51 protein-coding genes (2 of these 51 running past the window's edge) are annotated in these 56,893 nt (G+C 73.0%); 9 read left to right on the top strand and 42 right to left on the bottom strand.

Annotated features, from left to right (window positions below):
• A protein-coding gene (locus FRADC12_RS28515) for a response regulator transcription factor (protein ID WP_232303856.1) crosses the window boundary here: on the bottom strand, positions 1–265 show its 5' portion. It extends 254 nt beyond the left edge of the window; the window shows 265 of its 519 coding nt (coding positions 1–265); its start codon is at positions 263–265; its stop codon lies beyond the left edge, outside the window.
• Between the two features lie 379 nt (positions 266–644).
• Here FRADC12_RS28515 and FRADC12_RS17120 point away from each other — a divergent pair, with 379 nt between their 5' ends.
• Entirely contained in the window at positions 645–1,826 is a 1,182-nt protein-coding gene (locus tag FRADC12_RS17120) for a helix-turn-helix domain-containing protein (protein WP_045877401.1), read from the top strand.
• A gap of 49 nt (positions 1,827–1,875) precedes the next feature.
• Here the strand turns inward: FRADC12_RS17120 and FRADC12_RS17115 are convergent, their stop codons facing one another.
• The 8 genes from FRADC12_RS17115 to FRADC12_RS17080 all read right to left on the bottom strand — a co-directional run bounded on the left by FRADC12_RS17115 (position 1,876) and on the right by FRADC12_RS17080 (position 8,561).
• Positions 1,876–2,691: a menaquinone biosynthetic enzyme MqnA/MqnD family protein gene (locus tag FRADC12_RS17115; RefSeq protein WP_045879751.1), complete on the bottom strand. Its 816-nt coding sequence runs from the start codon at positions 2,689–2,691 to the stop codon at positions 1,876–1,878.
• A 299-nt stretch (positions 2,692–2,990) separates the two neighbouring features.
• Positions 2,991–3,254 (bottom strand): hypothetical protein, encoded by a 264-nt coding sequence (locus FRADC12_RS17110; protein ID WP_045877400.1) that lies wholly within the window; start codon positions 3,252–3,254, stop codon positions 2,991–2,993.
• Between the two features lie 19 nt (positions 3,255–3,273).
• Positions 3,274–3,642, bottom strand: coding sequence for a hypothetical protein (locus FRADC12_RS33235; RefSeq protein WP_232303855.1), 369 nt, complete (start codon positions 3,640–3,642; stop codon positions 3,274–3,276).
• Between the two features lie 11 nt (positions 3,643–3,653).
• On the bottom strand, positions 3,654–4,802 hold the full coding sequence (gene mqnE / locus FRADC12_RS17100) for an aminofutalosine synthase MqnE (RefSeq protein WP_045877399.1): 1,149 nt from the start codon (positions 4,800–4,802) through the stop codon (positions 3,654–3,656).
• 91 nt (positions 4,803–4,893) lie between these two features.
• Positions 4,894–5,316: a hypothetical protein gene (locus FRADC12_RS17095; RefSeq protein ID WP_045877398.1), complete on the bottom strand. Its 423-nt coding sequence runs from the start codon at positions 5,314–5,316 to the stop codon at positions 4,894–4,896.
• Between the two features lie 11 nt (positions 5,317–5,327).
• Positions 5,328–6,056, bottom strand: a complete 729-nt coding sequence (locus tag FRADC12_RS17090) for a UbiX family flavin prenyltransferase (protein WP_198153141.1) — start codon at positions 6,054–6,056, stop codon at positions 5,328–5,330.
• A 92-nt stretch (positions 6,057–6,148) separates the two neighbouring features.
• Positions 6,149–7,051, bottom strand: coding sequence for a menaquinone biosynthesis prenyltransferase MqnP (mqnP, locus tag FRADC12_RS17085; RefSeq protein ID WP_045877396.1), 903 nt, complete (start codon positions 7,049–7,051; stop codon positions 6,149–6,151).
• Positions 7,052–7,106: 55 nt separating this feature from the next.
• Positions 7,107–8,561: a menaquinone biosynthesis decarboxylase gene (locus FRADC12_RS17080; protein WP_045877395.1), complete on the bottom strand. Its 1,455-nt coding sequence runs from the start codon at positions 8,559–8,561 to the stop codon at positions 7,107–7,109.
• A 373-nt stretch (positions 8,562–8,934) separates the two neighbouring features.
• On the opposite strand from FRADC12_RS17080, the gene FRADC12_RS17075 reads away from it, so the two are divergent.
• Complete coding sequence (locus FRADC12_RS17075) at positions 8,935–9,345, top strand: PLD nuclease N-terminal domain-containing protein (RefSeq protein ID WP_052710972.1); 411 nt, start codon at positions 8,935–8,937, stop codon at positions 9,343–9,345.
• A gap of 32 nt (positions 9,346–9,377) precedes the next feature.
• On the opposite strand, the gene ccsB is transcribed toward FRADC12_RS17075, so the two are convergent.
• The 6 genes from ccsB to hemL form a co-directional block, all read right to left on the bottom strand.
• Entirely contained in the window at positions 9,378–10,511 is a 1,134-nt protein-coding gene (gene ccsB, locus FRADC12_RS17070; RefSeq protein WP_045877394.1) for a c-type cytochrome biogenesis protein CcsB, read from the bottom strand.
• Entirely contained in the window at positions 10,511–12,496 is a 1,986-nt protein-coding gene (resB, locus tag FRADC12_RS17065) for a cytochrome c biogenesis protein ResB (protein WP_045877393.1), read from the bottom strand. Before resB ends, ccsB begins: the two co-directional genes overlap by 1 nt.
• Entirely contained in the window at positions 12,493–13,446 is a 954-nt protein-coding gene (locus tag FRADC12_RS17060; RefSeq protein ID WP_045877392.1) for a cytochrome c biogenesis CcdA family protein, read from the bottom strand. The genes resB and FRADC12_RS17060 overlap by 4 nt, the downstream gene beginning before the upstream one ends.
• A 31-nt stretch (positions 13,447–13,477) precedes the next feature.
• Complete coding sequence (locus FRADC12_RS17055) at positions 13,478–14,083, bottom strand: TlpA family protein disulfide reductase (protein ID WP_502685265.1); 606 nt, start codon at positions 14,081–14,083, stop codon at positions 13,478–13,480.
• A 309-nt stretch (positions 14,084–14,392) separates the two neighbouring features.
• Positions 14,393–15,049, bottom strand: a complete 657-nt coding sequence (locus FRADC12_RS17050) for a histidine phosphatase family protein (protein WP_045877391.1) — start codon at positions 15,047–15,049, stop codon at positions 14,393–14,395.
• Positions 15,046–16,407, bottom strand: coding sequence for a glutamate-1-semialdehyde 2,1-aminomutase (gene hemL / locus FRADC12_RS17045; protein WP_045877390.1), 1,362 nt, complete (start codon positions 16,405–16,407; stop codon positions 15,046–15,048). The genes FRADC12_RS17050 and hemL overlap by 4 nt, the downstream gene beginning before the upstream one ends.
• A 278-nt stretch (positions 16,408–16,685) precedes the next feature.
• Between hemL and FRADC12_RS17040 the strand changes: the two genes are divergently transcribed.
• Positions 16,686–17,609: a TIGR03564 family F420-dependent LLM class oxidoreductase gene (locus FRADC12_RS17040; RefSeq protein WP_045877389.1), complete on the top strand. Its 924-nt coding sequence runs from the start codon at positions 16,686–16,688 to the stop codon at positions 17,607–17,609.
• Between the two features lie 124 nt (positions 17,610–17,733).
• Here FRADC12_RS17040 and FRADC12_RS17035 read toward each other — a convergent pair whose 3' ends face one another.
• The 9 genes from FRADC12_RS17035 to FRADC12_RS16995 all read right to left on the bottom strand — a co-directional run bounded on the left by FRADC12_RS17035 (position 17,734) and on the right by FRADC12_RS16995 (position 29,009).
• A complete protein-coding gene (locus FRADC12_RS17035) occupies positions 17,734–19,086 on the bottom strand; it encodes a glycosyltransferase (protein WP_045877388.1) in 1,353 nt (450 codons plus the stop codon).
• 116 nt (positions 19,087–19,202) lie between these two features.
• Complete coding sequence (locus FRADC12_RS17030) at positions 19,203–20,078, bottom strand: ABC transporter permease (RefSeq protein WP_084010917.1); 876 nt, start codon at positions 20,076–20,078, stop codon at positions 19,203–19,205.
• Positions 20,078–21,433, bottom strand: a complete 1,356-nt coding sequence (locus FRADC12_RS17025) for an ATP-binding cassette domain-containing protein (protein WP_084010915.1) — start codon at positions 21,431–21,433, stop codon at positions 20,078–20,080. Before FRADC12_RS17025 ends, FRADC12_RS17030 begins: the two co-directional genes overlap by 1 nt.
• Positions 21,434–22,021: 588 nt before the next feature.
• Complete coding sequence (hemB, locus tag FRADC12_RS17020; RefSeq protein ID WP_045877387.1) at positions 22,022–23,044, bottom strand: porphobilinogen synthase; 1,023 nt, start codon at positions 23,042–23,044, stop codon at positions 22,022–22,024.
• Positions 23,041–24,885 carry a bifunctional uroporphyrinogen-III C-methyltransferase/uroporphyrinogen-III synthase gene (locus tag FRADC12_RS17015; protein ID WP_045877386.1) on the bottom strand — a complete coding sequence of 615 codons (1,845 nt, stop codon included), beginning with the start codon at positions 24,883–24,885 and terminating at the stop codon, positions 23,041–23,043. The genes hemB and FRADC12_RS17015 overlap by 4 nt, the downstream gene beginning before the upstream one ends.
• Before the next feature lie 4 nt (positions 24,886–24,889).
• Positions 24,890–26,017 carry a hydroxymethylbilane synthase gene (hemC, locus tag FRADC12_RS17010; RefSeq protein WP_198152949.1) on the bottom strand — a complete coding sequence of 376 codons (1,128 nt, stop codon included), beginning with the start codon at positions 26,015–26,017 and terminating at the stop codon, positions 24,890–24,892.
• Positions 26,014–27,402 carry a glutamyl-tRNA reductase gene (locus tag FRADC12_RS17005; RefSeq protein WP_045877385.1) on the bottom strand — a complete coding sequence of 463 codons (1,389 nt, stop codon included), beginning with the start codon at positions 27,400–27,402 and terminating at the stop codon, positions 26,014–26,016. The genes hemC and FRADC12_RS17005 overlap by 4 nt, the downstream gene beginning before the upstream one ends.
• Entirely contained in the window at positions 27,399–28,304 is a 906-nt protein-coding gene (locus FRADC12_RS17000) for a redox-sensing transcriptional repressor Rex (RefSeq protein ID WP_045877384.1), read from the bottom strand. Before FRADC12_RS17000 ends, FRADC12_RS17005 begins: the two co-directional genes overlap by 4 nt.
• A 426-nt stretch (positions 28,305–28,730) precedes the next feature.
• Positions 28,731–29,009 carry a glutaredoxin family protein gene (locus FRADC12_RS16995; protein WP_045877383.1) on the bottom strand — a complete coding sequence of 93 codons (279 nt, stop codon included), beginning with the start codon at positions 29,007–29,009 and terminating at the stop codon, positions 28,731–28,733.
• Positions 29,010–29,554: 545 nt separating this feature from the next.
• Here FRADC12_RS16995 and FRADC12_RS16990 point away from each other — a divergent pair.
• Positions 29,555–30,445 (top strand): HAD family hydrolase, encoded by an 891-nt coding sequence (locus tag FRADC12_RS16990; RefSeq protein ID WP_045877382.1) that lies wholly within the window; start codon positions 29,555–29,557, stop codon positions 30,443–30,445.
• Here FRADC12_RS16990 and FRADC12_RS16985 read toward each other — a convergent pair.
• The 12 genes from FRADC12_RS16985 to FRADC12_RS16935 form a co-directional block, all read right to left on the bottom strand.
• Positions 30,430–30,789, bottom strand: coding sequence for a hypothetical protein (locus FRADC12_RS16985; protein WP_045877381.1), 360 nt, complete (start codon positions 30,787–30,789; stop codon positions 30,430–30,432). The two genes, FRADC12_RS16990 and FRADC12_RS16985, sit on opposite strands and share 16 nt — an antisense overlap.
• A gap of 82 nt (positions 30,790–30,871) precedes the next feature.
• On the bottom strand, positions 30,872–31,783 hold the full coding sequence (locus tag FRADC12_RS16980) for a hypothetical protein (RefSeq protein WP_045877380.1): 912 nt from the start codon (positions 31,781–31,783) through the stop codon (positions 30,872–30,874).
• Positions 31,784–31,878: 95 nt separating this feature from the next.
• The gene (locus FRADC12_RS33230; RefSeq protein ID WP_232303854.1) at positions 31,879–33,429 is read right to left on the bottom strand and encodes a 1-acyl-sn-glycerol-3-phosphate acyltransferase; all 1,551 of its coding nucleotides are present in this window, start codon (positions 33,427–33,429) and stop codon (positions 31,879–31,881) included.
• A gap of 482 nt (positions 33,430–33,911) precedes the next feature.
• Positions 33,912–34,952 (bottom strand): NAD-dependent epimerase/dehydratase family protein, encoded by a 1,041-nt coding sequence (locus tag FRADC12_RS16970; protein WP_045877379.1) that lies wholly within the window; start codon positions 34,950–34,952, stop codon positions 33,912–33,914.
• A gap of 150 nt (positions 34,953–35,102) precedes the next feature.
• Positions 35,103–36,107 (bottom strand): SAM hydrolase/SAM-dependent halogenase family protein, encoded by a 1,005-nt coding sequence (locus FRADC12_RS16965; protein ID WP_052710971.1) that lies wholly within the window; start codon positions 36,105–36,107, stop codon positions 35,103–35,105.
• 337 nt (positions 36,108–36,444) lie between these two features.
• Positions 36,445–36,543 carry a 30S ribosomal protein bS22 gene (locus tag FRADC12_RS30050; protein WP_003948845.1) on the bottom strand — a complete coding sequence of 33 codons (99 nt, stop codon included), beginning with the start codon at positions 36,541–36,543 and terminating at the stop codon, positions 36,445–36,447.
• 176 nt (positions 36,544–36,719) lie between these two features.
• Positions 36,720–37,520: a pyrroline-5-carboxylate reductase gene (gene proC, locus FRADC12_RS16960; RefSeq protein ID WP_045877378.1), complete on the bottom strand. Its 801-nt coding sequence runs from the start codon at positions 37,518–37,520 to the stop codon at positions 36,720–36,722.
• A gap of 193 nt (positions 37,521–37,713) precedes the next feature.
• Positions 37,714–38,472 carry a class I SAM-dependent methyltransferase gene (locus FRADC12_RS16955; protein ID WP_045877377.1) on the bottom strand — a complete coding sequence of 253 codons (759 nt, stop codon included), beginning with the start codon at positions 38,470–38,472 and terminating at the stop codon, positions 37,714–37,716.
• 51 nt (positions 38,473–38,523) lie between these two features.
• On the bottom strand, positions 38,524–39,354 hold the full coding sequence (locus tag FRADC12_RS16950) for a sugar phosphate isomerase/epimerase family protein (protein WP_045879742.1): 831 nt from the start codon (positions 39,352–39,354) through the stop codon (positions 38,524–38,526).
• A gap of 375 nt (positions 39,355–39,729) precedes the next feature.
• Entirely contained in the window at positions 39,730–40,959 is a 1,230-nt protein-coding gene (locus FRADC12_RS16945) for a Ppx/GppA phosphatase family protein (protein WP_084010913.1), read from the bottom strand.
• Between the two features lie 345 nt (positions 40,960–41,304).
• Complete coding sequence (locus FRADC12_RS16940; RefSeq protein WP_013427420.1) at positions 41,305–41,988, bottom strand: response regulator; 684 nt, start codon at positions 41,986–41,988, stop codon at positions 41,305–41,307.
• A 131-nt stretch (positions 41,989–42,119) separates the two neighbouring features.
• Positions 42,120–43,688 (bottom strand): sensor histidine kinase, encoded by a 1,569-nt coding sequence (locus FRADC12_RS16935; RefSeq protein WP_045877376.1) that lies wholly within the window; start codon positions 43,686–43,688, stop codon positions 42,120–42,122.
• A gap of 426 nt (positions 43,689–44,114) precedes the next feature.
• Here FRADC12_RS16935 and phoU point away from each other — a divergent pair, with 426 nt between their 5' ends.
• Positions 44,115–44,753 (top strand): phosphate signaling complex protein PhoU, encoded by a 639-nt coding sequence (phoU, locus tag FRADC12_RS16930; protein ID WP_045877375.1) that lies wholly within the window; start codon positions 44,115–44,117, stop codon positions 44,751–44,753.
• A gap of 630 nt (positions 44,754–45,383) precedes the next feature.
• Here phoU and FRADC12_RS16925 read toward each other — a convergent pair.
• Positions 45,384–46,121, bottom strand: coding sequence for a phosphoglyceromutase (locus FRADC12_RS16925; RefSeq protein WP_045877374.1), 738 nt, complete (start codon positions 46,119–46,121; stop codon positions 45,384–45,386).
• A gap of 435 nt (positions 46,122–46,556) precedes the next feature.
• A complete protein-coding gene (locus FRADC12_RS16920) occupies positions 46,557–47,498 on the bottom strand; it encodes an aminotransferase class IV (protein WP_198152948.1) in 942 nt (313 codons plus the stop codon).
• Positions 47,499–47,736: 238 nt separating this feature from the next.
• On the opposite strand from FRADC12_RS16920, the gene FRADC12_RS16915 reads away from it, so the two are divergent.
• The 3 genes from FRADC12_RS16915 to FRADC12_RS16905 all read left to right on the top strand — a co-directional run bounded on the left by FRADC12_RS16915 (position 47,737) and on the right by FRADC12_RS16905 (position 51,487).
• Complete coding sequence (locus tag FRADC12_RS16915) at positions 47,737–48,192, top strand: Fur family transcriptional regulator (RefSeq protein WP_045879739.1); 456 nt, start codon at positions 47,737–47,739, stop codon at positions 48,190–48,192.
• A gap of 8 nt (positions 48,193–48,200) precedes the next feature.
• The gene (ygfZ, locus tag FRADC12_RS16910) at positions 48,201–49,400 is read left to right on the top strand and encodes a CAF17-like 4Fe-4S cluster assembly/insertion protein YgfZ (RefSeq protein WP_045877373.1); all 1,200 of its coding nucleotides are present in this window, start codon (positions 48,201–48,203) and stop codon (positions 49,398–49,400) included.
• Between the two features lie 737 nt (positions 49,401–50,137).
• Entirely contained in the window at positions 50,138–51,487 is a 1,350-nt protein-coding gene (locus FRADC12_RS16905; protein WP_045877372.1) for an NsdA family TPR-like regulatory protein, read from the top strand.
• A 245-nt stretch (positions 51,488–51,732) separates the two neighbouring features.
• Here the strand turns inward: FRADC12_RS16905 and FRADC12_RS16900 are convergent, their stop codons facing one another.
• From FRADC12_RS16900 to FRADC12_RS16885, 4 genes are all read right to left on the bottom strand, one after another.
• Positions 51,733–52,914: an ABC transporter ATP-binding protein gene (locus FRADC12_RS16900; RefSeq protein ID WP_045877371.1), complete on the bottom strand. Its 1,182-nt coding sequence runs from the start codon at positions 52,912–52,914 to the stop codon at positions 51,733–51,735.
• On the bottom strand, positions 52,911–54,323 hold the full coding sequence (locus FRADC12_RS16895) for an extracellular solute-binding protein (protein ID WP_198152947.1): 1,413 nt from the start codon (positions 54,321–54,323) through the stop codon (positions 52,911–52,913). The genes FRADC12_RS16900 and FRADC12_RS16895 overlap by 4 nt, the downstream gene beginning before the upstream one ends.
• Before the next feature lie 61 nt (positions 54,324–54,384).
• Positions 54,385–55,254 carry a carbohydrate ABC transporter permease gene (locus FRADC12_RS16890; RefSeq protein ID WP_045877369.1) on the bottom strand — a complete coding sequence of 290 codons (870 nt, stop codon included), beginning with the start codon at positions 55,252–55,254 and terminating at the stop codon, positions 54,385–54,387.
• Complete coding sequence (locus FRADC12_RS16885; RefSeq protein ID WP_045877368.1) at positions 55,251–56,273, bottom strand: carbohydrate ABC transporter permease; 1,023 nt, start codon at positions 56,271–56,273, stop codon at positions 55,251–55,253. The genes FRADC12_RS16890 and FRADC12_RS16885 overlap by 4 nt, the downstream gene beginning before the upstream one ends.
• A 180-nt stretch (positions 56,274–56,453) precedes the next feature.
• Here FRADC12_RS16885 and FRADC12_RS16880 point away from each other — a divergent pair, with 180 nt between their 5' ends.
• A protein-coding gene (locus FRADC12_RS16880; protein ID WP_045877367.1) for a DUF349 domain-containing protein crosses the window boundary here: on the top strand, positions 56,454–56,893 show its 5' end (the start). The gene runs 763 nt beyond the window's last position; the window shows 440 of its 1,203 coding nt (coding positions 1–440); it begins with the start codon at positions 56,454–56,456; its stop codon lies beyond the right edge, outside the window.

Here is a 56,893-nt window from a genome sequence, read left to right as displayed (position 1 = left end):
CGACGTCGACCGCCTCCGCGCCGTTGGCGGCCCGGCCGACGATGGTGAAGTCCGGCTCCATGTCCAGCAGCAGGCAGATCAGCTCGCGCACCCCGTCGGCGTCGTCCGCGACCACGACCCGCACCGGGACGGGCCCGGCCGGGGCCGGCGGCGCGGCGGCGGGAGTCCGGGCGACGGCGCTGCCCGCGTCGCCCGCCGGGCCGGTGGGGACGTCGCGCCGGCCCGTGACCGGGTCGCGGCCGTCGGCGCGATGACGCCCGGTCACCGGGCGCCCGTAGGGGGAACGGAAGGCACTCATGGGCGACCCCGCCGGCCGGCCCGAACAGACCCCACCCGCGGTACCCACGTCCGCCCCTCCGTCCGCCCCCGGGTCCGCGTCGATGTTCCGGTCCACTCCTACCGTTCTACCGGCCGGCGCCCGGTGCGCCCATCGTCATTCGGGGTGGTATTCGCGGATGGCCCGGGGCACTCCGCGTGAATGGCGTGACCAGGAAAGCGCTATTCCGGCTAACGATGCCCGTATGGGACCTTTTGCCTCTAGCGGCGCAAGGCCCCGCACGCAATAGACTGATCACAAACAGTGACCCGCGGCACGATCATGATTTAGGTCGGATCGTGCCCGCGGCGCGACCAGTGGGGTGCACATGCTGAATGCGGGCAGGCGGCAGGGCGGCCGTGGCCCGGAAGGCACGGTGGCCGTCGAGGTGGGCTTCCACCAGGAGCTTCGACGTCGCCGGTGCGCCCGCGGGCTGTCCCGCGAAGAGCTGGCCGAGGCCACCGGCTACAGCCGGCGTTACGTCAGCCAGCTCGAGCAGCCGAGCAAGGGAATTCCCGCCCGCCCGGTCGTGGTGGCCGTCGACCGGGCGCTGGGCGCGGAAGGCGCACTGATCGCGCTGCGCGACGAGGCCGCGGCGGCCCGGGCCGGGCTGGTCAGCCCGCGGCGTGACCCGGCGGACGAGTCCAGGGCCCGGGTCCATGACCTGCTCGGCAACCGCCGCAGCGACGTCGATCTGGACTACCTCGACCGTACCGTCGGCGAGCTGATCGCGATGGCCGGCGGGCTCGGCCCGCGCGAGATCCGCGACCGGGTGCTCGACCAGCAGGCGATCGTCGACGGCCTGCGGCAGGCCCCGATGCTGCCGCACCAGCAGGTGCGGCTCTTCCTGATCGCGGGCCATCTGGCCGGGCTGCTCGCGATCGCGCTGCTTGACCTGGGCGAGCTCTCCGGCGCCTGCACCTGCTGCCTGGAGGCGGCGGTGTTCGCCGAGCTGACCGGCCACGCGGGACTGCGCGCCTGGACGCTCGCGGTCAACCGGCTGGTGGCCGAGGCGGCGCGTCACGCCGAGACACTCGCCGCGCAGTCGAACGGCGCGATAAACGATGACCTGACAATCGCGACAGAAGTCGACGAACTGGCGGTTCGCGACGTCGACGATCCGTACCCGGTGTACAACCGTCCGGCCACGGCCTCGCACACCGACGCGGCCCCCATCAACCATGTCGACTTCGGTTATGTCGACGGTTCCACGGCGCAGACCGATGCCGTGGGTTACGGATCCGGAGCGGCGTTGCGCGGCCTGCTCGCGCGGCCGGCCGACGAGCTCGCCGCCGGTCGCCTCGGCTACGACTCGCCGGAGCTGGGCGCGGAACCGGTCGGCCCGCTCTGGCGCGGCCTCGGCGACGTGCTGACCGCACCGGGTGGACGGGCCATCACACCGCTGCTGGCCGCGCTGGTGAAGGGCCGGATCGCCCGGTTCGCCACCACCCACGCCCGCCGGGAGCGCCCGTTGGCCGGCCTGTCCCGCGCCTTCCACCCCCCGGTCTGAGCGCCGGCGCGGGTCGGCTGCCGCGAGGGCGGCCTGGGCGTGTGGACGGTCAGACGTCGGCGAAGACGATGTCGCGCGGGGGCGGAACCTCGCCGCGCGCCGCGGCACGGCGGGCGAACTCCGCGACACCGGCGAGCTGGCGCTCGCCGAGCCGGAAATCGAGCGTCGTGAAGTAACGGGCCAGGGACGCCTGGTCGAAGACCTCCCAGCGGGACGCCCGGGCGGCGACCGTCTCGACCTCCGCCAGGGCCAGCTCGATGCCGCCCCGCAGCGCGCTGTGCACCTCCTTGACCAGGCCGGGATGAGCCTGCGCGAACGAGCGGCGCGCCGCCCAGATCGCGAAGACCATCGGCAGCCCGGTCCAGTCCCGCCAGGCCGCGCCGAGATCGACCACCTCGGGCCGATCGCCGGGGCCGCCCTGCTCGAACTCGTAGTAGGCCCGCAGCGCCACGTCGCCGATCGTGACGGCCGCGTCCGCCTCCCGCAGCATCATCGGCACGTCCGGCGGCATCGTGACGTACCGAGGCCGCACCCCGAACCGGTCTTCGAGCATCATCCGGGCCAGCAGCACGCTGGTCCGCGAGGTCGAGCCGAGTGCGACCGAGCGGATCTCGCCGAGCGGCACCTGGGTGCTCAGCACCACCGACAGCACGGGCCCGTCGGAGCCGACGGCGAGGTCCGGCAGCACGACCAGCTCGTCGGCGTGCCGCAGGTACTCGACGAGGCTGATCGGCCCGAGGTCCAGCTCGCCGGCGACGAGCGCCTCGCTGAGCCGGTCCGGGGTGTCCTTGAACAGGTCCAGGTCCAGCAGGGCACCCGAGTTGACCAGGCCCCAGTAGAACGGCATGCAGTTCAGGAACTGGATGTGCCCGACGCGCGGCCGGGTCTCGACGGCGGCGGCTGGGCCACCCGGGTTCGGGCGCGGCCCGGGAACCGCGCCGACCGGAGGCGTGAGAGCCGGACCAGCCTGCGGCGCGGAAACCGGGCCGGCCGGGGCCACGTCGCCCTCGCGACCAGCCAGAACAGTGCCCTCGCGACCAGCCAGAACAGTGCCCTCGCGACCAGCCAGAACAGTGCCCTCGCGGCCGGCTGGAACAGTGCCCTCGCGGCCGGCTGGAACAGTGCGCTCGCGGCCGGACTGGCCGCCATCGGCGCCAGTCGTGGTCAACGCCCGCCTCGGCGCAGCTCAGCCGCCTGTTGGGTCGCTCTGCGCTGGCGCAGCGCGAGTGGCAGGCTGAGCACCCCGCTGATCACGAAGGACAGGAAGATACCGGGAACGGTGCTGGCGCCGAGCAGCAGCACAACCGCGGTGACCACACCGAACAGCAGCACCCGCAGGCCGTAGTAGCGCACATGGAGCGAGAGCATCCCCGGCGGCGCCTTGGCCGGCCCAGGCGAGGCGATCTCGGCCTTCGTCGGCTTGGTCATGGGATCCTCCGACCCTGCGTCATCGTTGCCTCCCGGCCGGCTTGGCGCGCTGGCGCTTCTTCACCCAGCCCAGCCGGACCAGCACGCTCGGGTAGAGGGCCAGGCAGACGATCACCGTCAGCAGCCCCAGCAGGGTCGCCGGCGCGAGCCCCAGGCCCAGCGCGTGCGTGACCAGGTACAGCACGACCCCGGGCACGAGGATCACCAGGAACGCCAGCACGAAGATCGACCCGATACCCGCGCCGCCCGCCGGCCGGAACGGAGCGGGCCGGCCCGGCTCCGGCCGGCGCTGCGTCGGCTGACCGACCTGCGGTGCCGCCGGAGCCGGCGGCTCGTCCACGACGGGTTCGGTCCCGGATGCGCTCGCGGGGCGGTCCTGGTCGGTCACGTCGGCCTCGCCTATGCGTCGATCGGCTGCGGGACGTCGCGGCGGGCCGGGTCAGGGCCGTCGTAGCCGCGGATCACCCGGTAGCGGGTGTCCCGCTCGACCGGCTGGAAGCCGGCGTCCCGGATCAGCGTGAGCAGGTCCTCACGGGTCATCGTGTTCGGGGTGCCGAACCGGTCCGCGTCATGAGTGATCTTGTACTCGACGACCGACCCGTCCAGGTCGTCGGCGCCGAAGTTCAGCGCCAGCTGGGCCGTGGTCAGGCCGTGCATGACCCAGAAGCACTTGAGGTGGTCCACGTTGTCGAACAGCAGCCGGGAGACGGCGAAGGTCTTCAGCGCCTCGGCTCCGGTCGCCATCGGCTGGTTCATCAGCCGGTTGCGCGGGTCGCCGGCGGCGTCGTGCTGGAACCGCAGCGGGATGAAGACGGCGAAACCGCCGGTCTCGTCCTGTAGTTCACGCAGCCGCAGCACATGGTCGACGCGGTGGCGGGGCGACTCGACGTGGCCGTAGAGCATCGTGCTCGGCGTGCGCAGGCCCTTGGCGTGCGCCAGCCGGTGGATGCGCGACCAGTCCTCCCAGTGGGTCTCATGGCCGACGATCTGCTGGCGGATCTCCCAGTCGAAGATCTCGGCGCCACCGCCGGTCAGCGACTCGAGGCCAGCGTCGATCAGCTCGTCGAGGATCTCGTCGGCGCCCAGACCGCTGATCTTCTCGAACCAGTGGATCTCGGTGGCGGTGAACGCCTTCAGCGCCACGTTGGGCAGCGCCGCCTTCAGCTCGCGCAGCGACCGTGGGTAGTACCGCCACGGCAGGGTCGGGTGCAGGCCGTTGACGATGTGCAGCTCGGTGATGCCGGACGGCTCCATCTCCTTGGCGAGCCGGACGGCCTCCTCGATGCGCATCGTGTAGGCGTCGGCCTCCCCCGGCTTGCGTTGGAAGGAGCAGTAGGCGCAGCTCGCGGAACAGACGTTCGTCAGGTTGAGGTGCCGGTTGACGTTGAAGAAGGTCTGGTTCCCGTTCTTGCGGGTCCGGACCTCGTGCGCGAGGTCGCCCAGCCAGGCGAGGTCGTCGCTGGCGTACAGCGCCTCGCCGTCGGATCGGTCCAGCCGGTCCCCGGCACGGACCTTGTCCTCGATCTCCCGCTTGCGCCCGGCATCCATAACCGGCAAGCCTATCCGCCTTCCACCGACACCAGATGATCCAGAGGGAACGGTGTGGGGCGGTCGGCGCGGCTGGACCGCTGGACGTCGGCTACTTGCGGGCCTTCGGCGGCTTGACTGGCTTCACGGGGGCGGAGCTCTCGACATGGGCGGCCTGCTTCTGCAGCCGGGCCAGTGGGTAGCCGGCCAGCGCACCACCGATCAGGCCGAGCAGCACGGCCAGGACGGCAGGCAGACCGGCCGCGAGCCAGAGCACCACGGCGATCACGAGGAAGATCCCGATCCTCGCGAGGAAGAACGGCAGCGCGGCCCGCAGGTCGAACTGCTCGAGTTCCCGCTTCGGCTTCTTCTCCCAGGGCGCCGCCTTCCGCCCCGGCTTCGCCCCGGCCGGGGACGCCTTGACCGCCTTCACCTTCACCTTCGCCGGCGTGACCTTGGTCGGCGTGACCTTGGTCGGCGTGACCTTGGTCGGCGTCGCCGCCTTCTCTGCCCGGTCCCCGCGCCCGCGCGCCATACCGATCTCCCTCATGCCCCTGGTCCCGCTGTTGTTCCGCTGTCCACTGCTGTTTCAGCGTCCACTGTGCCAGGTCGGGGCCGGTCGGTCCGCGCCGCGCCCAGCTCGCCAGTCCATCGACGGAAAAGGGCGTTCGGTACCTCGGCGGCATCCAGCACCCGGCCGGCGACGAAATCGACCAGGGCCTGGGCGTCGGCGGCCCCGGCATAGAAGCCGGGACTCGCGGCCGCGACCACCGCGCCCGCGTCGTGCAGCGTCACCAGGTGGCGCAGGGTCGCCCCGGTGAAGGGCATCTCACGCGGCACGACGACCAGGCGGCGGCTCTCCTTGAGCGTGACGTCGGCCGCGCGCTGCAGCAGGTCCTTCGACAGCCCGAGTGCGATCCCGGCCACGGTCGCGGTGCTCGCCGGAACGACGATCATGCCCCTGGCCGGGTAGGAGCCGCTGCTCGGCCCGGCGGCCAGGTTGTCGGCAGCGTGCACCCTGACCAGCACCTCGGCCCGGGCAGCGACCTCGTCCCGGTCGGGGCGCGCCCGGCCGGCGAGGCTGGTACCGAGCCAGTCGGCGAGCGCCCCCGGCCAGGCGCCGGCTCCGTCCCGCCAGGCGATTCCTGTCTCATCGAGCAGGGTCAGCCGGGCGGCCCGGGACACCACCAGGTCGACCGGCAGGCCCGCCGCCAGCAGCCCACGCAGCACCGACGCGGCGTAGGGCGTCCCACTCGCGCCGCTGACCCCGACCACCCACGGCCGCCGGGCCTCGTCACCGCCGGGCCTCGCGACGAGCCCTGCCGTCGCGGCGGCGCCGTTCGCGGCGGGACTGCCGGCCGGATCCGTCACCCGCGCAGGCCGCGGATGACCAGGTCTGCGAGGGCGAAGACGAACAGCGCGATGCCGACGAAGCCGTTCGCCGTGAAGAACGCCCGGTTGACCTTGGAAAGGTCGTTCGGCCTGACGATCGCGTGCTCGTACCCGAACGCCACGGCGGTGACGGCGATACCGACCCACCACAGCGCGCCGAAATGCTCCATCAGGCCGAAGACCACGAACAGCGCGAACGTCACGGCGTGGGTGACGACCGAGGCGGCCAGCGCGGCCCGCACCCCGAACCGGGCCGGCACCGAACGGACCCCGATCCGCCGGTCGACCTCGACGTCCTGGCAGGCGTAGATCAGGTCGAAGCCACCGATCCACGTCCCGACCGCGAGCCCGAGCACGACGGCGGCCCACGACCAGTGCCCGGTGATCGCGATCCACGCACCGATCGGCGCCACCGCCTGGGCGATCCCGAGAATGACCTGCGGGAAGTCGGTGAACCGCTTGGCGTACGGGTAGACGACCAGCGGCACGGCGGCGGCCGGCGCGAGCGCCAGGCACAGCCAGCCCAGCGCCGCCGCGGCCGCCAGGAACACCGCCAGCGCGACCACGCTGCCGATCACCGCGGTGCGGACCGCGACCACGCCGGTGACCAGCTCGCGCGTCGCCGTCCGCGGGTTCTGCGCGTCGATCCGCCGGTCGATGACCCGGTTCGCGGCCATCGCGAACGTCCGAGCCGCGACCATCGCGACCGTGACGAGAACCAGATCGGCCCAGTGCACCGTTCCGGAGGCCCGGAACCCGGCGGCGAGCGCCGCGACATAGGCGAACGGCAGCGCGAAGACCGAGTGCTCGATCTTCACCAGCCGCAGGAACGCCTTCGGCTTCTCGATGGCTCCCGGCAACGCCACGGCCTCGGTCAACGTCCCGCTCCCGGAGTTCCCGTCCGACCGGCGAAGCAGATCGTGGAGGTTCGGCTCACGAGATCCCGTACTCCTTCCAGCGCGAGGTCACCAGGTCCCGGGTGGCCTCGTCCATGACGCACTCGTCCGGCCAGCCCCCGGCCCGGCGGTAGCCCTCGGTGGGCAGCTTGCGGGTGGCGTCGATGCCCGCCTTGCCGCCGTAGAACTGCTCGTACGACGAGTGGTCGAGGTGGTCGACCGGGCCGATGGTGGTGACCAGGTCGTGGGCGTAGTCGACATTGCCGAACGCTCGCCAGGCGACCTCGGAGTAGTCGTGCACGTCACAGTCCGCGTCGACGACGATCACCAGCTTCGACAGCGAGAGCAGCCCGGCACCCCAGACCGCGTGCATCACCTTCTGCGCCTGCTTCGGGTAGCGCTTGTCGATCGACACGACCGCGCAGTTGTGGAAGACCCCGGCCTCGGGCAGGTCGTAGTCGACGATCTCCGGGATGAGCATCTTGATCAACGGTAGGAAGATCCGCTCGGTGGCCTTGCCCATCGGGCCGTCCTCCTGCGGGGGGCGGCCGACGACGATCGTCTGGTAGATCGGGTCCCGCTGCATGGTCATGACGTCGACGTGCAGGGCCGGGAACGGCTCGACGGGAGTGTAGAATCCGGTGTGGTCGCCGAACGGGCCCTCTGGGAGGCGCTCCCCCGGCTCCAGCCAGCCTTCGAGCACGATCTGGGCGTTCGCCGGAACCTGCAGTGGGACGGTCAGGCAGTCGACCAGCTCCACTCGCTCACTGCGCAGGAAGCCGGCGAACAGGTATTCGTCGATGTCCGCCGGAAGCGGAGCGCTCGCCGCGTAGGTGACCACCGGGTCACAGCCGAACGCGATCGCGACCGGAAGCCGCTCGCCGCGCCGCTCGGCGACGGCGTGGTGGGCGTTCGAGTCCTTGTGGATCTGCCAGTGCATCCCGACGGTCCGGGCGTCGTGCCGCTGCAGCCGGTACATGCCGAGGTTGCGGGCGCCGGTCTCCGGATGGCGGGTGTGAGTCAGACCGAGGTTCAGGAACGCGCCGCCGTCGTCCGGCCAGGACAGGATGCCCGGCAGCCGGAACAGGTCGACCTCGTCGCCCTTGTAGACGACGTCCTGGCAGGGCGCGGTCCGGACCTTCTTCGGCGGCATGTTCGTCAGGCGCGCGGCCTTGCCGAGGGCGTCCCGCATGCCGGAGAAGCCGTGTGGCAGCTCCGGGCGCAGCATGTCGGCGATCCGGTCACCCAGGTCGTCCAGCTTCTCGACGCCGAGCGCCCGGGCCATCCGCTTCTCGGTGCCGAAGACGTTGATCGCCAGCGGCAGGTCCGAGCCGACCGGGTTCTCGAACAGCAGCGCCGGCCCACCCGCGCGCACCACGCGTTGGACGATCTCCGTCACCTCGAGGCGCGGATCGACCGGGGCCTTGATGCGGCGCAGTTCGCCGTGCTTCTCGAGGTCGCCCAGAAACGCGCGCAGATCCGCCCAAGCCATGGCACCCATCCTCGCAGCGACCAGGCCCGTCGCGTCGTCGCCTCCCCGGCCGGATCTGGTCGCGCGGCGCGGGCGAGGGCCACCAGCCGGCGGCACCGGTGCGCGCGTCTTGTGACCGGGCGGACAGGGCGCCCGGTCATGACGCACACTGTCCGTGCGCGCGGACCGCCGGGCCCCGCCCCGCGCGGGCAGGCGGATGGTGGCCGTGTGACGACTTCGGGGCACGGCCCGTGGACGATTCGGCGCGCCGTAGGCTGAGATGGCTGCCGAGAGGGTCCTCGCGCAGAACGGAGCGGCCCGCGCCCGACGCCGGTATCGGCCGGGCGGCCCGACAGCGCGGTGAGCAGCGAGCAGGAAGGGGTGCGGACAGCCGGTGAGCCTCCTGCTCTATGTCGTGTTCTACGCACTACTCGCCTATGTGATCGTGGACATCGCGCGGACGCCGCGCGAGGACGTCCGGACGCTCACGAAGGCGATCTGGATCGTGCTGGCGCTGCTGCTCTACCCCATCGGCGGCGTGCTCTGGTTCGTCTTCGGCCGGCCCCGCTCGTCGGCGCTCGGGCGCCGCCGCGGGATGGCGTCGCGCCGCGACCACCCCGCGTTCGGCGGCCGGTTCGACATCGTCGAGTCGCAGCGCGTCGCCGGTCCGAGCCTGTTCCGCGGCCACGCCCGTACCGACCGGCCGACTGGCCCCGTCGGCCCGGATGACGACCCCGAGTTCCTCCGCGAGCTCTCCGAGCGCCTCCGCCGGGAGAACCCCGACGGCCCGGCACCGCTGCTCTGAACCTTCGCCCGCGATCCTTCTGGTTAGCCGCGTCAGGCCGAGACGCCCGCGTACGAGTGCAGGCCGGTCAGGAACAGGTTGACCACGTAGTAGTCGACGAACAGCGCGCTGAAGGCGACCAGGGAGACCGCGGCGGCCTTCTTGCCCCGCCAGCCGGCGGTGGCACGGGCATGCAGGTAGGCGGCGTAACAGACCCAGGTGATGAACGACCAGGTCTCCTTCGGGTCCCAGCCCCAGTAGCGGCCCCAGGCAGCCTCGGCCCAGATCGCGCCGGCGATGACGGCGAACGTCCAGATCGGGAAGCCGAAGGCGATCAGACGGTAGGTCAGCGTGTCCAGCGAGGCGGCCGCCGGCAGCTTCATGACGATGCCGCCGCGGCTGCGCATCGCGGCGGTGACCTCGGCCCGGCCGGCGGCGACCTCGGCGAGCTGGTGCTCCCAGCGGTTCTTGACCAGGAACAGCACCGTGGTCACCGCGGAGACCAGATAGATGCCGCTGGCCAGGATGGCCGCGACCACATGGATCTTCAGCCAGTACGAGTTCAGCGCGGGCACCAGCGGCCCGGCCGCCACATAGAGCACCGTGCCGGCGAGCCCCATGTAGACCAGCACCGGGAACGTGACGAAGACGCCGAGCCAGCGGACGTCGAACCGGGCCAGCAGCACGAGGAAAGCCGTGATCGCGATCAGGCAGATCATCGACGAGAACTCGTACATGTTGCCCCACGGCACCCGGCCGGCGGCCAGGCCGCGGGTCACCACGGAGCTCAGGTGCAGCGCCCAGCCGAGCACGGTGAGCACGACCGCGATCCGGCCGATCAGCAGCGCCCGGGCCGGCTGCTCGTCGTCCTCCCCGCCGATGCCCGGGCCCCCGGCGGCCGGGGGCTCCGGGCTGGCGGCGGGCGCAGCTGTCGTGGCGGGGGCGGGGACGTCGGCGGCCGCGCCGGTCGTCGTGGCACCGACGAGCGCGGGCTCCCGGGCCGGCTTGTCCGCCTTGGCGGCGACCGAGCCGGCGGCCCCGACTGCCGCCTGCGCCTCCGCTCCGATACGGCCGAACCGGCTGAAGGCGAACTCGGCCGCATAGCCGAGCATCCCGGCCGCGTACAAGGCCATCGCGCCGCCGTAGAGGTGGTCGGATAGCGAGGCGAGGCCCTCGTTGACGGCCATCACGGCTCCCGTCTGCTGCTGGAGGGGGCGTTCTCATCGTTGGTCGGGGTGGCGCCGCCGGCTGCGGCCTGGCCAGGTCGCGGGGGCGCCGGCTCGGCGGGCTTCGGCGTGGCGACGGCCTTGGAGGCGGACGTTTCCGAGGCCGAGGCGGCCGGACCAGGGCTGGCCCGGGTCGGGCCTGCCGCCTCCGCGGCGGCGGTCGCGGCGCGCAGCTGGGTGGTCAGTGCGGTGAGCTCCGCGGCGAAGCCCTCGGCGTCCGAGCGGGACAGGCCACCGATCTCGACCCTGCTACCGGCACCGGCGGTACGGGCCCGGACCCAGACGCGCCGGCGGCGGACCCGCAGGCTGACGATCAGACCCAGGATGATCGCGATGGCCGCGGCGAGCACCAGGTCCTTCGTCGGGTCGGACTTCACCTGGAACTGGGCGTACTCGCGTACCCCGTCGACGGAGAGCGACAGCCCACCCGGCAGGTTGGTCATCGTCCGCTCGTCGGCCTGGCCGATCCACAGGGCCTGCGAGATCACGCCGTTGCCGGTCGGCCCGTCGGAGGTGAACTGCTTCATGTCCCGCGTGTCGAGGGAGTAGATGTTCTGCGGGATTCCCTCGTTGACGTGCAGGTTGCCGACGTAGCCGGTCAGCGTGATGGCGGGGTTGGCGGCCGCCGGGTAGATCGAGACGAGGCCCTGAGCCGGGTCGGCGATCGTCGTCGGGGTGAAGAAGCCGGTGAAGGCGAGCTGCTGGGGCGTCTGGAGCCTGCCCACCGGCGCGAGCCCGGCGTCGGGGATCTTGACGACGCACAGCGAGCGGAAGTTCGGGTCCTCCTGGGCGCAGGTGACGTACGACTCCCAGACGACCTTCCCGGCCTTGTCCCGCAGCACGAAGTGCGGCGCGTAGCCGTGGCCGAGCAGGTAGACCTTGTCCTTGCCGATCACCAGCGGGTGGTTCGGCTTGATCACGGTCTTCTTGACCGGCGCGTCCAGGCCGGTGGAGTACGACACCGTCGCGGCGAACTCCTTGGGCTCGCCGCTGAGCTGGTAGCTGGCGCTGAATTTGTCCAGTGTGACCGAGTACGGCCGCAGGTCGGCGGTGTTGACCATCGCGCCGGCGGTGAACTGGTCGTAGGACAGCAGCGTGTTCGAGAACCCGTCGCCCTGGACGACCAGCATCGAGCCCTGGTAGCCGTACCAGGAGCCGAGCCCGACACCCAGCAGCAGGATCATCAGCGCGATGTGGAAGACCAGGTTCCCGGTCTCGCGCAGGTAGCCCTTCTCGGCGGCGACCGAGTGGTCGGGGCTGCCATCCGGACGGGTGGCCCCGTGGGCAGCGACCGCGACCCGGAAGCGGCGCGCACGCAGCATCGCGGCCGCGGCGGCGGTGGCCTCGCCCGGCGCGAGCGGGCTCGCGAAGGCGGAGCCGCCGGCGAGGCGCGCCGGCCGGGCCGGTGCCGCGGGCGGGCGGCCGAGCAGCGCCTGCGCGTGCCAGCGCACCCGCGACCACAGGCAGCCGATCAGCGAGATGAAGAGCAGCACGTAGATCGCGGCGAACCACGGCGCGCTGAAGACGTGGAACAGCGAGAGGCGCTCGAAGATCGGCCCGAGCGTCGGATGGTTGGCCCGGTAACGCTGCACCAGGATCGGGTTGATGTTGTTCTGCGGGAGCAGGGAGCCCGGGATCGCGGCCACCGCCAGCAGGAACAGCAGGATCAGCGCGGTGCGCATGCTGGTCAGCACGCGCCAGCCGCGCCGGACCGGGTCGACCAGCCTGGCCAGACTGGTCCGCCCACCGTCCGCGGCGCCCTCGGGCGGCTTCGCCGTGACGTCGGGCATCCCCGTCTGCCGGGCCGCCGGGACGCCGAACGCGTCCGGCTGGGCGACGATCTCGTCGGCGTCGGTGTCGACGCCGGCGTCGACCTCGGTCGGCGAAGCGGCCGCCGGCTCGGCCTTGCCGGCCGTGGCGGTGGAGCTCGTCGAGGGTGGCGTCACAGCGGTGTCTCCGCGAATCCGGGGGCGAACGAGCGCAGCGTCGAGACCAGGTCGGCCCACTGACCGGTCACCTGCAGGACGCCGACGGCGATCAGCAGCGCGCCGCCGGCGAGGGTGAGCAGCCGGGCGTGCGACCGGACCACCGCCAGCGCGCCGGCGGCCCGGCGGAACCCGAGGCCGACGACGACGAACGGTACGCCCAGGCCCAGGCAGTACACGGCGGACAGGAACGCGCCGCGCCCCGCGGTCGCGCTCTGGACCGCCAGGCCCAGGACGGCGGTCAGCGTGGGGCCGAGGCACGGTGTCCAGCCGAGGCCGAACAGCACGCCGAGCAGCGGAGCGCCCAGCAGCCCCGGCGACGGCAGCCGGTGCAGGCGCAGCTCCCGGTTGGCCCACATGAACCGGGAGAACGCCCCCGCGAACAGCAGGCCCATCACGATCGTGACGACGCCGAGAACCCGGGTCACCCCGACCTGATGGATCCGAATCCAGCTCCCGACCCCGCCGAACGCCACGCCGTAGGACACGAACACGGCCGAGAACCCGAGCACGAACAGCCCGGTCCCCACGGTCACCCGCCCGACCCGGCGGACCCGGTCAAGCCCGCTGCCGAGCAGCCGGGCCGGCGTCCTGGCCGCGGGGCTCACCGGGCCGGTGCCCACGGGCGTGGCCGCGGTCGACGCGTCGGCCAGCCCCGTTCCACCGGCGGCTGCCCATGCCGCCGCCCCGACCAGCACGGCCTCGGCGGGAACGGTCTCGTCGGCCGTCGTCCTCGCGGCCTGGCGGGGCTCACCCTGCAGATCGGCGCCGGACAGGCCCGTGACGTAGGAGAGATAGCCGGGAACGAGCGGCAGTACGCACGGTGAGAAGAAGGACAGCAGGCCGGCCACAGCGGCGACCGGAGTCGCCAACAGCAGCGGCCCGTCGGTGACGAGCCCGGCGACGCTCATCGTGGGTCCCCGCCGCCCGTCGCGGCCGAGATCACGTCTCGGCCGCGAGCTTGTCGAGGACCGGGCCCAGGGTCTGCGCGGTCACACCGCCGGCGAAGCGCGCCGCGATGTCGCCCTTCGGGTCGAGCACAAACGTCGTCGGGAGGGCGACCGCGACCGGCCAGTGCGCGGCGAGGGTCCCGAGCTTGTCGATGATGCTCGGGTAGGTGACCTTGTAGTCCCGGACGAACGCCTGCGCGGGTGACGCGTCCTCCCGCTCGTCCACGCCCAGGAACGCGACGTCCGGCTTCTGCGTGGACACCTGGAGCAGGTTCGGCGTCTCGGCCCGGCACGGCGCGCACCACGAGGCCCAGAAGTTGACGACGACGATCTTGCCGCGCAACGAGGCCAGGTCCAGCTTCGTGCCGGTCAGCGTCGTGCCGGCCAGGTTGGGGGCGGCCTTGCGGTGGCCCGGCTCCGCGAAGTCCTGGCCCGGCGCCTGCTGGACGAACTTGAAGGTTCCGGTGGACGCGTCGACCCGGTTCGCCGAGCTGGAGCAGCCGGACAGGCCGAGCCCCCCGACCCCGACGGCCAGCGCCAACGACGGCAGCACGGCCCGGCGCCAGCCACGCGCGCCACGCCCCACGAGCACGGGCACGCGCGCGCCCCGCCGCGACCTCAGCACGTCACTCAGTATGTGCGCCACGTTCCGCGCCCCCACTGTGCCTCGGGTCCCTTCCGTCGCCGCACCCGCTCCCCGACCACGAGGACCCGCGTCTAGGACCGTCCGGCGTCCAGGACCATCCGACTCCAGGACCATCGACATCTACGACCATCCGTAGAACTTCACTCACCACAGTAAGCCGCGCCCGTCCCAGACGACGGCCGGGGCCCCGGGAACGGTTGTGACAAGCCCCATCGGCGGTCAGTCCAGGCGTGGGAGCCAGCCCGGGCCGCGGCGACGGTCCTAGGCGCCGACCGAGCCGGCGCCCTCGGCGGTGGGTCCGCTCGGTTCGGCGTAGCCGACGCGCAGCAGCGTCCCGTCGCGGTAGACGGCGGAGGTGACACTCGCCAGCCCGCACTGGCGGCGGTCGGGCCGGTGGAACAGGCGGCGGCCCTCGAGTGCGCGCCGCGCCGTCCAGACCGGGAGCTGGTGGCTGACCAGGATGACGTTCCGGCCGGGATGGGCGTCGCGCCACTCCCCGGCCGCGCGCAGCATGCGGTCCGCGATCTCGGTGTACGGCTCGCCCCAGGACGGCTTGAGCGGGTTACGCAGGACCGACCACATCTTCGGGTCCCGCAGCAGCCGGGGGCTCGCCTCGAACTTGCGGCCCTCGAAGAAGTTGCGGCTCTCGATCAGCCGGTGGTCGGTGAGCACCGGCAGGCCGTGGGCTGCGGCGATCGGGGCCGCGGTCTGCTGGGCCCGCAGCAGCGGGCTCGCGACGACCGCCGCCACGTCCAGGCCGGCGAGGTACTCGGCCGTGACCTTCGCCTGGCGCTCGCCGTTCTCCGACAGCCGGTAGTTCGGCAGCCGGCCGTAGAGGATCTTCTCGGGGTTGAACACCTCGCCGTGGCGAACCAGGTGCACGGTGGTCGTCCCCGGCTCGGCCGCCGGCTGCGTCACGAGGACACCGCCCCGGCCCGGCCGGCGGCGATCGGTGGGTCGGCGACCGCGGAGGCCGCACGGGCCGCGGCCGGCGCCGCGGCGGCGATCCGTTCGACGGCCTCGTCGTCGTGCGCGGCGGAGACGAACCAGGCCTCGAACGCCGACGGAGGCAGGTAGACGCCGGCGTCGAGCATGCTGTGGAAGAAAGCCGCGTAGCGGGCGGCTTCCTGGGCAGCGGCTCCCGCGTAGTCGATGACGGCGGCGGCGTCGGTGAAGAAGAAGCTGAACAGGTTGCCGGCGCTCGCCGGCAGATGGGCGACCCCGGCCTCGGTGAGCGCGGTGGAGACGATCCCCGCGACGTCTCCCGCGCGGGCGTCGACGGCCGCGTAGACCTCGTCCGTGCAGGCCCGCAGGGTCGCGAGGCCGGCGGCGACGGCCAGCGGGTTCCCGGACAGGGTGCCGGCCTGGTAGACCGGGCCGGCCGGGGCCAGCCGCGCCATCACGTCGGCCCGGCCGCCGAAGGCCGCGGCGGGCAGGCCGCCGCCCATCACCTTGCCGAAGGTGAACAGGTCGGGCGCCCAGCCCTCGGCCGCACCCTCGATCCCCCACCAACCGGCCCGGGACACCCGGAACCCGGTCATCACCTCGTCGAAGATGAACAGCGCGCCATGCTGGTCGCACAACCGGCGCAGACCGGCGTTGAAGCCCGGCAGCGGCGGGACGACGCCCATGTTCGCCGCGACGGCCTCGGTGATGACGGCCGCGATCTCGCCGCCGTGCTCGGCGAAGACCGACTCGACGAGGGCCAGGTCGTTGTAGGGCAGCACGATCGTGTCGGCGGTGGCCGCGCCGGTGACGCCGGGGGTGTCAGGCAGGCCGAACGTCGCGATACCCGAGCCGGCCGAGGCGAGCAGCGCGTCGACGTGGCCGTGGTAGCAGCCGGCGAACTTTATGATCTTCGTGCGGCCGGTGAAGCCGCGGGCCAGCCGGACCGCGCTCATCGTCGCCTCGGTGCCCGAGTTCACCAGCCGGACCTGCTCCAGCGGGGCCACCCGGTCGACCAGCGCCTCGGCCAGCTCCACCTCACCGGGCGTCGGTGTGCCGAAGCTGGTGCCGCTGGAGGCCGCGCGGTGCAGCGCGTCGACGACGTCCGGGTGCGCGTGGCCGAGGATCATCGGACCCCAGGAGCAGACCAGGTCGACGTAGTTACGCCCGTCGGCGTCGGTGAGGTAGGCGCCCTTCCCGGACACCATGAACCGCGGCACACCCCCGACCGCCCGGAAGGCCCGGACCGGCGAGTTGACCCCACCGGGCGTGACTCGCGCGGCACGTGCGAACAGATGCTCGGAGGCCGGGGCCGCGGACGGGACCACCACACCGGCCGAACGCGCGGGGCCGCCTGGGGCTGCGGGAACAGGCATGCCCCGATCCTCGCAGGTCCGCGGGAGGTCGCTACCCGCCCACCAGGCCCGTCCCGCGAAGGATGTGATTCAACTCATGCCGCGCCGGGCCGAGTCGACGAACCACCACTCTCCGCGACATTCCGGCCCGCGCCCGCCTCGGTGGCGGCCGGCCGGCCCGATGGCGTGTGCGGCCTCGCGGCGACGAAGATTACGGCAGCCCTCGTGCCAAGAGCCGAACGATCGGAGTCGTCATGCGCATCGGGACCATCCTGCCGGATCCCGGCGGCACGGACGCGCTCGCCCGGCTGCGGGACGCGCTGGCCCAGGCCGCCGACGACGGGCTCACGTCCGCGTGGATGAGTCACATCTTCGGCCTGGACGCGCTGACGTCGCTCGCCGTCGCCGGCAGCCAGGTCCCGGGGATCGAGCTCGGCACCGCGGTGGTGGCGACCTACCCACGCCACCCGGTCGCGCTCGCCCAGCAGGCCCTGACGACGGCGCTCGCCACCGGCGGCCGGCTCACCCTGGGCATCGGCCTGTCGCACCGGCTGGTGATCGAGGACATGTTCGGCTACAGCTTCGCCCGGCCCGCGCGGCACATGTCCGAGTACCTGTCCGCGCTGGTGCCGCTGCTCGACGGGCAGCCGGTGGACTTCAAGGGCGAGACCCTGCGGGCCGCCGCGGGCCTCTCGACGCCGCGGTCCGGCCGGGTGCCGGTGCTGGTCGCGGCGCTGGGGCCGGCGATGCTGCGGCTGGCGGGCGAGCGCACCGACGGGACGGTGCTGTGGATGACCGGGCCGGCGACCATCCGCGACCACACGGTCCCGACGATCCGGGCCGCCGCCGCGCAGGCGGGCCGCCCGGAGCCCCGGGTGGTGGCCTCGCTGCCGATCCGCGTCACCGACGACGTCGAGGGCGCGCGCGCCGCGGCCAACAAGACCTTCGCGATCTACGGCAAGCTCCCGTCCTACCGGGCGATGCTCGACCGGGAGGGTGCGGCCGGGCCGGCCGACGTCGCGATCATCGGCGACGAGGAGACCGTCGCGGCCCGGGTCGCCGAGGTCGCGGCCGCGGGTGCCACCGATCTCGTCGCCGTGCCGTTCGCTCCCGAGGGCAGCGTCGACGAGCGGCGCACCCGGGCCTTCCTGCGCGCCGCGGCCCAGTCCGCCGGGTAGCCGCGTCCGCCGGTTGGCCAATCCGGCGGACAGCCGACAGCCGGCGAGCGGGTCCGCTGGGCAGGCCCGCTCACCGGCTGAGCCAGCTCCCGGGTCGCGTGAGATCTCGCGGGTCGCCGGGGACTCAGCGCGGCTCGCCGAAGATGCCGTCAGGAATGGCCGGGCGGGCCGCGCCGGCGTCCGCCACGGGAGCGGGCGCCTGGTCGGGCACGAGGCCGGGCACGAGCTGGCCCGCGTCGACGCCCGGCTCCCGGCGCTTCGCCGCCCGCTGGTGGCGGGCCGCCGGGTCGCCGTAGGTGCGGCCCTTCCAGCTGGCGCCATGCCCGGCCCGGTGGCGCCGGGCCGAGTCGAGCGTCATCCCGAGGTAGAGCATCGCCGTCACCGGCAGCAGCAGCGCGGCCGGCGGCGGCTGGCGGTAGTACCGGATCATCGGCAGGTAGGTGCCGGCGAGCAGCAGCCAGCCGGCGCCGCCGAGCGCGGCGAGCGGCCACGCGCCGACGGCGAGCCCCGCCACCGTGGCCACGACCGGCACCACGAACAGCAGCAGCATGCCGACGGCCGTCCCGGCGAGCAGCGCGGCCGAGTGCCGCAGCCGGGTGAAGGCACCGCGGGCGACCCGGTTCCACAGGTCGGCGAGCGACGGGTGGGGCCGGACGCTGTCGGCCCGGTCGGCGAGGCCGAGCCAGGTCCGGCCGCCCGCGTTCTTGACCAGGCGGGCGATCGCCACGTCGTCGATGCCCGCGCCGCGGACCGCCGCGAGCCCGCCCGCGTCACGCAGCACCTCGCGGCGCACGAGCGAGCAGCCGCCGGCCGCCGCCACCGCGGACCGCGGCCGGTTCGACCAGCGGAAGGGGTAGAGCATGGCGAAGAAATAGCCGAACGCCGGGACGACCAGCCGCTCCCATCGGGAGGTGATGGCGAGCCGCGCCAGCTGGGAGACCAGGTCGAGCCGATGGGTCGTCGCCGCCTCGACCAGGGCGCGCAGCGAGCCAGGCCGGTGCGCGAGGTCGGCGTCCGTGAGCAGCACGAACTCGGCCTCGCCGGCGAACTCGACCCCGTACTGCAGCGCCCAGAGCTTGCCGGTCCAGCCGGCCGGCGGCGGCGTGCAGGACAGCACCGTGAGCCCGACCCCACCGAGCGCGGCCGCGTCACCGGCGTCTCGGGCGGCGGCCCGGCGAGCAAGCTCCTGGGCGGCCAGGTCACGGGCGACCTCCGCCGTGCCGTCGGTGCTCGCGTCGTCGACGAGCACCAGGGTGACCGGGCCAGGGTAGTCCTGGCCGAGCAGGCTGGGCAGGGTCATCGGCAGCACGAGCGCCTCGTCCCGGGCCGGGACGACGATCGCGACGGGCGGCCACTTCGCCGGTGCGCGCCGCGCTGGCAGCCGCTGGCCGGTCCGCCAGTAGCCACCCCAGCAGACCACCAGCCACACCCAGGCGCCCAGCGCGACGGCCGCCGCCGCTGTCAGCACCAGAACCATCTGAGCCATCACTCTCCGTAGCCTGCCACGGCACGGAGCAGACGGCAGCCGCGCAGCCCGCGCGCGACGGCCCGTCACGAATGACGGGCACGCCGCGTCGTCAGCCGCCGGGCCGGCTACAGCGAGCGCTGGTAGCCCCGGAAGGCACGGACCGCCACCGCCCACGCCAGCCCGGCGAGCGCCACGAGACCGAGAAGGTTCCACCCGACGGACACCCAGTCGGGGTCCGCGGCGATCGCGCCCCGCGACGCGATCACCGCCCAGTTGGCCGGGTTGTAGTGCGCGACGGCGCGAATCCAGCCCGGCAGCAGACCAGCGGGCATCATCGCGGTCGACAGGAACGTCAGGGGCAGCACCAGGAAGTTCGCCGCCGCGATCAGCGCCTCCCGGCGGCGCACCACCAGCGCGAGCGCGTCGGACAGCGCCGCGACCGCCGTGCTCAGCGTCACCGCTACGACGATCAGGACCAGCACTCCAGGAACCCCGGAACGCAGGTGGGCGCCGAGCGCCCAGCCGAGCAGCACGACCAACGTCACCTGCACGGCGACGATCACCGCCTCGTGGGCCACGGTGCCGCCGACGACGGCCCAGCGCCGGGTTGGGGAGGCGAGCAGCCGCTCCATCACGCCGTTCTCCATGTCGTCGATGAACCGGATCCCGGTCCAGCCAGCGGAGAAGAGCACGCTCATCGTGGCGACGCCCGGGGTCAGGTAGTCGATGTAGTCCCCCGCGCCGAAGCCCGGCACCGTCGCCACGCTACGGAACAGCGAGCCGAACAGCGGCAGCCAGACCACCGCCTGCACAAGGGTGATCGCGACGAACGCCGGCCGGCGCAGCAGAGAGCGCAGCAGCCGGGCCGTCAGCGCTCCGAACTGGACCCGCCCGACCGGTCGCGCGCCCGAACGCGCCGCCGCGGCCGAGGGGGCTGCCCCGGCGGCCGCGTCCGCTGGGACGGGAGCCGCGATCGCCGCGGTCTCGGTGATCGCCGTCATCAGGCCACCTCCTCCTGCCGGCCGAACCGATGGCCGACATGGCGCAGATAGACGTCGTCGAGCGATGGCCGGGCGACGCTGGCGGCGGCGCTGACCAAGCCGGCACCGTCCACCGCCGCGAGGACCGCCGGGAGAACCGCCGCGCCCCCGTCGACCCGGGCCCGCACCGCGCGTCCGGTCAGGGTCACCTCACCGACGCCGGGCAGGGCCGCCAGCCGGGCGCGCAGCGTGTCGGCCTGGGCCGCGTCGGGCGTCGCGGCGAGCTCCAGGTTGACGGCGTCGCCATGCAGCTCGCTCTTGAGCTCGTCGGGCGTCCCCTGGACCACCACCAGGCCGTTCTCGATGATCGCGACCTGGGCGGCCAGCCGGTCGGCCTCCTCCAGGTAGTGCGTGGTCAGCAGGATGGACAGGCCGTCGGCGGCGAGGGACTCGATCTCGGCCCACATCACCGCGCGGGCCTCCGGGTCCAGGCCAGTGGTTGGCTCGTCGAGGAACAGCACGGCCGGGCGGGCGACCAGGCCGATCGCCACGTCGAGGCGGCGCAGCATGCCGCCCGAGTAGGTGCGGGCCAGCCGGTTGGCCGCGTCGGCCAGACCGAACTGGTCGAGCAGCTCGCCGGCCCGCCGGGCGAGCCCGTCCCCGCCGAGTCCGTAGAGCCGGCCCTGCAGCAGCAGGTTCTCACTGCCGGTGGCGTCCGGGTCGGCCCCGGAGCGCTGCGGCACGATCCCGATCAGGCGGCGGACCTCCCAGGGGGCGCGCAGCAGGTCGTGCCCGGCGACGGTCGCCGAACCGGCGTCCGGGCGGGTCAACGTGGCCAGCATGCGTACGGTCGTCGACTTCCCGGCACCGTTCGGACCGAGCAGCCCGAAGATCGTTCCAGCCCGAACTCGCAGGGTGATCCCGCGGACCGCCTGCACCGGCGGGTCCGCGCGACGCCGGCCGCGATAGGTCTTCACCAGGTCCTTGGCGTCGATCGCCCAGACCGGCTCGGCCTCCGCGAGGATCACGGCGATCTCACTGACCGGGTCCAGCTCAGGCTGGGTCTGGGTCTGGGTCTGGGTGACGGTGGCCCGGTCCGGTTCGGCGTCGCCAGCCGGCTCTGGCACGACCTCGGCCAGCAGCTCCGGGGCGTCGACGGGGACGGGCTCGCTGCCGGCCGTCGGCCTGGCGCCTTCAGGCTGGTCCGGCTCGGCCTCGGCCGCCGGCTGGGCGGCCTCGGCCGAGGTCACGTCCTCGGCCGTCGGTGCTGGGCCGTCACCCTCGTCCGGCGCCGCGGCCGCGGGCTCCGGTTCGGTGGCTGGGGTGGCGGGGACCGCCGTTGGCGCGGGCTGCCGCGCCGGCTGGGTGGCCGTCATGACCGTTTCTTGGTAACCCTTCGCTAGGGCAGGCCGGTCCGAGGACCGGCTCGGCTGGTTCCTTCGTCGCCGCGCTCATTCGCTCCCTCAAGGCGATTGCTTCGCGAGCGGCCTGGAACGTGGTCGCCTATGTCGACGCGGCGCCGTCGTCGCACCCCGCGTTGTGCCGATATTGGCCGACCAGTCCTGCCGTGTCCGAGAGACCACATAGCGCGCCAGATAGGTCACACGGTGGCACGCCCGCCACCTCGGGATTGGCGAACCGGCCCACCTGTCATGAACGGTTACCGAAACTTTTCCCAGACGCACACCGGGCCCCTAGGTGGGACTGAGGAAAAGGTGCAAACCGGGCGCTGAGGTTGCCCGATTCCCACTGCCAACGCCCAGGACCGTCGAGTCAGGACCGACGGGTGAAACGGCGCAGACGCAGGCCGTTGGAGAGGACTACTCCCAGGGGGTACCGGGGAGCCCTGGAACGCCCGGGTGGGCAGGCGCCGAGCGGCCAGCGGCGATTTCGCTGCTGGCCGCTGCACTCGGTGGGCTGGCACCCCGACCCGCCGCGCGTTGGCGCCCGAGCCAGGGCCTGCGTCAGGCGCGGCGCAGCTTCTGCGCGACCTCTGTGGCCCAGTAGGTGAGGATCAGGTCGGCGCCGGCGCGGTGGATCGCGGTCAGCGTCTCGTTGATGATCCGGTCACGGTCGACCCAGCCGTTGGCCGCGGCCGCCTCGACCATCGCGTACTCGCCGGAGACCTGGTAGGCCGCGACCGGCACGTCCACGGCGTCGGCGACGGCCCGCAGGACGTCCAGGTAGGCGAGCGCCGGCTTGACCATCACGGCGTCCGCGCCCTCGGCCAGGTCGAGGGCGACCTCGCGCAGCGCCTCGGCGGCCGAGCGGGCCGGGTCCTGCTGGTAGCCGGCCCGGTCGCCGAACTGCGGCGCGCACTCGGCGGCCTCCCGGAACGGTCCGTAGAAGGCGGACGCGTACTTGACCGAGTAGGCCAGGATCGGGAGCTCCGGATACCCCGCGCCGTCGAGGGCCGCCCGGATCGCGCCGACCTGGCCGTCCATCATCCCGCTCGGCGCGACCACCTCGACGCCGGCGCGTGCCTGCGCCACGGCGATCGACGCGTACCGCTCAAGCGTCACGTCGTTGTCCACGTCGCCGGTCTCGGTGAGCAGGCCGCAATGGCCGTGGTCGGTGTACTCGTCGAGGCAGAGGTCGGCCATGATGACCATCGACCCGCCCACCTCGGACACGAGGTCGGCGATCGCCAGCTGCACGATCCCGTCCGGGTCGTCGGCGGCCGAGCCACGAGCGTCCTTCTGCGCCGGCACGCCGAACAGGATGATCCCGCCGACGCCCGCCTCGGCGGCCTCGGCCGCCGCCTTGCGCAGCGAGTCCCTGGTGTGCTGGACGACCCCCGGCATCGACCCGACCGGCACCGGCTCGCTGACGCCTTCCTTGACGAACGCCGGGAGGATCAGATCCGCCGGGTGCAGCCGCACGTCCGACACCAGCCGGCGCAGCGCCGGCGTCCGGCGCAGCCGGCGCGGCCGGGCGAGCGGGAAGCCGGCGGGCGAACCGCCCGCCGGCCAGCCCCCGGTGGTCACCGCCGGCCCCGGCGCGGCTTCGGCAGCCGGGCGGCGAGCGGGCCGACCTTGCCGAGCTCCTCACGGTGCTCGGCGGCGAAGTCGGCGAGCGCCCCGACCAGCGCGGCGATCGTCGCCTCCGGCGCCTCGACGTCTACCCGCAGGCCCAGCTCCTGGGCGGTCTCGGCGGTCTTCGGGCCGATGCACGCGATGACGGTCGTCTCGTGCGGCTTGCCGGCGATACCGACCAGGTTCCGCACGGTGGAGGACGAGGTGAACACGACGGCGTCGACCCGGCCGCCCTTGAGGGCCTCCCGGATCGGCGCGGGCGGCGGCGCGGCGCGCACCGTCCGGTAAGCGGTGACGTCGTCGACCTGCCAGCCGCGTTCCTTCAGGCCCGCCTCAAGGATCTCGGTGGCGATGTCGGCCCGCGGCAGCAGTACCCGGTCGAGCAGGTCCAGCGAGCTGTCGTACTCGGGCCAGTCGGCGAGCAGGCCCTCCGACGACTGCTGGCCCGTGGGCACGAGGTCTGGCCGGATACCGAAGGACCGCAGCGCTTCCGCCGTCGCCTCGCCGATCGCGGCGACCTTGACGCCGGCGAACGAGCGGGCGTCAAGGCTGCGCTCCTCGACCTTTTCCTGCACGGCCCTGACCGCGTTGACCGAGGTGAACGCGACCCACTGGTAACGGCCCGAGACCAGGCCTGTGATAGCCCGCTCCATCGGGGCCGCGGTCCGCGGCGGCTCGACGGCGATCGTCGGCACCTCCAGCGGGCTCGCGCCGTGCGAGCGCAGCAGGTCCGACAGGATCGCGGCCTGCTCCTTCGTCCGCGGCACCAGCACGGTCCAGCCGAACAGCGCCCGGGTCTCCCACCAGGAGAGCTTCGCGCGGGTCGCGACCACCGGGCCGATCGAGAGCACGACCTGGGCCGGCGGCTGGCTGGAGTTCGCCAGCAGGGGCGCGGCCTCGTTCTCGATCCGGTCGAGGGTGGAGCTGACGGTCCGCTGGTCGGTGGTGGTGCCATCGACGGTGACCGCGGTCGGGGTGTCGCCCGGCCGGCCGTGCTCGACGAGGGCGGTCGCGACCTTGCCGATCTCGTTCGGCGCCGCGGTGATCACCAAGGTGCCCGGGGCCTGCGCGAGGCCGGCCCAGTCGACGTCCGAGACGCCCGCGACCGTGCCGCCCAGCCCGCCGAACCCGGCGCCGAGGCTGAGGCCACCGCCCAGCCCGCCCGCGCCGAGGCCGCCACCGAGACCACCGTTGGAGCCCAGCCCGCCACCGAGGCCACCGCCCAGCGAGCCGCCGAGCGGCCGCCCGATCAGGCCACGCGAGCTACCGAACGGCGACGAGCCGAGGCCGACGGCGTCCGGCCCGAACGGCGACGCCACCGGCAGCTCACCACTGGACGAGAAGACGCCGGTGGTGCTCGCGTAGGTCACGGGAAGGCCGGGGGCGACGCCTGCGTAGGTGGAGACGGCCGCGCCGGTCGCGATCCCGGGGATGACCTTGTAGGGGATCTTCGCCTTGGCCAGCGACTGCGCGTCGTTCGCGCCGATCCGGGTGAGCCACGGATCGGACGAGTAGAGCCGGACGACCTTTTCGCCGGCGCGCGCCCGGCTGACGACGGCGGCCGTCGCGGCCTCCGCGTCGCGGATCGGCTTCGGCGCGTCCAGGTCACCGATCTTGAGGACCTCGGCGGCCAGCGGTTCGAGCACCGCGGGCGCGACGTCCGGATCCGCGACGACCACGTCGGCGGCTTGCAGGGTCTCGACGGCCAGCACGGTCAGCAGGCCGGGGTCACGGGGCCCGGCGCCCACCAGGGCGACCGGGGATACTGGCTTCTTCGTTCGTCGAGTGGCCATGACGTCAGCGGGTTCCCATCAGCGTGTGTGCTCCTGCGGACAGCAGGTCGTCCGCGAGGCGCCTACCCAGCGCCTCCGGGTCGGCGGTCTGACCTTCCAGCTCACGGCGCAGGACGGTCTTGCCGTCCAGCGACGCGACCACCGCGCGCAGGCGAAGCTCACCTCCGCTGGCGGAGCCGTCAGCCACCTGCGCCAACGCGCCGACCGGGGCGGTGCAACCCGCCTCGATCGCCGCCAGGAAGGCGCGTTCCGCTCTGACCGCCACGGACGACGGTGCATCGTCGAGCACAAACCGTAGCAGTCGCTCAAGCGGAATCTCAACTCCGCTTCCGGGCGCGACCGGGCAGCTCATCCCCGTGACCGCCCCCTGGTCCTCCGGGGTGCCGACCGTCAGCAGTGTCAACGGAGCGAGCGTCGTGGTCGCGCACTCGATCGCGAGCGCGCCCTGGCCCGGCGCCGGAAGCATCACCTCCGGCTCCAGCACCTCCGTGATCGCGTCCAGCCGGCCCAGGCGGGCGAGCCCGGCGCGGGCGAGCACGACCGCGTCGACCTCGCCGTCGACGGCCTTCCTGATCCGGGTGTCCACGTTGCCGCGGATCGCCACCACGTCCAGGCCGAGTCCGAGGGCCCGCAGCTGGGCGGCGCGGCGCGGCGCACCGGTGCCGATCCGCGCGCCCGGGCCGAGCTCGGCGAGCGTACGGCCGGAGGGCGAGACAAGAACGTCGCGGACGTCCTCGCGCCCCGGGATCGCGGCGAGCGTGATGCCCTCCGGGGCAGCCGTCGGCAGGTCCTTGAGCGAGTGCACGGCCAGGTCGACCTCGCCGGCCAGCAGCGCCTCACGCAGTGCGCTGACCCACACCCCGGTGCTCCCAAGCTGGCTGATCTCGGCCCGGTTACGGTCACCCTCGGTGACGATGTGGACGAGGTCGACCTCGACACCGAGCCGGGTACGCAGTTCGTCGGCCACCAGTCCCGACTGGGTGAGCGCGAGGGCGGACCGCCTGGTCCCCAACCGCAGCCGGCTCGGCTGGCCGCCGGCCTGGACCGCCGGCCCGGCGGCGGCCAGCGCGCCGGGCTTTCGGCCGGCGGCCGGGCCCAGCTGGCCCAGCGAGGTCAAGGATGAGAGGGTCACGGTTGCTCCAGCAGGTCGGGGGCCGACACGACGGCCGGCACCTCCCTGGGTAGGTCGAACAGTTCACGCAGCGCCTCGGCATAGGAGTCGCCACCAGGCCCACCGGCTAGCTGCTGGACCCGCACCGTCGGTGCGTGCAGCAGCTTGTCGACGACGCGCCGGACGGTCCCGGTGACCATCTCCCACTCCCGGGTGTCCAGATCGGGCAGCCGGCCGCGCAGCCGGTCGAGCTCCTCCTGCACGATCCCGGCGGCCTGGGCGCGCAGCGCGACGACCGTCGGCGCGACCCGCACAGCCCCACGCTTGTTGAGGAACCCGGCGACCTCGGAGGCCACCAGCGCGCGGACCGCCTCGAGATCGTGCGAGACCTGCGCGCCATCGAGCGCGACCCGCAGCGACTCCAGGTCGACGAGGGTCACGCCGGGCAGCGCGCGCACCCCTGGGTCGATGTCGTGTGGCAGGGCGAGGTCGAGGAAGACCAGCGGCCGGCCGGACCGGGCGACCGAGGCCGCCTCGACCATCTCGTAGGTGACCACCAGGCCGGTCGCACCGGTCGAGGACACGACCAGGTCCGCCTGGCCGACCTCGTGCGGCAGGTCGGCCAGGCCGACGACGCGGGCGCCGTGGTTCTCCGCGATCGCGGCGGCGCGAGCCGGGGTGCGGTTGGCCACGACCAGCTCGGCTGCCCCCGCCCGCCGGACGGTCGCCGCCGTCAGGCCGCCGACCGCGCCGGCGCCGATGATGAGCACCCGGCAGCCCGTGAGCGGCTGGCTGGCCGGGTCTGTCACCTCGGCCGGCGCAGCGCCGTCGATCTCGGTGACGTCGGTGGACAGCCGCTCCGGGCGCCGCACATCGAGGCTACCGGCGGCGATCTGCAGGCCGACCGAGACGATCGACGCCCCAGCGGCGTCGATGGACGTCTCGCTGTGGGCCCGCTTGCCCACCCGCAGCGCGGTCTGGAACAGGGCTGCGAGGGCCCCGCCGGCGGTGCCGGCCTCCTGGGCACCGCGGAAGGCACCGCGGACCTGGCCGAGGATCTGGCTCTCGCCGACGAGCATCGAGTCCAGGCCGCAGACCACTGAGAACAGGTGCCCGACCGCGCGCGCCTCGTGATGGACGTACAGGTGCGGCGACAGCTCGGACAGCTCGACGCCACAGACGCGGGACAGCGTGTCGGAGATGTCGGCGAGGCCGCCGTGGAACGTGTCGACCTCGGCGTAGATCTCGGTGCGGTTGCAGGTGGACAGCACCACGGCCTCGACCACGTGGTCGGCCTGGACCAGGTCGCCGAGGACCTTGGGGGCGTCGTCGCCCGAGACCGCGGCGAGCTCCAGTAACGCGGTGGGCGCGGTCCGGTGGTTCAGACCGACGGCGAGGAGGCTCACGAGCCCTCACTTCCTGTGGCCAGCCGCATGACGGCCTCCGTTCCGACCGCCGTTATGGGCGCCGGCTCCGCGTCCCCACGCTCCACCGGGGCGATTCCCCGGGTGCGCCCTTCCGCCTCCACCGTGCGCAGTTCAGGCCGCGAGCCTGTCGCCCCATCCGGGGAGAGTGCGCCTACCGCCCCCTCCAGGGGGAGCGTGCCCGGGGCGGCCGGCCGGACGCGCGGCTCGGCGGACCGGTCCGGGCGTTTGCGCGCCTCGTGGAACGAGAGGATCTGCAGCTCAACCGCCAGGTCGACCTTACGCACATCGACCCCGTCGGGCACGGACAGCACAACCGGCGCGAAATTGAGGATGCTGGTGACCCCCGCGGCGACCAGCCGGTCGCAGACCTGCTGCGCCGCTCCAGCCGGGGTACAGATCACACCGATCGTCACCTGATAGTCCTCGATCAGTCTTTCCAGCTCGGCGACGGGCCGGATCTCCACATCGCCGACAAGCGCACCGGCACGAGCGGGATCGGCGTCGACGAGCGCGACAATCCGGAACCCACGCGCCGGGAAACCGCCATAGCGCGCGAGCGCGTGCCCGAGATTACCTACTCCGACGAGCATCACGCCTCGGTCCTCGGTCAGCCCGAGGCGTGCCGAGATCCGGTCCAGCAGCACGTCGACGTCGTAGCCAACGCCTCGGGTGCCGTAGGAACCGAGGTACGAGAGGTCCTTTCGCACCTTCGCCGGAGTCACCCCTGCGGCGGCGGCCAGCGTGTCCGACGACACGGTCTCGACGCCGTCATCGGCCAGGCCGGTCAGCACTCGCAGGTAGAGAGGCAGCCGGGCGACGGTCGCGTCGGGGACCGCCGGGCGGGGTCGCTTCTCCCTCGACGGGCGCCGGGGCGGGCTCATGAGGCGCGGCTCCTCCAGCGGTCTGGCCGCGGCCGGGCGTGGTCCGCGACAGCAGCGAGCCTTTCCCGTCTCGCTGAGGCCTCAGGCCGTCGCGCCTTGTTCGGACGCGACGACGGGAAGGCTCCGTCTGCCGAGGCGGGGAGCTGTGTCCAGGTCGCCGGCCGTTCAGACGGGGCGACCGGCAGACGGCCGGCCAGTAACCGCACCAGTCGCGCGCGGCAACTGCCCGAGCACGGCCGAGTCTACGACTTCGTGAAAGAGTTCACAAAGTGGTCGGGGGAGGTGTCCGAGTGCGGAGGCGGGCGCTTGTCCAGGGTCGGTTCCTGGGGTGCGTCAGTCTGGCGGCGCATGTCCACGAGCCTCCGATACCCTGCGGGGCTCACACCTGGAGGCGGCGGGTCGCGCGCGCCGCGAGTCTCGCGAGGGTTAGCGCAGGGACCAGCGGCGGCCGGCGAGGGCGTCGCGCAGGCGCGTCTCCTCGACCCGCCAGTAGCCGTGCTCGCGGCCGTCGACCAGGACAACGGGCACCCGGTCGCCGTACTCGTCCGCCCGAGCCGGGTCGGCGTCCACGTCCAGCTCCCGCCAGCCGACACCGGCCTCGCCGGCTACCCGGGCGACGGCCGCGCGTGCGTCGTCGCAGAGGTGGCAGCCGACCCTGCTGATCAGAGTGATCCGAGCCTCGCTCACGGCCGCTCCCGTCGACATCGTCAAACCGTCCTCGTCGGGTCGAGTCTCCTCCGGCGCGGCCCGGGCCGGCGTCCGGCCCGGGCCGATCGGCCACGGGGCACGGTCTGCCGCCGATCCGACCGGTCGTTTATCATGACCGACTGATCACCTTTGGTTAGCAAACCTGTTCGCCATCTGGGCGTCCGGCCCCCGTCACCGTGCATCCGCCGGCCGTACCCATGACGAGGGAACGAGCCGCGTCTGGTGCGCAGTTCCTCCGACGCGCACCGGCTGACGGGCCGTAGGCTCGGGTGCGCAGGCCTAAGGAGTACGGGATGTGGTCCTTCTTCTCGCCTCCGGAGGCACCAGTGGCAGAGCCACGGGACACGCCAGGGCATCCCGGCGGGACCGGCGCGCCGGCCGCGAGCGGCGGGTGGGCCGGTCCCCCGCCGCCCGGATGGCAGGATGGCGGCCGGACCTGGTCACGCCCCGCGGTGACGCGGGTCCGCCGCGCACCACCCAGCGCCGCCCGCGACGCGCCGCGGAAGCCGAGCGCCACACGCCGTGGACAGCCGGGAGATGAGATGTGGTTGCGACCGCACAAGGATGACATGACCGCCGCGGACGCCGCGGCGGCCGACGCCGCGGCGACCGCCGCCCTGAAGGCGGCGGCCGAGGTCGCGCCGAAGCCGCCGCCGGACCCGACGGCTGCGGCGTTCTTCGACGTGGACAACACGATGATGGCCGGCGCGTCGATCTTCTACTTCGCCCGGGGACTCGCGGCCCGCGACTTCTTCGACTCGCGCGACCTGCTGAAGTTCGGCTGGCAGCACGTCAGCTACCGGCTGCGCGGCATGGAGGACCCGAACGGCATGCACAACGCCAAGGAGGCGGCACTCGCCTTCGTGGCCGGGCGGGAGGTCAGCGAGATCGTCCGCTACGGCGAGGAGATCTACGACGAGCGGATGGCCGAGCAGATCTACTCGGGCACGCTCGCGCTCGCGCAGCAGCACCTCGACGCCGGCCACCGGGTCTGGCTGGTCACCGCGACGCCTGTCGAGCTGGCCTCGATCATCGCCCGGCGGCTCGGCCTGACAGGCGCCCTGGGCACCGTCTCCGAGGTCGTCGACGGTCGCTATACGGGCCACCTCGTCGGTGACCCGCTGCACGGTCCCGGCAAGGCCGCGGCCGTCCGAGCGCTCGCCGACCGCGAGCACCTCGACCTGACCCGTTGCTGGGCGTACTCCGACTCGATCAACGACCTGCCGATGCTGTCCATGGTCGGCAATCCCGTCGCGGTCAACCCCGACCCGGACCTGAAGTCCGCCGCCAGGGACCGTGACTGGACCATCAAGGACTTCCGCACCGCGCGCAAGGCCGCGAAGGTCGGCATCCCCACCGCCGCCGGCCTGGGCGCCCTGGCCGGCGGCGTCGCCGCCGGCATGGCCCTCAAGCGCCGCTACGGCGAAGCCTGACCCGCCACCGGGACGCCGTCCGGGCCGAGCCTGATGGTGACCGCTCGACGCAGCCAAAGGTCGAGTCGCTCGCTGTCCTGGCAGTCCAGGATGAGCTCCCGCAGCTCGACGGGTATCTCCGCGCCACGGGTCTCAAGGACGCTAATCACCGAGAACGCCCGGCCGCGCGCCTCGGCGAAAGCATCGACCTCGTTGTAGGCCTTGGAGCGATATTGCTGGCCCATCGGCGTCGACTCGACGAGCCGGTCCCACTCCGCTCGGGCTGACGGCGGCAAGGCGTCAACGATCGTCTCTTCGAAATAGACCCTCAGCGGGATCGACGGTTCTGAGTCTCGACTGCTCATTCGCCAATCATGACTGATGGGTCAGACAGTCCTCGCACTGGTCACTGAGAAGCGACCGAAAGTGGTCGACGCCAGGGGCGATCTAGCTCTGAGTGACTTCCTCCACCGTCGTAGCGGTGATCGCGCGGCGAAGCCACAGATCGAGCTGCTCGGTGTCGGTGCAGGTCAGGATCCTGCCTCGAATCGCCTCAGGCACCGCCACCCCACGGTTGCGGAGCACAGCAACGACTGCCCGAGCTTCGCCACGGGCCTCACCACGGGCCTCACCACGGGCTTCGCCACGGGCTTCACCACGGGCTTCGGCCTCTGCCGCCGCGGCGGCGACGAGGTCGAGGCTGTAACGCCGACCGACGGCAGTGTTCACGACCAGCTCCTCCCAGTAGGCCCGGGCTGACGCGGGCAGCTTCGCCACGATCTCTCGATCGTAGAAGATCTTCATGTCCGGTGCCAGCGTGCTCATGGCGGCCAGCAGCGCTGGCAGCATCTCCCGGACCTTCTCATCGTCCAGGTGGCACATCGTGGCGAACAGCGTCCGGGCCGGGTGCGCAGCGGCCTCCCCCTCGTCAAGGACAAGAGGGACGTCGTCGGGTGTGAAGAGCCTCGGATGCAGCCGGGCAGCGCTGCGCGTGTCCCCCATGATCTCCTTGCGATACCAGCCGGCCACGGACCGGTTGGGGATGAACACGACAAGCGAGGCCTTGATCTGGTACTCGCGTTCGAGGTGGCCGATGTAGAGCTTCCACGAGGCGAGCTTGGTCCGGTCCCGGCCACGCTGGACCTCATAGACCGTCGCTCGGATCGGCTTGTCCTGGGCGTCGCAGTACAACACCATCGCGTCCGCCTGGTAGGTACGAGGGCGGACGTTGGGGTCGTGAAGCCGGGCATGGTCGAACGGCGGGGCCGGGTCTCCGAAGAGTTCGGTCTGCACCCAGTCCGGCAGTGAGGGGTCAAGTCGCACGAGGCCGAGTGGCGCCTCGTGGGTGCTGGTGGGCATGCGCGGATCATGCCTGATGGGTGCGACAGTCCTGGTTCGGGTGGTACTCCCCCCGAATTTGACGGGGCTCGGTTCCGGCGCTGCCCCGGGCCGGGCTAGAAGAAGACCGAGCGGCGCTGCATGAGGAGGCCGTAGAGGGTGTGCTGGATGGTCTCGCGGATGCGGTCGGTGAGCTCGAAGACCAGCATGGGGTCCTCCGCCGCGGCGGGGGTGAGCGACGAGGTGTCGACCGGCTCGCCGAACTCGATGAGCCACTTGGACGGCAGCGGGACCATGCCGAGCGGGCCGAGCCAGGGGAAGGCCGGCGTCAGCGGGAAGTACGGCAGGCCGAGCAGCCGGGCGACCGTCTTGGAATTGCCGAGCATCGGGTAGATCTCCTCGGCGCCGACGATCGTGCACGGGATGATCGGCACCCCGGTCCGTAGCGCCGCTGAGACGAAGCCGCCGCGACCGAAGCGTTGCAGCTTGTACCGCTCCGAGTAGGGCTTCCCGACCCCTTTGAAGCCCTCCGGCCAGACGCCGACCAGCTCGCCCTTGCCCAGCAGCCGCTCCGCGTCGGCCTGGCAGGCCAGGGTGTTGCCTGTCTTGCGGGCTATCGGCGCGAGGAACGGCAGCGAGAACACCAGATCGGCGGCGAGCATCCTGAGGTAGCGGTGGGCTGGATGGTGGTCCAGCAGCGCCATCGCGGTCATCAGCGCGTCGATCGGCAGCGTTCCGGAGTGGTTGGCGACGACCAGCGCGCCACCGGTGTCGGGAATGTTCTCCAGGCCCCGGGTCTCCACCCGGAAGTAGTTCCGGTAGACCGGGCGCAGTAGAGGGGCGACGACATGCTCGGTCAGGTCCGCGTCGAAGCCGAGCTCGTCGATGTCGTAGTCCCCGGTGATCCGCCGCCGCAGGAAGGCCAACATGCCGGCGAGGGCACGTTCGAGGCCGGCGGGGTCCGCGATGGGCTGCTCCCCGGCGCTCGGCGGGGCGGCGAGCGGGGTGGTCGTGGCGTCTGCGGACGTCGCGGCCGCGGCGCGCGCCCGAGCGGGGCGCTGCGGCGTGTGGTCGTCGCCGCGGCGCGCCGGGTGCGTCGCCTGGTGGTCGCCCGGCTGTTCCGGCTCCCCGCCGGCGCGCTCGGCGACGACCCGGGCCGTCCTGGACCGCCCGGGTCCTTTCGTCGTCGCGCCAGCTCGGGTGGAAGCGCTGGCTGTGCCGGCCGGCGGCGGCGCGGCGTCCGCTCGCTGCGCCCGGCTCCGCGCGGCCCCGCGGCTCGTCGCGGTCCCGGCCTTGGCCGCCAGGTCATCGACGTCCTTGCCCGCTGCGGCAGGACCTGTCGCGCGGGCAGAGCCGCCGCGGCTCGAGGGGGCGGCGCGCTTCGAGGGCGTGGTTCGGTTGGACGCGGCGGAGCGCCTGGACGCGGCAGCTTGGCTGGACCCGGCAACACCGCCGGAGGAGGCAGGGGCGTCAGAGGCGGCGTCCCGCGCGGTCCTGTCGTCGTCGGTCGGGGCGGGCTGGTCGATGTCCTGGGGCGCGGGCCGCGCGGCTCTCGTCCGGGTGGTCGCTGTCCGCGCTGGGCCGGAGGCCGCGGCCAGCGCCGGGCCGCGGGCGGACCCGGACCCGCCGGCTCGCCGCCGGGGCGACTTCGGCTCGTCACCGGGCAACAGCTCCGGTTTCCGGGGCTCGTCCGCGCGCGCCGCGGCGCCGGCCGACGCGCCTCCGCGCAGGGGCGCCGGCTGGCTCGATGAGGCAACCCGATCCGACGCGGCCGTTCGGTCCGTGGCCGCGGCGAGGTCCGAGGATCTCAGGTCCGGCGAAGATCCCCTGTCGGCCGTCGGGCTGGGGCCCGCCCCGAGCCGCGAACTCGGCCGTGGCCGGGCGTCCACGGCTCCCGCGCTCGTCGACGGCGCGCCGTCTGTCGCGGCGCCGGACTCGGGGGCGGGGCGGGAGTTCGGCAGCGCAACACGGCCAGACGAGATAGCCCGACCCATCGGCGAGATCGTCGCGCCGGGCGACTCCGCGTCACCACCACCTGGATCTGCGGGCGACGGCTTGCCAGCGCCGGGCGCCTTCGCGCCGGCCCGGCGAGCTGGGCGAGCCAACGGGATGATCTGGGCCTCACCGGGCGGCGGCTGGCCGGCGGCGGTCACGGCGCACCCACCAACCGGCGCCGGGCCAACAGGCCGAGCAGGGCCTGCTCCGCTTTGACGACCTGCTCAGGGTCGATCGTCGGGCGCAGGCCCCGTTCCCTGACGAAGCTGTCGAACGCCGCCGCGGTCGTGTAGCGCGGCGTGTAGCCGAAGACCTCGCGCAGGCGAGTCGTGTCGACCGCACGGCCGTGCGCGAGGAAGCCGACCTGCTCGGGCGGGAAGTCCACCACCCGAAGCCGGCTGGCGAGCCTCGACAGCGAGCTGACCGCCGGGAACGGCACCGGGATCGGCGGCCGACCAGACCGACGGACGGCTTGCGAGAGCAGCAGAATGCCGTCACCCGCGACGTTGAACGTGCCTGCGTGCCCTCCCCCGGCGGCCCGTAGCAGCACCGCGAGCGCGTCGGACGAGTGCAGCAACTGGATGCGCGGGTCGAAGCCCAGCACGGTCGGCACGACCGGAAACTCGAAGTAACGCGCCAACGGGCTGTCGACGCCGGGGCCGAGGATGTTCGCGAACCGCAACACGGTCACCGCGATATCCGGCCTGCGGCGGCTGAAACCTCTTACGTAGCCTTCGACCTCGACGGCGTCCTTGCCATAGCCGCCGCGCGGCAGCTGGCGCGGCTCCATGTCCTCGGTGAACAGCGCCGGGTCGCGCGGCGAGGAGCCGTAGATCGTCGTCGTGGACCGGACGACCAGCCGGTTGACCGTCTCCGACTTCTGGCAGGCGGCGAGCAGCTGCATCGTGCCGATGACGTTGATTTCCTTCATCGCCGTCCGGCCGCCGACGACGACCGGGTTCGCGATGAGGTTCAGGTGCAGGACGGTGTCGATGCCGGCCGTGCCGATCACCTTGGCGATCAGCGGGTTGCGGATGTCGGCGCGCACGAACCTCGTCCGGCCGAGGTCGTCGCCTGGCGCGACCGTGTCGACCCCGATCACGGTCTCGATCTGCGGACTCGCCGCGAGGGCTCGGGCGACGTCCGCGCCTAGCGGACGGGACACACCGGTGACAAGCACGCGGCGTGGTCTCATGTGGGCTCCCAGGGCGCCGTCAGATGCGGGCCGTGCCTTGGCGTCCCGGTCATCGTACGCCTGCTCTGACGCGATTCCACTCCGTAGCGTCACCGGCCCGACGGCGGCCGCCCGCCCGCAACCCGGCGGTCACCTGCCGCCAGCAGCGGCTCAGGCGAGCGCCGGCAGGCTGACGACCGAGGTCGCCCGCGCCACCGGCCCAGCCCCCTCGGCCGACCCCGACGGGGAGCCGAAAGCAGGCTCACGCGGCGGCTGGCCGATGACGACGGCGTCGCCGCGGCGCAGCCGCAGCAGGTCGCTGGCGCGTCCGCAGTTGACGGCGAGCATGACCCGGTGCAGCGCGTCCTCGCACAGAGCCGCCCGCCCGACCGGAACGTCCCCGTAGGTGTAGGTGAAGGGCAACAGGTGCTGACGCCCGGCGGCGCGGATCTCGACCTGGTCGCCGAGCAGCACGCCGGCGGCCTCAAGATCCTGCCTAGTTACGTTGAGTGAGAGGTTGCCGAAGTGATCGACGGCCAGCACCCGGGCGTGCAGATGGTCGTCATCGACGACGCAGCCAGGCCGGGTAAGCCTGACCAGCGACCCGGCGTCGATCCGCGGCCCGACCTCGGCGAGGGCCAGCCCAGCGGCCAGCCGCGCGGCGACCGGGGCGTAGACGTCCCGGCCGCGGAAGACGACACTCGGCAGCGGTAGCCACAGCGCCGGGTTGGAGATCTCGTGGGCCGCCACCACGCCACCGAGGATGTCCCAGGCGAGCGAGGTGAGGCCGTTGTCCGGGGCGACGAAGGTCGATCCGTCGGCCGTGCGAATCGCGACGCCCCGCGCGGCCGAGGCGGCGGGGTGCCCCCCGGGCCGCGCACTGTCGGCGGCCGCGGCGACATCGAGCCGTTCGACGATCGCGAGGTGCACGCCTACCGGCAGGTAGCAGACGCTGTCGGCCAGCAGGCCGGCGCCATGCTCGATGTCCTGCGCGGCGACCGCGTGGCAGACGTCGAGAACCCTGGCACCCGGCGCGTGCCGGGCGATGACCCCGTGAACCACGCCGACGCAGGTGTCGTCGAGCCCGTAGTCCGAAAGGAAGTTGACCCATCCCGCCGAGCCGGCGCCATCGCCCGCCGCGGCTGCTATGCCCGTGCTCGCCTCGCTCGACGTCATCAGTCGCACCCCGCAGACGCACGGGTGGCCTCGTTGCCACCCGGCGAGCAGCGTCCCACAGGACCAAGGTCCCAGCCGGGCGCAACCACGACGAGGAAACCTCGGGGATACATGCCCCCGTCCCGAGCGCGGCGCCCGCAGCCCGTGGACGCGGCTCGCAGGAGACGCCCGGACGAGCGGCGGGAGGCGGGAGGCGGCATCCAGCGCCGTGGGCCGGACCGGTTGACGCCCGGCCGGATGCGCGACGCGACCAGCGATCGCGCATCCGTGGCCGCTCACCAGTCGACCCCCGGCCGCGCGACGCGCGACGTCGGGGGCCTCGGGGCGTTCTTGCCGACTACTTCTTGTTGCGACGCTGGACGCGGGTGCGCTTGAGAAGTTTGCGGTGCTTCTTCTTCGCCATCCGCTTGCGACGCTTCTTGATAACAGAACCCACGAATACGACCGATCTGTGTGGAGGAGAGCTACCGGGTGAGCCTACCGCCCAGCACCGGCCTGGATGGGTGGCCGCCCTGACACGGCCAGTCAGCGCGCGGTTCCGCCCAGCGCACCGGCCGCGGCCAGGGCTACGGTGGCCGGACAGTACCACCCGCTCGGCGCGGACACGTCAGCTCAGCTGGGTCCGCCCAGTTCGACGGACCTGTCACGCGCCGCCACCAGCGCGTCGAGGATCGCTCCCCGCACCGCCTGGCGGTCGAACTCGCGCAGCGCGGCCGCCGTGGTCCCGGCCGGGGAAGTCACGGCCTCCCGCAGCAGCGCCGGGTGCTCACTGGTCTCGCGCAGCATCTGGGCCGAGCCCAGCGCCGTCTGCACCATCAGCTCGGTGGCCAGCGGGCGGGGGACACCGAGCAGCACCCCGGCCTCGATCATCGCGTCGATCAGGTAGAAGAAGTAAGCCGGGCCACTACCGGAAAGCGCCGTGACAGCGTCCAGCTGCGACTCGGGGACCCGGACGACCCGGCCGACGGCGGCGAGCAGCTCCTCGGTACGGGCCAGCTCCCCGTCACCCGCGTGCCGGCCCGCGCAGATCGCCGACATCGCCGCGCCGACGAGCAGCGGGGTGTTGGTCATCACCCGCACCACCGGCGTGCTGGCGGGCAGTGCGTCCTGCAGGAAGGTCAGCGTGATCCCCGCCGCCAGCGACACCACGAACGCGCCCGGGGCCAGCTTGGCGCCGATGTCGGCCAGCAGCCCGGCCATGTCGTACGGCTTGACGGCGACGATCACCACGTCGGCCCCGGCCACCGCCTCGGCCGGGGCGGCTGCCGTGACCCCGTGCTGGGCGCAGATGTTCGCCACCCTGGCCGGGTCCTTCTCCGCGACCACGATCTCCCTGGGATCGACGCCGGAGCGCAGCAGCCCGGCCAGCAACGCCTCGCCCAGCCGGCCGACGCCCACGATCGTCACATTCATGCCTGCTCCTCAGCCCTGCCCGCGTACACCGCCAGCCAGGCTACGGCCCACCGCCGATCAGGCGCGGAACCTGGTCCCGAGAGCGGAGCAGAGGCCCCGAGCACGCATCGCCCCGGGCCGCAGGCATCAGGTCCAACCCGCGAAGGGTTGAGCGGGCGCTCAGCGCCCGACAAGCGGGGCGTCGGGCGACCCGTCAGGACCCGGTCCCGACGACCGCCACGACGAGCAGGGTGCGGAACGGCTCCTTGATGACTCCGTCGGGGAAGGCACGCAGCATCGAGCGACGCTCCGCTTCGAGGAAGTCCTGCTCGCGATCCCCGATCGCGGCGACATAGGACTTGGACCGAAGCCAGGTCAGGTAGGTCTCGAGGTCGAGGCGCCGGACCCAACGGCCGGCGAGGGTCACGACGTCGGCGAACTGCCCGGTCCAGCGCAGCTCGTCGGCATAGGGCCTGGTCCGGTAGCCGCGCGTGTAGCCGGGGCTCATCGCTTCCAGCCGGTCCTGCTGGCGCTGCCACCAGCGCTCGTCCTCGGCGTCCACGTCGTTCCACCAGACGGCGAGCGCCCCGCCGGGACGCAGCACCCGGGCGGCCTCGGCCGCGGCGGCCGGCACCCGCATCCAGTGCCACGCCTGTGCGTAGCAGACCAGGTCTGCGACGCCGGCCCGCAGTGGCAACGCCTCGCCGTCACCGAGTGCCGCCGGAATCCCCGGGGTGCGTTCCCGTAGCCGGCCGAGCATGCTCGCGCCGATGTCGAACGGGACGACCCGAGCGCCGCGGTCGAGCAGCCCCCGGGTGGCGATACCGGTTCCCGCGCCGACCTCGACGACATCCGTGCCGGCGATGGGCCGGCCGGCGAGCCGTTCCAGATCGTCGAACAGCGTGTCGGGGTAGGTGGGCCGTGCCGCGTCATAGGCGTCGACGAGCGGGTCGAACAGCGAACGTGAACCCATGTCCCAATCGTGGCACCGAAGCACCTCGGCGCCACCGCCGTCCCCCCGGGATCAGGGCAGGACGAGACCGCCGGGGCTGGCCGCCGCTGCGGGCGCGGCGAGGTTGAGCCGGGTGAAGGCGAGCGCCTCGGCGAGGTCGGCCTCCCGCTGCGCGCGGGTCTCGGCCCGCCGGGTGTTGATCTCGACGACGACGGTGCCGTCGAAGCCCCGGGCGGCCAGCCGCTCGAGCAGCTGGGCGCAGGGCTGGGTGCCCCGGCCCGGCACCAGGTGCTCGTCCTTCGCCGAGCCGACCCCGTCGGCCAGGTGCACGTGGGCCAGCCGGTCGCCCAGCACGTCGGCCATCGCCAGCGCGTTCGAGCGGGAGACGCTGGTGTGTGACAGGTCGAGGGTGACGTGCCGGTAGCCGTCCTCGACGGGCGACCAGTCCGGCGCGTAGGCAGACACCTCGCGGCCACGAGCCCGCAGCGGGAACATGTTCTCGACGGCGAAGCGGATGTCGGTCTCCTGCGCCATCCGTTCGATGCCCGCGATGAAGTCCCGTCCGTAGTCACGCTGCCAGCGGAACGGCGGATGCACGACGACCGTCTTCGCGTCCAGCGTCTCGGCCGCCGAACGGGCCCGCACCAGCTTGCCCCACGGGTCGGTCCCCCAGACCCGCTGGGTGAGCAGCAGGCAGGGCGAGTGGATCGCGGCCACCGGGATGCCGTGGTAGTCCACCAGCCGCCGCAGCGCTTGCGGGTCCTGGCTGACCGGGTCCGTCCAGACCATGATCTCGACGCCGTCGTAGCCCAGCCGGGCGGCCATCTCGAAGGCTGCCGGCGTCGACTCGGGGTAGGTGGACGCCGTCGACAGCGCGACCTTCGCCGCCGGGATCCGCGCCACCCGCTCCTTGCCCCGGTCGGCGGCAACGAGGCTCGGCCCACCGCGCTCTGACCCGCCCGCGACCGGCCGTGGCCGCGCGCGTACCACGCCGCCCGTCGTGGCACCCACAGCGCCAGCCGGGGTGCCGGTCGTCACGTCACCCGGCGCGTCACTGTCGCGGGCGGGCGCGTGCTCGCCCTGGGCGCCGGCCGGGGAGGCCGCCTCGTGCGCTCCCAGCCGTCCGAGTCCGTGACCCACTCGCACCCGAACACCTTCTTCCGCGATGGAGGGCCAGCCCCCGCACGGCCCGCGCTCCCAGGCTAGGCCATCACGGCGGGGGTGCCCCGTCCGGCGGGGAGCCAAGCGATCTCACCCTCTGTGGCCGTTCACGGGGGCTCAGCCGAAGTTCAAGGTGTCCAGCCGGCGCAGGATGATGCCCTCCCGCAGCGCCCACGGGCAGATCTCCACCTCGTCGACGGACAGCAGGTCCATCGTCTCCACGGCGACCACCGCGCCCGCGGCGAGCTGTGCGGCGCGGGATGCGGACACCCCGGGCAGCGAGGTCCGCGTCGTCGAGGACATCCGGCAGACCACCTTCGCGGCCGCCTCCAGGTCAGACCGGCGCAGGACCCGGCGGAGGTAGGGCCCACGGCTGTAAGGCTCTGCGCCCGCGATCCGGGCCAGCGAGCGGAAGGTCTTCGAGGTCGCGACCGCGCGGGTGGGCTCGCCGACGTGGTAGAGCTTGCCGACGACCGGCGCGATCTGCGCCCGCACGTAACGGCGCAGCGCGGACAGCTCACGCTGGCTCGGCGGGTCGGTCGTCAGCCAGTCCCGGGTGAGGCGGCTCGCGCCCAGCGGCAGCGACGCGACGACGTCGGGCTCCTCGTCGAGGCCGGCGCCGATCTCCAGCGAGCCACCGCCGATGTCCATCGCGAGCAGGCGGCCGGCGCTCCAGCCGAGCCAGCGGCGGACCGCGAGGAAGGTCAGCCGCGCCTCGTCGTCACCCGGCAGCACCTCGACCCCAACCCCCGTCACCGACCGCAGCCGAGCGAGGACGTCGTCACTGTTGGTGGCGTCCCGCAACGCGGATGTGGCGAACGCCACGAGGTCGAAGACGGCCAGTTCCTCGGCCTGCCGACGCAGGTCGAGGATGCAGTCGACGAGGGCGTTCTCACCGCTGACCGACAGCGCGCCGGAGTCGTCCAGCAGCTCGACGAGCCGCAGCGGCACCCGCACGCTCGCCGCCGGCCGCGGCGCCGCGCCATGGTGAGCGTCGACTACCAGCAGATGCACGGTGTTCGAGCCGATGTCGATGACGCCGAGCCGCATCGGCTGGGCTGGCGGCGCGGGCAGGGCGACCGCGGTCACCCGCGGCTGGCCCACCAGCGATGAGGCCGCCACGCCCTCCGGACCGACGAGCTGGCCCGCGGTCCCCGGCTCTGCCGCCCCCGGAGACGCGGATGCCCCTGGCCAGGAAGATGCCCCCGCCGGAACCAGCGTTGTCGACGCGACCGCCGAGCGGCGTGGCACCACCACACCGGGCAGCACCCGGCCACCACCGGCGTCCGCCGCCAGCCCGGACCCGTCCTTCTCCGCCCGCGCCGTCGGTGAGAACCTCAGCCGCATTGCCCGTCCCCCTGTGTCGCGCACCGCCCGCACCGCACCGGCCGCGACGCCGCCGGGCCGGGCCGACCTCCCTCGACACCCGCCGACGCGTGGTCGAGCGACGTAAGACGGTACGCGCCCATGCTGTTCTCCTGCCCCACGGCTGCTCGCCGGCCACCCGTCCAGGCCCACGAGGTCGCGCAGAGACACGAACCCAGGTCGCCTGGGGCCGGCCAGACGGACCCGCCCGGCCAAGCTCCGCACCGGCCCCCGCGAGGCAGGCGTGACCTGCTTCGCGGGCCGGCCGACGACCGCGCGGGCCGCGCCGCGCGGGCCGGGCCGCCCGGCCCGCGATGGCCGCGTGTCCTACGGCTCGAACTTGTAGCCCAGTCCTCGGACGGTTACGAGGTGCCGAGGGTTGCCCGGCTCGGACTCGATCTTCGCGCGGAGCCGCTTGACGTGGACGTCGAGCGTCTTCGTGTCGCCCACGTAGTCCGACCCCCAGACCCGGTCGATCAGCTGCCCTCGGGTCAGTACCCGGCCGGTGTTGCGCAGGAACATCTCCAGCAGCTCGAACTCCTTGAGCGGCAGCGCGACCGCCGCGCCGTGCACGGTCACGACGTGGCGCTCGACGTCCATCCGGACGCCACCGGCCTCCAGCGTCACCGGCGCGGCCTCGTCCGGCTCGCTGCCACGGCGGCGCAACACGGCCCGGATCCGCGCGACGAGCTCGCGCGCGGAGAACGGCTTGGTGACGTAGTCATCCGCCCCGAGCTCCAGACCGAGCACCTTGTCGATCTCGCTGTCCCGAGCAGTCAGCATGATCACCGGAACGGAGGACTTCTGTCGCAAGGCCCGGCACACCTCGGTGCCGGACAGGCCGGGCAGCATGACGTCGAGCAGCACCAGGTCCGCCCCGTGCCGTTCGAAGTCCGACAGCGCGGCATGCCCGTCAGCGGCCACCGCGACGTCGAATCCCTCACGCTCCAACATGAAGGACAGGGCCTCCGAGAACGACTCCTCGTCCTCCACCACGAGCAGGCGGGTCACCGGTCACTCTTCCTTTCGCGGGCCGGCCGGTCCGCGGGTCTCGCGGGCGTCGGTGGCGGCTCGTTGTTCTCGTCGGCTTCCTGATCGTGCCCGTCCGGTCGTTGATCGACCGGACAGTCGTTCACCTGTGGTCAGGTGCCGGCGGTCCTGTTCCCGGCCGTCCGTCCCTTGCTCGACCTGGTGGTCCTGGTCTCCGGTCCCGGCTGCTGTGTCCGGGCCGACGTCGTGTCCGGCGCCCCCGCCTCGTCCGAGAACGCCCCCTCGTCGGGGGCGCCCGCCTCGGGTGCGGCGGCGGTCTCGTGCGCGGCGGTAGACGCGGAAGTAGCTGTCACGTTCGGTGCGGCTGCCACGTTCGGTGCCACTGTCACGTTCGGTGCGGCCGCCTGGTCGGCCGCCGGCGCGGCACCCTCTCGATCTTCCGCGACCGCGGGGCCGCCGTCAGCCCGTTCGCCGAGCTGGGGGCCCCTTCCATTCGCGGAACCCGCTCCTGGCACCGGGAGCGGCCCGCCGGCTGTCAGGCCAATGATCGGCTGCGGCGCGGTGTCCGGCGGGTCATACGGGTCATCGCCGTCAGCGAGGTCGTCGTGGTAGGACGGCAGCCGCAACGTGAAGGTGGAGCCCGCGCCCTCGGAGCTCCAGACACCGACCGTGCCGCCATGGTTGGTCACGATGTGCTTGACGATCGCCAGGCCCAGCCCAGTGCCGCCGGTTTCCCGAGACCGGGCCGGGTCCGCGCGGTAGAAGCGCTCGAAGACACGTTCCAGGTCCTTCTCGGCGATCCCGATGCCCTCATCCGCGACCGAGATCTCCACCATGTCACCGGCACAACGCACCCCGAGCCCCACCCTGGTGCCGCGCGGCGAATAGTTCACCGCGTTCTCCAGCAGGTTCGCCACGGCCGTCACCAGCTGTGCCTCGTCGCCGAGCACGCCCGCGTCGGTCTGCCCGATCACCGCCACCGAGATGCCGCGGGTCTGCGCGGCCAGCCGGTTGCGGTCGACCGCTTCGGCGACCACGTTGCCGACCGCTACCGGCCGGAGCTCCGGCAGCGGGTCCGCGCCCTGCAGCCGGGACAGATGGATGATCTCCTGGACAAGCCGCGCGAGCCGGGCGGACTCGTGCGTCATGCGTTCGGCGAACCGGCGGACCGCGACCGGGTCCTCGCTCGCCGCCTGCACCGCCTCGGCGAGCACGTGCAGCGCGCCGACCGGCGTCTTCAACTCGTGGCTGATGTTGGCCACGAAGTCACGTCGCACGGCATCGACCCGGCGGGACTCGGTGACGTCGTCGAGGATCACCGCGATGTGGCCGACGCCGCCGAGCGGTCTGGTCCGGACCCGGACGGCGAGCGGCTCCTGGTCCGGGCGTGGCCGAGTGAGCGGCGGTGGCGGCACGGGCGGCAGGTCCAGCTGGCCGTCCAGGCCGGAGCCGGCCCGACGGGTGCGCCGGACGATATCCGCCACGGAGGGGACGCCGATCCGGTTGTCGACCACCACGCCCATCGCGCGGGCGGCCGGGTTCGCCATCACCACCTCGTCGCGGGTGGTCAGCACGACGACACCGGACGGCAGCGCCGAGACCAGCCGGCGCAGCTGGTCCGCGGGCAACGAGTCGGCGGGCCCCTCGCCGGCGACCGCCGGCGGGCCAGGCCGGTCCGTCTCGCGCAACGACCCGGCGGAGGCTGGCGGCGGCGTGCTCATCGGCGGTCTCCCGGGGAACACGGCCGGGTCGGGCCGGACACCAGGCGCACACGGGCCGGCCACGACACGGCGACGCGAGTCGGCACGGACGGGATCGCGTACCGTAGCATGCTTGTCACGTCATCCACCGACCTGTCGCCCACGCGCCGAATGCTAGGTGTCGCCCGGCCCTCCGGGATCCGCCGAACGGTTCTCCACGGCGGTTCGTCGTCAGGTGTTCATCCCCGCTAACGTCTCCGTTCACCGGTCAGCGACTGGGTCGCCGCATCGTCGATCCATCCGAAGACCAGCGATCTCGGGTCGACGAGTCCCGGGGCCATGACCAGGTGTGGCCGCGTGCGGTTAGCCGCGGCCGGTTGTGACTAGCCGGGCGGACGCCAGGACCCGAACGGCCTAGACCGGTTTGATCAGAACAGGAGTCCGCCCGTGCGGGACGTCTTCCACGAGGAGCTCGAGGGCATCACGGTGTCCCTCGTCGAGATGAGCAGCATGGTCGCCTCGGCCATGGCCCGCGCGACCACCGCTTTGCTGGACGCCGACCTGCAGCTCGCCGAGCAGGTCATCACCGCCGACGAGACCGTCGACCTGCTCCGCAACGAGATCGAGGAGCGCGCGTTCGACATCCTCGCGCGCCAGGCTCCGGTCGCGACCGACGCCCGAGTGATCGTCACCACCCTGCGCATCGTCGCCGACCTGGAGCGGATGGGCGACCTGGCGCTGCACGTCGCGAAGGTGGCGCGCCGCCGTTACCCAGGCAAGGCCGTGCCGCCGGAGCTCTCCGGCACCATCACCGAGATGGGCCAGGTCGCGCAGCGGATCGTCGCCAAGGCCGGCTCGGTGATCGCCAGCCGGGACACCGACCTCGCCGCCGAGCTCGAGTCCGACGACGACGCGATGGACCACCTGCACCGGCAGCTGTTCCACATCCTGCTGGAGCGGCCGTGGGAGCACGGCATGGAGGCGGCGATCGACATCACCCTGTGCGGCCGCTTCTACGAGCGCTACGCCGACCACGCCGTCTCCGTCGCCCGCCGCGTCGTGTATCTGGTGACCGGCGAAAAGTAGGGACGGTCGCGAGCGGCGCGCTTAGCGCGCCGCTCGCGACCGTCCGGTCAGGACGCTCCGCGCCCCGACCAGCCCTGTATCGACGGCTGGCGTAGACACCGAGGCCGACCCCATCCAGGGTCCAGCCGACAGTCGCGTCACACTGCAGCGCGCCGCTCGCGACCGTCCGGTCAGGACGCTCCGCGCCCCGACCAGCCCTGTATCGACGGCTGGCGTAGACACCGAGGCCGACCCCATCCAGGGTCCAGCCGTGGGCCGGGTCACGCTTTTCACCGGCGGCCAGTGGGCCGATCTGGGCGGAGTAAAGCGGAGTAAAGCGGTTGGTTGGGGGTTTGGGGCAAGGTTGCCCCTTGGTTCGCTCCGTCCGGGCGCGAGCCTCCGGCACCGACCTCGCTTCGCTTCGGTCGGTACCTCCGGCTCGCGTCCTCCTCCGCGAACAGGGCTTCGCTCCGCTCGCCGGCCCAGTCCGGCCACTTCGCTTCACTCGTGGCCGGCTGGGCCGGCGGGCTACGCGGAGCCGCGGGGTCGCCTCCCGCTGGTGGCTTGCGAGCCATACCGGTCTTGTGGCTGGACCCAAATCGTTACCTAATGATCAACACCGGTCTTGAGGCGGCTTGTGCTGGTCGGCGGCTATTTCTTCTTGCCCTGGGCGGCTACCGCGGCGGCGGCGAGCTCGGCGGCGTCGGGGTCGAGGTAGGCGGACGAGATGACCTTGAGGTCGTCGTCCAGCTCGTAGCGCAGCGGGATTCCGGTGGGGATGTTCAGGGCGGCGATGTCGGCGTCGCCGATGCCGTCCAGGTGCTTGACCAGCGCGCGCAGCGAGTTGCCATGCGCCGCGACCAGCACCGTCCGCCCGGTCCGCAGGTCCGGCACGATCGCGTCGTACCAGTACGGGAGCATCCGGACGACGACGTCCTTGAGGCACTCGGTCGCCGGGATGAGATCGGGGGCGAGCTCCGCGTATCGGTCGTCGACGCCGCTCTCCCGGTCGGGCGTGATGTCCGGTGGCGGGGTGTCATAGGAGCGGCGCCAGCGCATGAACTGCTCCTCGCCGTACTTCTCCAGCGTCTCGGCCTTGTCCAGGCCCTGCAGGCCACCGTAGTGACGCTCGTTGAGCCGCCAGCTGCGCCGCACCGGGATCCAGATCCGGCCGGCGGCGTCGAGGGCCAGCCAGGCGGTGCGCATCGCGCGGGTCAGCACGGACGTGTGTACGACGTCGGGCAGCACGCCGGCCTCGCGCAGCAGCTCACCGCCGCGAGTGGCCTCCTTGACGCCCTTCTCGGACAGGTCGACGTCCACCCAGCCGGTGAACAGGTTCTTCTGGTTCCAGATGCTTTCGCCATGGCGGAGCAGGACGAGGGTCGGCATAGGCCGATCCTGCCCGCTCGGGCCGGCGCAGGGCCAGATCTCGTTTCGCTGTTTTCGGCACACTCCGGCGATCAGCCGGCCTGGAAATGCCCATCGGGGCGGTTCCGGGCCGCGGGTGGCCCGGAACGTGAAAACCCCCGGGTTGCTCCGCGCCCGCGGATGCGGTGCGCGGGCCGTCGGGACTGAACGACGGCACCCGGGGGCCCGGTGACTGCCTGGTACTCGCCGGCCGGTGCCCTCAGGGACACCAAGGAGGTGAGCACAAGGAGACCGGCACTAGCTGACAGTCACCTCACGAGTCCAACTACTACACAAGTCTGGACCACCTCCTCTCCCGTGTACCGGCGACGCTACGCGCGACCCGGGTGGCAGAGCAACGCATTTTTCGCCGGCTACCTGGACGGGGCTCGGAACCGCCCGGCCGGCGGGCGTTCGTCAGTCCAGAACGCCACGCCGGACGGCCCGCTCAAGGGCGTCACGCAAAGTGGTTCCAATTGGTCCGACGGCGCCGGACCCGATCGGCCGGCCGTCCAGCCGGACCAGCGGGGCGACGCCGCGGATGCTGGAGACGAGCATCGCCTCGTCCGCCGCCCGCAGCTCGTCGAGGGCCAGTCGCCGCTCGGCGATCCCGCCGTCGAGGCCAGCCCGCTCGGCCAGCCGAGCCACCGCGGCCACCGTCGTTCCGGCAAGCAGGCCCAGCTCGGTCGGTGGCGGTGTGCAGGCCCGGCCCGCGACGACCGCGATGACGGAGGAGGTGGTGCCCTCCAGGACCTCACCGTCGACCGAGACCCACACCGCCTCGGCGGCCCCCGCCGCCTCGGCGAACCGCTGCGCTGCCATCGGGACCGCGTAGGACAGGTGCTTGGCGCCGGGCAGCAGCCAGGGAGTGTGCCGCCGGCCCGTCGCCGTCACGCCCAGCGAGAGGGTCATCGCGTGGACACCGGTCGCTCTGGCCGCCGCGACCGTCGCCGGGACCGGTTCGAGCAGCGCGTAGACGACCGGAGCGCCGCCGCCCGGCCCGCGCGTCGCGGCGAGCCGCAGCCGCCCGTCCTGGCCGGCGTCGCGGCCTGAGCCGGTTACGGCAGAATCAGCCGGCTTGGGGGTCGGCCCGGCCCTGTAGAAGAGCTCCGTCGCCGCCCGCGCGAGCGCGCGCCAGGCGGCGGCCGGCGGGACGGCGAGCTGGAGCGCGCCGGCGGAGCAGGCCAGCCGGGCCAGGTGCTCGTCAAGCAGGAAGATCCGCCCGTCGTGGGTCCGCAGCGTCTCGAACAGCCCGTCGCCGCGCAGCACGGCGCCGTCGTCGGCCCGCAGCAGCGGGGCCGCCAGGTCATGCGGTACCGCCCGCTCGCTGTCCCAGACGACCAGCACCGACTCCGCCACGGCCACCTCCTCGTTCGTCGGCGGCCCGCCGCCGGCGCGGCCGCTCCCCCGGACCGCGTGGCGCGACCGCCTGCTGTCGTACCCGCCAGCCGGTGATCGCCACTCCGGCCCGCGCTGTGACCAACGGCGCCCGCCTAGACTTGACGGTATGCCGCCCGACGTCTATAGGCCGCACAGCCATGGATCATCCGGCCACGGTCTGCGCGGCGTGTCGCCTGACACCGCGTTGCGAGACGCCATGTCGCCAGATCACGTGGCTGGCAACGAGTCGGGCGAGGACTGGCAGGTCCGGCTGCGCGGCCGGGGGTACCGGCTCACCCCGCAGCGCCAGCTCGTGCTGGAGGCGGTCGCGAAGCTGGGACACGCGACGCCGGAAGCGATCGTCACCGAGGTCCGCCGGACCGCCACCGCCGTGAACATCTCGACCGTCTACCGCACGCTCGACCTGCTGGAAGACCTCGGGCTGGTCTCCCATGCGCACCTCACCCACGGGGCCCCGACCTATCACGTCACCGGCCACGACCGGCATATCCACCTGGTCTGCGGCGGGTGCGGCGCGATCAGCGAGCTGTCCCCGGACCGACTGGCCGGCCTGGTCGACGACCTGCGCCGGGAGCTCGGCTTCACGGTGAACGTCGACCACGTGGCGCTGGCCGGCCGATGCGCGGACTGTTCTGCCCACGGTGAGGGTTGACTAGTGGCATGAGCGACGCCGCCACCGCCTCGGACCCGACCGCCACCGCCGGCTACCGGTCACCGTTGCTCGACCTGCCCGGCGCGGTCGCGGCCGACGGGGCCGACGCGGGGGTGGCCGCGCACTACGGCGACCCGCTGCGGGAGCAGCGCCTGGCCTCGACCGGCGCGGTGCTGGTGGACCGGTCGCACCGCGGCGTCGTGCGGGTCACCGGGCCGGACCGGCTGACCTGGCTGCACAGCCTGACTTCCCAGCACCTGAGCGCGCTGCGCCCGATGCGCGGCACCGAGGCGCTGCTGCTGTCCCCGCACGGTCACGTCGAACATCATCTGGTGCTCGCCGACGACGGCCAGACGACCTGGATCGACGTCGAGCCGGGCGGTGCCGCCTCCCTCGGCGACGATCAGCCCGGCGGCGCGGCCACGCTGACCCGCTTCCTGGAGTCGATGCGTTTCCTGCTCCGAGTCGAGCCGGCGGACGTGACGGCGACGACGGCCGTGCTGTCGCTGGTTGGCCCCGAGGCCGCGGCGACGGTCACCCGGGCGCTGGGGGGCGACGAGGCGGACGTGCCGGCCGACTGGGCCGCGCCGACGGGCGACGGCGCGGCGGGGCTGCCGGCCGAGGCGGGCCGCTACCCGGTCGCACGGTTCGGACCGGACGTGCTGGCCCGCCGGATGCCCTACGGCGCCGATCTGCTGGTCGCGCGATCCGCACTCGTCACGGTCGCACAGCGGCTGCTCGCCGCCGGCGCGACGGCGGCCGGGGTCGACGCGTTCGAGGCGATCCGGATCGCCGCCCACCGCCCCCGGCTCGGTGCCGACACGGACCACCGCACGATCCCGCACGAGGTCGGCTGGCTCACCGGCGCCGTGCACCTGGACAAGGGCTGCTACCGGGGCCAGGAGACGGTGGCCCGGGTACACAACCTCGGCCGGCCCCCACGCCGGCTGGTGCTGTTGCACCTGGACGGGGCGGCCGCCGCGCCCGGGTCGCCGGTGGTGACCGGCGGCCGGCAGGTCGGCTTCGTCGGCTCCTCCCGCGTACACGCCGAGCTGGGCCCGGTGGCGCTGGCGATGGTCAAGCGCTCCGTCGCGGATGACGCTCCGCTCGTCGTCAACGACCAGGACGGCCACGAGGTCGCCGCCCAGATCGATCCCTGCTCCGGCCCGGTCCGGCCGGATCGGCCCGCCGGCCACCTGCTGCGCTAGCCGGCTCCCGCGGCAGTGCCCGGCGCGGCCTCGAACCTCGCCGGGTGGCCGGGCGTCGGCCCGATGGGCCCGCCGCTGCCCGTCACGATCCGTGTCCGACGGCGGTCACGTAGCGGCGTGGCGGCCGGCTTTTCCACCGTGCGGCCGGCCTCCGATCCTCGCCTTCCATGTACGGATCCGCCGGTTTTTTTGGGTCGTACACGGCCCTTGTGGCTCACGAGTGCCAGTCAGGTCGGCGCCAGGATCAAGCTGGTCTTCGGACCCGGCGCACTTCGCCCGGCCGACTGCACACCCACACCGTCGCGGCCTGGTTCCGCCCCCGATGTCACCCCTGCCGCCATCCTGGCTGATCAGGGCCCAGATGGCCGGCGCGGCCGGGCCTACGCCGACGGCGGCGATTGTCCGGGGGTGTGCAATCGAGGGCCACGAGTGGGCCACTTGTGGCCTCAATGCACGCAACGCACTGCGGTCAACACTATCGATGGCAGATGTCGCGACATAGCGTTGCCATGCGCCTACGAAACGTTCGTCAGGCGACACGCAGTGACCGCCACCGGGTTGTGGAGCGCTAGCGGACCCGCGAAAAGCAGGCCCGCGGGGGGCGGTCGCACAGGGAGCGGTGGGCCAAGGATGTCCCGCCGACATCCCGGCCGGTCCCAGCGGGACTGGCGGGGACCCTGCCCCTGACCCGGCTGTCGCCACGGATATCTGTGCACGCAATCCGGAGGAGATCGTCGATGCTGACGGAGAACGCCCAGGCCTGCGCACACCCATTGGCCTTCGTCCGTGCCCAACGGGGCTGGTCGTATCAGAAGCTCGCCCGTGTCGTCGCCAAGCGGGCGCGTGACCTGGGCGTGGCCAACATGGCGGCCGAGCGGCAGAAGGTGTGGCGCTGGGAGCACCGTGGCGTCGTCCCGGACCGGGTGTCCCAGCTCGCCCTGGCCACCGAGCTGGGGGTGCCGACCGAGCGGCTGGAGTCCCACCCCTGGCCGTCCTGGCTGCCCACGGGCGACAACGTCCGCACCGACTACCCGTGGACGCAGGCCGGCAGTCTCAGCGCCCTCACCGACGTCGTGCAGGACGCCCTCACCGACCGCAGGGGGTTCCTGACGATCACCGGGTCAGGCGTCGCCGTGCTGGCCGGCGAGTGGCTCGGCCTGGAGCCCGCGCACCTCGCCGGCGCGCTCGACGGCGGCCTCGTTGACGAGCAGATCGTGCACCGGATCGCGCACAACATCCCGGGCCTGCGGGTGATGGACGACCGCCTCGGTGGCGAGAGCGTCCGCCGCCTGGTCGACGCCGAGCTGGGCGTTGTCACCCAGCTGCTCTCCCGCAGCCGCTACTCGGAGCGGATCGGCCGCCAGCTGCACGTCGTCGCGGCGGAGCTGGCCCGGTTCGCCGGCTGGGTCTCGTTCGACGCCGGCTACCAGACCGCGGCCCAGCGGTACTGGGTGACCGCACTGCACGCGGCGCACGTCGGCGGCGACCGGCTGCTCGGCGCCAACGTGCTGAAGAACATGTCGTTGCAGTGCGTCGACTTCTCCCGTCCGGCCGAGGCGATCGAGCTGGCCGACGCCGCCGTGCGCACGGCGGCCGGCGCCAGCGGCCGGGTCGGCGCGATGCTGCACATGCGGATGGCCCGCGCGCACGCGGCGCTCGGCGACCAGGTCTCCTGCATGCGGGAGCTGGGCATCGCCGAGGCGGCGTTCAGCCACGCGAAGGCGCAGGACCCGCCGTGGGCCGTCTACTTCGACGAGGCCGAGTTCCAGGCGCAGGTCGGCTGCTGCTACATCGACCTCGGACACCTCCCGTCCGCCGACCGCTGGCTCGGCCAGGCGCTGCTCGCCCACCCGGCCCAGAAGGTCCGCGACCACGCCACCTACCTGCTGCGCCGGGCCGGCGTGCAGATCGACCTGGGCAACCTCGACAACGGCTGCGCCCTGGCCACCGAGTCGATCCCGCTGCTGACCGCGACCCGGTCCCGGCGCAACGCCCGGCGCGCCGACGAGGTCCGCCGCCGGCTGCGCCGCCACACCGCCGTCCCAGCCGCGCGCGACCTCGACCAGCAGCTCGCCGAGCTGGTCTGACCGGCCGTCCGGCCAACCCGCGGCCCGAGTGGTCCGGCGGCCCGAGCGGCCGGGCCACGGGGCCGCGGCCTGCCGCCAGAGCCGGCGACCACGCGAGGACTCGCCCGAGCTCCTCGCTGCCTCCGGCCTGCCCGCACGTCCCCACCGGCTCGCGGACCGACACCTCCGTTGCCCACCACCCGGTGCGAGCGCGAGCCGGTGGGGACCTCTTTCTGACCGGCGGCTCGGGGCGATCCGCGGAAGCCCTACCGGCGCGCCGGGAGCAGCGCCCCGTCCGAGGCGAAGAACGCGCAGGCTGCGGCCCGGGCGGCCAGGGTGACGGACGCGCCAGGCTGGGCGGAACTGCCGGTCGGGACGCGGACGGCCACGGGGCCGGCCACGGTCTGGACGTAGATGACACGTTCGGCGCCCAGGCGTTCGGAGACCACGACAGTGCCGTCCAGCCGCAGGGTGCCGTCGGCGGGCGCCGCGCCGTCGTCGACACCCGCGCCGTCGCCGAGCGGCGCGACGGCGCCGGGCGCCGGCTCGGCCGAGGCCAACGTCAGCCCTTCCGGGCGGACGCCGACGGCCGACGCTCCGGCCGGGGCCGCGACGGCGAATCCAGCACCGCGCAGGACGCCGCCGGCGAGGGTGCCGTCCAGGACGTTCATGGGTGGGCTACCGACGAAGGTGGCCACGAACCGGGTCGCTGGACGGTCGTAGACCTCGTCGGGGGTGCCGAGCTGCTCGAGGCGGCCGGCATTGAGGACCGCGACCCGGTCGCCGACCGCCATCGCCTCGGCCTGGTCATGGGTGACGAACAGGGCCGTGGACCCGAGCCGGCGCAACAGCGCGACGATCTCCACCCGCAGCTCGACCCGCAGCTTGGCGTCCAGGCCCGACATCGGCTCGTCGAGCAGCACGACCCGGGACTGCCGCGCCAGCGCCCGGCCGATCGCGACCCGCTGGCGCTGGCCGCCGGACATCTGGGCGGGGCGCCGATCGGCCAGCGCGCCGATGCCGAGCATGTCCAGCGTCTCGCGGGCCCGCGCCACGGCCGCCTTCTTGGGCTGCCGGCGGCCGTAGCGCAGCGCGAGCGTCAGGTTGTCCAGCGCTGAGAGGTGCGGGTAGAGCGCGTAGTGCTGGAACACCAGGGAGACGTCCCGCTGGTGCGGGGCGATGCCGGCCTGGTCCACGCCGGCGAACAGCAACTGGCCGGCGGAGGCCGCCTCCAGGCCAGCGCAGATCCGCAGCAGGGTCGACTTTCCCGAGCCGGACGGGCCGAGCAGCGCGACGATCTCGCCGGGCCGCACCGACATGCTCACGTCGTCGAGCGCCCTGACCGAGCCGAAGTCCCGGCCCAGGCCCACCATCTCGATCGGCACCCCGGCCGTCTCGCCGGGGGTGATGGCGCCGTCGGGCCGCGCGGCCACGTCCGTGCCGGTCATGACGCGGTCAGCTGTGTCGCCGTCGCCTGGGCGTCACGCATGGCCGTCGCCGGGCCGGTGCCCTTCATCACGTGGATCACCTGGTCGGTGAGTGCCTGCGGCACCTCGCCGCCGCGGGTGCCCGGCCAGGCCGGCGCCGGCCGCAGGAAGTCACCGAGGCCCTTGAACTGCACCAGCTCGGGGTACTGCTGGTAAAAGCCGGCCAGCTCGGTGGCGGCAGCGGTGTCGACCGGAAGGTAGCTGACCGCCTCGACGCTGGCGGCCACGACGTCCGGGGCCAGCATCGCGACCACCAGCTCGGTGGCCATCTCCTTCTGGCACTTGTCGGTGGCGAGCACGGTCAGCGCGTTGCCACCGGCGATTGGGAGGTTCTTGCCGCCGGGCAGCGTCGGGAAGGGCATCACGCCGAACTTGAAGCCCTTCGCCCCCTGGCTCTGGATGTACTTGATGCCGGCCCCGATCGAGGCGATGGTCGCCCCGACCATCGCGGTCTGCTTCTGGATGCCGAACCTCAGCAGGCCGCCCTGCGTCGGGTCGTCGGACTGCGGGCCGAAGGCGCCGGCCTTGCCGAGGAACTGCGCCGCCGCGACGACGTCGGGCGCCGTCAGGTTCGGCGTGCCGTTCGCGTTCTGGATCAGGGTGCCCTTGGAGCTCGCGAGCGTGCTGAGGTACCACTGGCCGAACTGCTGGCCGGTGGGCAGGTCGATCGGCTGGATGCTCGGGTCAGCCGCCTTGATCTTGGCGGCGGCGGCGAGCACGCCGTCGGTCGTCGCCAGCGTCTTCGGGTCGACACCGGCCTTGGCCAGGACGTCCGCGTTGTACGCCAGCACCGGCATCGAGACCTGGTCCGGGATGCCGATCTGCTTGCCGCCCACCTGGCCGAGCTTGAGGAAACGCTGGTCGTAGGTGCTGCGCAGCAGCGACGCTGGCAGCTCCTGGGCGCCCAGCTGCTTGGCGAACACCGGCAGCAGGTCGAAGCCGGCGACGGCGACGTCGGTCTGCTTGCCGGCGGCCCTGTCCGCCGAGATCTGCTGGACCAGCTGGACGTAGTCGCCCGCCGTGGAGTTGAGCTGGACGGTCAGGCCGGGGTGGGCCTTCTCCATGTACAGCTTCGCGGACTTGGCGACGTCCGAGAGCTGCGCGACGCCGTAGAAGGACAGCGTCTTGACCTTGCTGGCGCACTCGGGGGACGCGGTCGCGCCGTTGACCCCGTTCACGCCGGCGCTCGCTGCCCGGGCCGTCGGCCGCAGATCGGGGACGCCGGAGCTGCCGCCACCGCCGCAGGCCGCGGCGGAGATCGCCAGGGCGACCGCGGCACCCAGGAGCGGCAGCGTCACGCGCAGGCCCACCACTCGGCCGCGCGGGCGCGGGCGCGCGCCGCGCCCGCCAGAGGAGTCGTTGCGGATCACGGCTTTTCCTTCCACGGCCCCGGGGGCGCGACGGTCGTAGCTGGTCGGGTGCGCGGCGGGCTCAGCCACCCACACCGGTGCCGGTGAGGCCCGAGGTGAGGCGGCGCTGGGCGATGAAGAAGACGACGAGGGTGGGCAGGCTGACCACCAGCGCGCCGGCGGCGAGCTCGGCGAAGTCCGGGAGGCCGTACTTGGGCGAGGCGAGCATGGTGGCCAGGGCCAGCGGCGGCGTGGCGATCTCGGGCGAGCGGGCCTCCAGCACCGGCCAGAGGTACTCGTTGAAGGACAGCAGGAAGCTGAACACCGAGACGGTGGCGATCGCCGGCATCGACAGCGGCACCACGATGGTCCGCAGCGTCCGCAGCGGGCCAAGACCGTCCATCCGAGCCGCTTCCAGCACCGAGACCGGAATTGTCGTCATGTACTGGCGCAACAGAAAGATCGCGGCAGCACTCGTCATGAACGGCAGTACCAGCCCGACGCGGGTGTTTGACAGCCCCAGGGCCGAGATCGTCACGTAGTTCGGGATGGCGGTCACCTGGCTCGGGATGAGCAGCGTGGCGAGCACCACGGCGAACACCGCGGCCCGGCCCCGGAACGGCAGCCAGGCGAACACGTAGGCGGCAGGAACGGCCGTCAGCAGTTGCAGCACCACGATCGCCAGGCTGACCCCGATCCCGGTGAGCAGCGCCCGGCCGAGGTGGCCGTCAGCCCAGGCCCGTTGGAACGCGTCGAAGCTGACCGACTGGGGAATCGGGTTCGACGTCAGCTGGAAGGCGGACTGGGACGGCCCGAACGCCGTGCGCACCATCCAGACGAACGGCAGCAGCGCGAAGAAGACGCCCAGCGCGAGAATCACCGACCGACCGGCGAAGCCGGCGGCTCGACCGCCGCCCCGGGCGGCCGTCGGAGTCGCTGACGGCTGGCTCATCCGGACACCGCCGCCGCGCCGCCGGACACTGCTGCCTTACCGGGCCCAGTGCCGCGGCTCACCAGCGCGGCGCCGGCCGCGCTGTCGACGGCCAGGTCCGCGCCGCCGCCGTCAGCCCGAGCGGCTCGGGCCCGAGCCCGCCGGCCCAGGACCGAGCCCAGTACGCCGATCAGCACGATGGCCAGGATCAGCAACAGCGCGATCGCGGAGGCGTAGCCGATCCGGAACGAGCCCGTGAAGCCGACCTCGAAGATGTAGTAGACGATCGTCGCGCTGGACCGGAACGGCCCGCCCTTCGTCAGCACCGCCACCGTCTCGAAGGTCTGCAGCGTCAGGATCGTCGTGAGAACGCCGAGGAAGACGGTGGTGGGCGCGAGCAGCGGCAGGGTGATGTGCCGCAGCCGGGCGAACCCCCGGATGCCGTCGACGTCGGCCGCCTCGTAGACAGACGCCGGAATCGCCGTCAGGCCCGCCAGGTAGACCACGAACACGAAGCTGGTGAGGCGCCAGCCGCCGACCAGTGCCACCACCGGCAGCGAGGTCGACGTGTCGCCCAGCCAGTTCTGCGGGTGGACGCCGAACCAGCCGACGACCGTGTTCGCCAGGCCCTGCGGGCTCGGATCGAACATGTAGGCGAAGACGAGCGAGATGGCGACCAGGTTCGCGCTGACCGGCAGGAACAGGGCGAGCCGCAGCATGCCGCGCCCCCGGGCGACCTTCTGGGTGGCGAGCGCGAGTGCCAACCCGACGAGGACCGCCGGGATCACGGTCAGCGCGCAGTACTCCAGCGTGTTGACAACCGTCTTCCCCAGATCCGGGTCGTGGAAGGCCTCGCGTAGATTCGCGGTGCCGACCCAGTGGAAGCTCGGGCCGGTCAGGGTCTTGTCGGTGCCGGCGGCGAAAGCGGAGACCAGCGCCGGGCCGAGCACGAACACTCCCAGCCCGAGCAGCGCAGGGAACAGCAGCGCTCCGGCCCGCCAACCGGCCGTAGCGTTGCCCGCCGGCGTCCCTCTTGCCATGGTTACGCATCTTGGCCCGCGACGCGCCACCTGCCTAGGAGCACGGCTGACGAGCAAGTGAACTCAACCAAACTGTCCGGTGACGGCTACCTGGTTGTCACCGGATCTGCGTCAGGGATCCCACTGGGGCCCGATGCCTGCAAGAATGACAGGCAACCTGATGTCGATCTTGGGATTGCGATGAGTGACGGGACCGGCTCCGAGTGGGGACGAGTCGCCGACGACGGCACCGTCTATGTACGGACGTCCGAGGGCGAGCGCGCTGTCGGCTCGTGGCGGGCCGGCAGCCCTGATGAGGGGCTCGCGCACTTCGTGCGCCGCTACGACGACCTTTCCGCCGAGGTGGAACTGCTCGAGAAGCGCGTGACGATCGCCGGGGTCGACCCGGTGGGGATCGCCTCCAGCGCACAGCGGCTACTGGACGGGCTGCCGAGCGCGGCCGTCGTCGGCGACCTCGACGCGCTGCGCGGCCGGCTGGACGCGCTGCTCGGCGTGACCGAGAGCCGCAAGTCGCAGGTGCAGGCCGAACGGGCCGCGCGCACCGCGCAGGCGGTCGCCGCCAAGGAGGAGCTGGTCGCCGAGGCCGAACGGCTGGCGAAGAGCTCGGACTGGAAGGCGGT

Origin of the sequence: Pseudofrankia sp. DC12 (genome assembly GCF_000966285.1) — a bacterium.
GTDB lineage: Bacteria > Actinomycetota > Actinomycetes > Frankiales > Frankiaceae > Pseudofrankia.
Note: the sequence above shows the minus strand (reverse complement) of the source record. Positions and strands in the feature narration are given on the sequence as shown.

What these genes read in the sequence shown, in the direction of transcription:
- FRADC12_RS17120 (WP_045877401.1), top strand. Translation starts at nt 645, where the DNA reads ATGCTGAATGCGGGCAGGCGGCAGGGCGGCCGTGGCCCGGAAGGCACG.
- FRADC12_RS17110 (WP_045877400.1), bottom strand. Translation starts at nt 3,254, where the DNA reads ATGACCAAGCCGACGAAGGCCGAGATCGCCTCGCCTGGGCCGGCCAAG.
- mqnE (WP_045877399.1), bottom strand. Translation starts at nt 4,802, where the DNA reads ATGGATGCCGGGCGCAAGCGGGAGATCGAGGACAAGGTCCGTGCCGGG.
- FRADC12_RS17095 (WP_045877398.1), bottom strand. Translation starts at nt 5,316, where the DNA reads ATGGCGCGCGGGCGCGGGGACCGGGCAGAGAAGGCGGCGACGCCGACC.
- FRADC12_RS17080 (WP_045877395.1), bottom strand. Translation starts at nt 8,561, where the DNA reads ATGGCTTGGGCGGATCTGCGCGCGTTTCTGGGCGACCTCGAGAAGCAC.
- ccsB (WP_045877394.1), bottom strand. Translation starts at nt 10,511, where the DNA reads ATGGCCGTCAACGAGGGCCTCGCCTCGCTATCCGACCACCTCTACGGC.
- FRADC12_RS17060 (WP_045877392.1), bottom strand. Translation starts at nt 13,446, where the DNA reads ATGAGCGTCGCCGGGCTCGTCACCGACGGGCCGCTGCTGTTGGCGACT.
- FRADC12_RS17040 (WP_045877389.1), top strand. Translation starts at nt 16,686, where the DNA reads ATGCGCATCGGGACCATCCTGCCGGATCCCGGCGGCACGGACGCGCTC.
- FRADC12_RS17035 (WP_045877388.1), bottom strand. Translation starts at nt 19,086, where the DNA reads ATGGTTCTGGTGCTGACAGCGGCGGCGGCCGTCGCGCTGGGCGCCTGG.
- FRADC12_RS17030 (WP_084010917.1), bottom strand. Translation starts at nt 20,078, where the DNA reads ATGACGGCGATCACCGAGACCGCGGCGATCGCGGCTCCCGTCCCAGCG.
- FRADC12_RS17025 (WP_084010915.1), bottom strand. Translation starts at nt 21,433, where the DNA reads ATGACGGCCACCCAGCCGGCGCGGCAGCCCGCGCCAACGGCGGTCCCC.
- FRADC12_RS17015 (WP_045877386.1), bottom strand. Translation starts at nt 24,885, where the DNA reads ATGGCCACTCGACGAACGAAGAAGCCAGTATCCCCGGTCGCCCTGGTG.
- FRADC12_RS17000 (WP_045877384.1), bottom strand. Translation starts at nt 28,304, where the DNA reads ATGAGCCCGCCCCGGCGCCCGTCGAGGGAGAAGCGACCCCGCCCGGCG.
- FRADC12_RS16995 (WP_045877383.1), bottom strand. Translation starts at nt 29,009, where the DNA reads ATGTCGACGGGAGCGGCCGTGAGCGAGGCTCGGATCACTCTGATCAGC.
- FRADC12_RS16990 (WP_045877382.1), top strand. Translation starts at nt 29,555, where the DNA reads ATGTGGTTGCGACCGCACAAGGATGACATGACCGCCGCGGACGCCGCG.
- FRADC12_RS16985 (WP_045877381.1), bottom strand. Translation starts at nt 30,789, where the DNA reads ATGAGCAGTCGAGACTCAGAACCGTCGATCCCGCTGAGGGTCTATTTC.
- FRADC12_RS16980 (WP_045877380.1), bottom strand. Translation starts at nt 31,783, where the DNA reads ATGCCCACCAGCACCCACGAGGCGCCACTCGGCCTCGTGCGACTTGAC.
- FRADC12_RS16970 (WP_045877379.1), bottom strand. Translation starts at nt 34,952, where the DNA reads ATGAGACCACGCCGCGTGCTTGTCACCGGTGTGTCCCGTCCGCTAGGC.
- FRADC12_RS16965 (WP_052710971.1), bottom strand. Translation starts at nt 36,107, where the DNA reads ATGACGTCGAGCGAGGCGAGCACGGGCATAGCAGCCGCGGCGGGCGAT.
- proC (WP_045877378.1), bottom strand. Translation starts at nt 37,520, where the DNA reads ATGAATGTGACGATCGTGGGCGTCGGCCGGCTGGGCGAGGCGTTGCTG.
- FRADC12_RS16955 (WP_045877377.1), bottom strand. Translation starts at nt 38,472, where the DNA reads ATGGGTTCACGTTCGCTGTTCGACCCGCTCGTCGACGCCTATGACGCG.
- FRADC12_RS16945 (WP_084010913.1), bottom strand. Translation starts at nt 40,959, where the DNA reads ATGCGGCTGAGGTTCTCACCGACGGCGCGGGCGGAGAAGGACGGGTCC.
- FRADC12_RS16935 (WP_045877376.1), bottom strand. Translation starts at nt 43,688, where the DNA reads ATGAGCACGCCGCCGCCAGCCTCCGCCGGGTCGTTGCGCGAGACGGAC.
- FRADC12_RS16925 (WP_045877374.1), bottom strand. Translation starts at nt 46,121, where the DNA reads ATGCCGACCCTCGTCCTGCTCCGCCATGGCGAAAGCATCTGGAACCAG.
- FRADC12_RS16915 (WP_045879739.1), top strand. Translation starts at nt 47,737, where the DNA reads ATGTCGCCAGATCACGTGGCTGGCAACGAGTCGGGCGAGGACTGGCAG.
- ygfZ (WP_045877373.1), top strand. Translation starts at nt 48,201, where the DNA reads ATGAGCGACGCCGCCACCGCCTCGGACCCGACCGCCACCGCCGGCTAC.
- FRADC12_RS16905 (WP_045877372.1), top strand. Translation starts at nt 50,138, where the DNA reads ATGCTGACGGAGAACGCCCAGGCCTGCGCACACCCATTGGCCTTCGTC.
- FRADC12_RS16900 (WP_045877371.1), bottom strand. Translation starts at nt 52,914, where the DNA reads ATGACCGGCACGGACGTGGCCGCGCGGCCCGACGGCGCCATCACCCCC.
- FRADC12_RS16890 (WP_045877369.1), bottom strand. Translation starts at nt 55,254, where the DNA reads ATGAGCCAGCCGTCAGCGACTCCGACGGCCGCCCGGGGCGGCGGTCGA.
- FRADC12_RS16885 (WP_045877368.1), bottom strand. Translation starts at nt 56,273, where the DNA reads ATGGCAAGAGGGACGCCGGCGGGCAACGCTACGGCCGGTTGGCGGGCC.